The sequence below is a fragment of the Lederbergia sp. NSJ-179 genome, assembly GCF_022867885.1.
In the GTDB taxonomy this organism is placed as follows: Bacteria; Bacillota; Bacilli; order Bacillales; family Bacillaceae_C; genus Lederbergia.
Genome location: NZ_JALIFP010000023.1, coordinates 1 through 57671 on the forward strand (window position 1 = coordinate 1; position 57671 = coordinate 57671).

A 57671-nucleotide genomic window follows, 5' to 3' on the forward strand; every position below is an offset into this window, starting at 1 on the left:
GATAAAATTAACAATTAAGGACAATGACCGGCTTGCGAAACTACGCCTTTAAGGCGTTGCCAGTAACATGCCCTTACAGGGCTGAGTCAAACCACCCGTTGAACGGGTGGTCTGTGATTTCTTCTGTTTTCATGGATTCAACCAGTGTTATAAATTTTGGGATCATTCTTGGAGCTTTTATTGCCTCTTCTTCTGGAGGATTATTTAAACCTAAGAAATTCAAAATGGGGGTAGCACTTGCTTCTCTTGTTGGAGGTTTATTGATGGGTTATGGTGCTCGACTTGCCTTTGGGTGTAACATTGGAGCGTATTTTAGTGGGATTGCCTCTTTCAGTCTGCATGGTTGGATTTGGGCAATTATGGCAATCATTGGAACCTTTGTTGCCTTGTACATCCGCCCGCTCTTCGGGTTAAGTAACCCAAACAAAAATGATTCATTTTGCTAAGTGTTGGTTACTGAAACGAGCAGTCCGATAATATTTATTCATCGGACTGCTCGTTTATTTGCCAACGGGGACACTATTTTCTCTAAAAAGACGAACCATCTAATAATAGCGGTAATTCTCTTACTCCCCTAACAATCATTCCCGCTCTCCACTCGAGATCATTTGGGTCAGCATTCATTCGGGCATTTGGATAGCGTTTGAAGAAACTGGTAATTGCAATTTCACCCTCTAAACGTGCAAGCGGTGCCCCTAGACAGGCGTGGATACCTTTTCCGAATGCCAAATGTTTATTTTTCTCTCGGGTGATGTCGAGAGTGTCTGGATCAGTAAATTGATCAGGATCGTGGTTTGCTGAATTCAGAACTACAATGACCAGCTCACCTTTCTTCATCGACTGCCCTTTAAATTCCATATCTTCCCCCACCCAGCGGGATGTACTAAACTCAACAGGATCATTATATCGGAGGGTTTCTTCAATGGCAGTTTTGATTAATTCAGGTTCCTTTTTTAGCATTTCCAATTGATCCGGGTTTTCTAATAGAGCCATGATGCTATTGCCGATAAAGTTCACGGTTGTCTCATGCCCGGCAATTATTAATAATGACACGACACCATATAACTCTTTTTCTGTTAGTTGATCACCTTGCTCCTCGGCAATAATGAGTTTACTAATCAAATCATTTTCCGGATTTTTGCGTACAGCTGCGAACCGTTGTTGCAGGTATTGGGTGAAATCGATCATATGTTGTTCCAGATTCTCTGAGTATTTACCACCCGAACCCTCAATCATAGAGTTAGACCAGATACGGAATTTATCTCGATCTTCGGCAGGAATTCCAAGCATTTCACAGATGACGATAATCGGAAGCGGGAAGGCAAACTCATCAATCAGATTCATTTTATCTTGTCCAGCGGTTTCTTCAAGCAGTTCATCAGTGATTTCCTGAATACGATCCCTCATTCCTGCGATCATATGTGGTGTAAACGCTGTGGAAACAAGTCTACGTAATCGTCTATGATCCGGCATATCAGCAAAAAGCATATTTTCACTAAATATACTCTCATGATCTTCACTATTATTATTAAGTTTTCTAAAATCTTTGATAAACTTTTGACTTTTTAATCCTTCAAGTGCATCTTCGTACCTTGTGATGATCCATGCATATTGCCCGTCGGGTAGCAATACACGGGCAACTGGTTCATCCTCTCTTAGCTGTGCATAGGCAGGGTAAGGATCTTTTATAAATGCTTTTGTAAATAGTGTCCTCTTTAGGGAATCATCAACGCTCATTTAAGTATATCTCCTTCCAAGAAAAGAAGTCTCATTACTAATTCTATCTTATCATACTATAAGGAGGAAAATGGCATTTTTTTCCTATCACCCTTTTTTAAAAGGTAGGAAAGAAAATTTGGCTAGTGTGAGATCCAGCTCCAGCGCCTAGCCCCTCGAGGTCAAATAACCTGAGCCAATAAAAGTCAAACCCGGACTTTTCTTGTCTCAGAACATTTGCTTGTCGGGGCTGACCAAGGCGCTTGCGCTCTTCTTATTACAAGGAAAATGTTACAAAAAAGTGCAAAGGGAGGGGGGTGAAAAAGGTTATCCAGATCACTTTTTATAAACTGAGTTTTAAATATTAGGGTTAGGATTAAGGCAAGATAAAATGGTATAATAAAATATAGATAAGATAGAACGGAGAAGGAGAGGGAATAAAAGTGGAACAAAATGCTGTTGTACAAGCAATACTGGAATTGTCGGATCAATTAAAGGCAACGGAAGAAAAGTTTATGGATCAATTAAAGGCAACGGAAGAAAAGTTTATGGGGCAGTTAAATGCAACAGAGGAAAAGTTTATGGAGCAGTTAAAGGCAACGGAGGAAAAGTTAACTGAGAAAATAAATGCAGTCGATGATAAACTGGATTCAGTAGAAAAGAACTTAGGCGAAAGAATTGATAAAGTAGATGCCAAAATTGCGATTTTGGCAGACGACATGGTGTCAACAAAAGCAGATGTTATTTTGCTGAAAAAGGCGAAATAACGCATTTGCAAACTTTATGAGAAGCTTGGCTTTTCAGCCTAAAAATAAAGCGGAATCCTAAACTACAGTGGTTGTTATTGTAATGGATCATTCATTCATAAAGTGAACGAATGGTATGGACTGCAATCCTAGGAACTGAATATTCACTACTTAGGAAAAGCAGTTTTTTAAGTTAACATTGGTTACATCAAAATACAAATTAGCATCTTTCGATATTGATTGGAAAAATTATACACATGATGCCTTTATTGAAAAGAGAAATTTAGCCCTTGCAAGTGGAGAATTACCGGATGCCATTTTGGATGCGGGTTTTAGTAACTATGATTTACTAAAATATGCTAAAGATGAAACGATTATCCCGGTGGAAGACCTTATTGATCAATATAAATTTAGAGCTGACAGCGAAATGGATTGATCAGCTATATGAACCTCATCAATCTGTGCAAAATAACTGGGGGACTTATGGTGATACAAAACAGCAAAATATTTTTGAATATGATAAAGAAGCTGATATGTTAAAACATCTTCCATTAGAAGGAACAGCACCAGTAGAATTAAGGGAAAAAACTAATGTTGCAGGGCCTTTAGCCATACTGGATGAATATTATGGGACTGTTACAACAATGCCTGATGATGCTGCTTGGAGATTAGATTTATTGCAAGAATATATTGTCCCTTATATCAAAAATGATAAATATTATCCAAATGTTTTCTTTTCATTAGAAGAAACAGATGAATTGTCGAAGATAGAAACAGATCTATTTGATTATGTGAATAGAAAACGCGCTGAATGGATTAAAAATGGAAAGATAGGTGAAGAATGGGACGATTATCTAAAAGAACTTAAACGGTTTAATCTCGATAAATGGATAAAAATTAAATAGGATGGATATGACAGAACGGTCAATCATCAATAGGAGGCAAGGCATTGGAGATTATTAAACTTGAAAAATACAGACCGATATTGCATTTTGCACCTCAGAGAAATTGGATGAATGATCCAAATGGTTTAGTATTTTTTAAAGGTGAATATCATTTATTTTTTCAACATAATCCGAATGATAGTAGACATGGCCCCATGCACTGGGGCCATGCCGTTAGTAAGGATTTGATTAAATGGGAAGAATTGGATATCGCTTTATATCCGGATGAACATGGGACGATCTTTTCAGGGAGTGCCGTTGTCGATTGGGATAATACATCTGGATTTTTCCCCGAAGAGCCAGGTTTGGTGGCTATTTTTACTCACCATTTAGAAAGGGAAAATCAAACGCCTATCCAGACACAAAGCTTGGCTTATAGTCATGATCAAGGAAGAACATGGATAAAGTATGCCGGCAACCCAGTGCTGAAACATCCCACTAAAATTGATTTTAGGGATCCAAAAGTATTTTGGGATGAAGCTAGTCAAAGCTGGATTATGGTATTGGCGACGGGACAAACGGTATCGATCTATTCTTCTCCTAATCTAAAAGCTTGGAAATTTGAAAGTGAATTTGGTGAGAATATGGGTTCACATGATGGTGTATGGGAATGTCCAGATTTATTTGAATTAAATGTAGACAATTCAAATGAAAAAAAGTGGGTTCTCTTCGTCAGTATTGGAGATAATCCTCAATTTGAGACAGGCTCGCGCACGCAATACTTTGTTGGATCTTTTGACGGAAATAAATTTGTGCCCGAACATGAGGATATGAAATGGTTGGACTTTGGAAAAGACAACTATGCAGGTGTTAGTTTTTCGGATATTCCTAGAGAGGATGGGCGAAGAATTTATCTTGGTTGGATGAGTAACTGGCGTTATGCTAATCATGTACCGACAGAAGGCTGGAGAAGTCAGATGACCTTGCCTAGGGAATTGATGCTTAGAGAAACTGGCGGGGATTTTCATATTGTTCAAAAAGTGGTAAGAGAACTGGATACGTACTTCACCACAAAAGAAGAAATAAGTAATGTCATCATTGGTACGGAGGATACCAACATCTATGAGCTTGATTCAGAGTATGCCGAAGTCGAACTCATATTAGAAAGTGTAGACGCTAGTCAGTATGGATTGACGATACATCATACGAAAAAACAATATACAAGGATTACAATCGATAAAAATGAAAATATATTATTATTGGATCGAAAAAACTCAGGGAAAGTGGATTTTTCCGATAATTTTTCAAGAGCACAAAAGGTGAAACTTGAGGATACGAACAAAATGAAGCTACGAATCATTATGGATTCGTCATCTTTAGAATTATTTATCAATGAAGGAGAACAAGCATTAACGAGTTTAGTCTATCCTGAAAAGGCATGTGAAAGTATCTCCCTTTTCACAACGGAGGGAAAAGTAAATGTCGTGCATGGAAAGTTCTCTATCCCTTCCATTTAAAGAAACATCAAGACTGCAGCCAGAGGAACTGTTTCATTTATACCTCTGGCTGTTTTTGTGAAATTTTCATAGGCTGAATATGAATCTGCGAGTGATTGTGAATACCTTTTTTATTGAAGGAGTATGTCTGTGAGGAGGAGGCGACCATATGTATAGGATAAAAAAAAGCTTTGTCCCCATTTTTGTTATAGTTATGGTGATATTATTAGGAAATGATTGTGTGAATGCAAAGGATTCCAATAGAACGAAAGGGGAAGAGGAATTGAAGCGCATAGATGCGGACGATTATTACACGGAAAAATACCGCCCACAATATCATTTTTCTACAGAAACAGGAAGGCTTGCGGATCCAAACGGACTCGTTTATTTCGAGAGTGAATATCATTTGTTTCACCAGAAAATGGGGACATGGGCACATGCTGTAAGTAAGGATTTGGTCCATTGGGAGCATCTTCCCATTGCCTTAGAGCATGATGAGTTAGGACAAGCCTTATCCGGAAGTGCCGTAGTAGATTGGAATGATTCAACTGGTTTTTTTAATGGAAAACCTGGTTTGGTAGCCATTTATACGAATACAGACGGTGGTGAGGCTCAAAGTATTGCTTATAGTAAAGATAATGGGCGAACATGGGAACGTTATAAGGGGAACCCAGTCATTGAAAATCCTGGTATGAAAGATTTCCGAGATCCGAAGGTATTTTGGCATGAAGAATCTAAAAAATGGGTGATGGTTGTCTCTACGAATCAAAGTGTTACTTTTTATAATTCGGATAATTTACTAGATTGGGAATACCAAAGTCGTTTTGGAGATAGAGAAGGCTCCCATGTGGCTGTGTGGGAATGCCCAGATTTATTTCGATTACCTGTGGATGGAAATGAAGATAACCAAAAGTGGGTACTTCATGTAAGTGTTGGCGATAATCCTGTGACAGATGGTTCCACTGCGCAATATTTTATCGGGGAGTTTGATGGAAAGCAATTTGTGAATGATAATCCACCTGAAAGTGTTTTGGTAACGGACTTTGGCCAAGACTATTATGCAGCCCAGTCCTTTGCAAACATTCCTGAAGAGGATGGGCGTAGGGTGTGGTTAGGCTGGATGGCCAATTGGCGTTATCCATACCAATCCCCTACAGAACCTTGGATGGGGTCCATGTCGATACCGCGGGAATTGTCATTAAAAACCACGGAGGATGGTATCCGTCTATTCCAAGAGCCCATCCGTGAACTAAAAAGTATCCGTGCGACTGAGTATTCTGTGGATGCCTTTACATTAGAAGGTGAACGTGAAATCAGTGATTTCGCTGGGACTACTTATGAATTCGAAGCGGTCGTTGAATGGGATCAAGTGAATGAGTTTGGCATTCGTCTCCGGCAATCGGAAACAGAGGAAACGGTGGTAGGAGTGAATACTGATACGGAAACTGTTTTTCTTGATCGAACCAACGCAGGTCTGGAGACTTTAATCGATCGCGATGGTAAACTGTTTCAATTTGGTAAGCGGTTTGAAACAAACTTTTCCAAGGATCGAAAACAGTTAAAAATTCATGGTTTTGTCGATGAATCCTCTGTAGAACTGTTTGTGAACGATGGAGAATATGTGTTTACCAATCTGATTTACACAAAACCGACAAATAAGGGAATAGAACTATACACAAAGGGCGGTCGTGTGGATATTGTTTCACTCGATTTCTATCATTTACATTCTATCTGGCGTGAAACACCTGATGACGGAGAAATCGATAGAATGGCTGTCAGTGAAGAAAATGTGGAATTAGAGGTCGGGGAGTCGATCGAACTTACTGCTCACGCTAAACCAGATTGGTTATCTGTGACGGAGCCGTTTGTGTGGGAAGTAGCTCAATCAGATCTTATCCAAATAGATGATATAGATGAAAAGAAAGTAAAAATAACTGGTGTTCAGTTGGGAGTAACGACTGTAACAGTTCGGGATCCCAATCGTCATAAATCGAAAGAAATCATTGTTAGAATTTTGGAAGACAAAGATTCAGATTATATAGATGGCTGGGGACCTTCTCCAATAACCGGGGCATTTTCGGGAAAATGGGACATTATCGATGATGAAAGTGTAACAAGTCGTGTGGAATATAGCCCTGACTGGAAAGAAATATATAGAGACGAAGTGGTTACGGGTGATTTCAGTGTCTCTGCTGATATTGAATGGGTGAAACAAGGAAAGGAAGGATTTCCTAAATACGGTATTACAATTATGGATGAAAAAGGGACAATTGTATCGGCCTTCTTTAATAAAGATATTCATCAATTAGAGACCTTTATGAAATATAGTGACCGAGAACTAGGCTGGGAGGGGGCCGACTTACCAACCAATGTAAAGCTCTATGAACCACAAACATTGAAAGTTGAAAAGACAGGAGATGTTTTTCGGTTCTACTTAAATGGAGAAAGAATGCTGGAAAGAGTGATAGAGATGAATGGAAACATAAGTGTAGGAGTGATAAATGAGAATACGAAAGCTAATTTTACGAATTATACTATAGCTGATGAGAATACACCTCCAGTAAATAATGCAGCCGATCTAAAGGAAATGATTGAGCGTTTCGGAGAAGATGGGGAGTTTAGTAACGATAGTGCTCATGCTTTAAAAATTCATTTAACCGCTGTAGGGCACTATGAGGACAAAGGAATGGCCAAAAAAGTAGTCAAACACATGGAAAGGTTTAAATTATTACTAGACCATCAGCACGAAAACGCATGGATTTCCGAAAGAGCATATACCATCCTTACGAAAAATGCTGACTTGATCATAGCCAAATGGGAATAAACCCAAGGTGGAGAAGTACCTTGGTATATCGTAAGATGTATGGGACAAATATATCCTTTCATTTTTGAATAAATATCGAATATCTTGCTCATTTTATGTAAGCTGAGCTGGAAAAGGGCTTCATTCTTTTGATGTTTTTTGTTAATATAGAATGAAAACATTTTTAGAATAAGGAAGGGGATGGGTTAGGTGCTTATGTGTCATTTTTGTCTCAGAAAAGCTTAAAAAATGGACGTAAGCGATTCAACGGAATATCATTTCATTGAAATCAAAAAGTAATGTTTTATAATATAGAAAGTGGGTAATATGAAAAAAGTGTATTTATGGATGGGATCAGTTTAACGATTGCAATATACGGAAGGGAGAATGTAACGCGGTGAGCATAATGAGGAAGTTTTTAACGTCAAAAGCTGGTTTCTTTTCCGTTATCGTCCTTTGCTTTTGGATTAAATCGTATATTATCTATCAGGTGGAGTTTGACTTAGGAGTTAACAATATATTGCAACAATTCCTGTTGTTCTTTAATCCACTTAATTCAGGGCTAATCTTTCTCGGACTAGCTTTATTTGCGAGAGGAAGGAAGGCTGGGGTTTGGCTACTTTCCATCTATACAACATTAAATCTGCTCCTTTATGCGAATGTCGTTTATTACCGTTTTAATAGCGATTTTATTACTGTTCCGGTTCTTACTCAAACAGGGAACTTCGGAAGTCTTGGAGGAAGCATCGCTGATTTAGTTGCTTGGCATGATCTTTTTTACATGGTTGATCTCATTCTGTTGCTTGTTTTCTTTATCAAAACAAAAGCGAACTGGTCTACAGAACGTTTGCCCATGCGGAAACCATTGCTAGTACTCGTTTCAGGTGTCTTTTTGTTTACGGTTAACCTAGGTTTAGCAGAAATTGATCGCCCGCAATTATTAAAGAGAACATTTGACCGAAATTATATTGTGAAATATCTAGGTGCGTATAACTTTATGATTTATGATGCGGTTCAAAGTTTTAATTCATCCAAGCAACGTGTCCTTGCATCCAGCGATGATATCACTGAAGTGGAAAATTATACGAAGAGAAAGTATGCAGAACCGAACCCAGAATACTTTGGGAAGGCTGCCGGTAAAAATATCATTAAAATCCATCTTGAGTCCTTTCAATCTTTTTTGATTGATTATAGGTTAAATGGGGAAGAAGTGACCCCTTTCTTAAATTCCTTAGTCCATGATCCAGACCAAAATTTCACCTATTTTGATAACTTTTTTCATCAAACCGAACAAGGGAAAACAGCGGATGCAGAATTAATCATGGATAATTCCTTGTACGGACTGCCACAGGGTGCTGCCTTTGTGACAAGAGGAAATAACACGTACCAGGCATTGCCAGCGATTTTGCAGCAACAGCAAGGATATACAAGTGCCGTCCTTCACGGGGATTATAAATCTTTCTGGAACCGGGATGAAATCTATAAACACTTTGGGATTGATCATTTCTTTGATGCCAGTTACTATGACATGGCTGATGAAAAGGTCATTGGATATGGTTTGAAAGATAAGCCATTCTTTGAGGAATCGATGCCCTATCTTGAATCTTTGCCGCAACCATTCTATGCTCATCTTATTACATTGACGAACCATCATCCTTATAACATTGATGAGGAGGATGCTACGATTGGGCCAGCATCGACAGGAGATCCGTCTGTGGATCGCTATTTCCAAACGGCTCGTTATTTGGATGAGTCATTGGAACAATTTTTCAATAGCTTAAAAGAATCTGGTTTATATGATGATTCCGTCATCTTCCTGTATGGTGATCACTATGGCGTATCGACGAATCATAACCGGGCCATGGAGGAATTGCTTGGGGAAGAGATTACGAAACTAAAATCTGCTGAACTGCAACGTGTTCCCTTTATGATTAAAATTCCCGGAGTGGAAGGTGGCGGCATTAATCACGAGTATGCAGGGCAAATGGACGTCATGCCAACACTCTTGCATCTATTGGGCATTGAAGCGCGCGATTATATTCAATTTGGAACAGATCTTTTCTCAAAAGAGCATCAAGACTTTGTCCCTTTTAGAAATGGGGACTTTATGACGGAGAAGTTTAGTCGGGTAGATGGGGTTTACTATGACACTCAAACCAAAGAAGTGATTGAAGAACCGACAGCAGAAATGGAAGAATTGCGGGAAACCATCATCCGTGAGCTAGAATTATCTGACCAAGTGTTATTTGGAGATCTCCTACGGTTCTATTCACCGAACAAAGAATGGACTCCAGTTGATCCGACGCAATATAGGTATGGAAAATAAGGAGCCAATTCCCACTTCTTTAAAGTGATGAATTTGGTGCCGATCATTTAAAAGGGACACCAGAAAGTCAGTCAAAGCTGGCTTTCTGGTGTCCCTTTATTCATCGGTGAACATGCCTTCTGTCACGTACTCTGTCTCATTTTTAAACATACGGACAATGTAATTACCTGGTTCGAATTCGCCGTCTTCGTCGACTAGGTGAAACTCGTATAGAAAACGATCCCAGGTTGGATCAACGGATATATCCCATTCCTCATAAATCGTTTCACTGTCATCTTCGTCTTTCAGTAGGGTGAAATGGATAGCGGTTGTTTTAAGCTCTTCAGATACATAGGCTTCAAATAAAATATCTTCGTCTTGGAGAAAAACATTCTTTTCCTCTTCGATCCCATCTTCAAATGTTCCTGTACCGAAAACAATTCCTTTTTCTTCCGCCAACAAAGCAGCAAGCAAACTACAGCCCGATAACATGGAAGCAAAAGCAGCAATCAATAGCACTTTTGCGACGGTTAATAAAGACCTTTTCATCCTTTATTTTCCCCCAATATGGACTCATCCCACCCGTTTTATGTTGCCCTTATTATTTTTATGATAGGTCTCCCTTGGTCAGATGTAAAGACGCCCTTAGACTTAAAAATTGAAAAAACTGGATAAAGGAAATTTAAAAATAGGGGGGCCGATAAAGATCATGGCAATGTTCTAAGTTTAATAAAAGTTCATATTTATATAAGTAGGGCTTATAGTGAGTGTTCAAAAAGGAGGATAAAAAGGACCAAGAAGTTCGAGGCGGCGCAGCTTTGAGCAGCGGAAAAGCAAGCCAACGAAGAAATTTACAGTGTCATTTTTACCGGACTTTTTGAACAACCTCCTATAAAATTTCACGGTAAGGAAGGGTGATAACATGGATAAGTCATCAAGAAACAAAAAGCCTTTTAAAACAAATGCTAAACAGAAACAATTAGATCAGTACCGTATACAAAACACAGGGAAACCAATGACGACACAGGAAGGAAAAAAAAGATCACAAAGATCAGGACCAATTAAAAGCCGGGGTACGCGGTCCTGCATTACGTCAAGATTATGAGTTTTTTGAAAAAATGTCCCATTTTGTCCATGAGGAGATACCGGAAAGAATAGTTCATGCAAGAGGTTACAGTGCTCATGGAGAGTTTGAATGTTATCAGTCCATGAAACATGTGACAAAAGCGTGCTTTTTACAGGAGGCGGGCAAAAAGACGCCATTAACGACTCGCTTTTCTACTGTACAGGGGCCTAAAGGGTCCTATGATACAGCAAGGGATTTACGCTGTCAAGGTGTTAAGCTTTATACAGAAGAAGGAAATGTCGATCTGACCACGATTGCCATGCCTGTATTAATTAATCAAGATGCGATGAAGTTCCCAGATGCGATGCATGCATACCAATCTAAGCAGGATGATGATATACCAACGGCTACCGGTGCACATGACAGGTTTTGGGATTATGTGGCCAATAATCCTGAAGCACTTCATATGGTGCAGTGGATTATGTCCGATCGGGGCATTCTAAGAAGCTATCGAATGATGGAATCATGGTCCATTAATACGTACCTATTTGTCAATGAACAAGGAGTCGCTACCTTTATGAGGTATGTTTGGAAGCCTGTCCTGGGTGCTCACTCTCTGCTTCAGGATGAGGCAATAAAGCTAGGTGGCATAGATCCCGACTTCCATCGAAAAGATCTGCGAGAGGCAATTGATCGAGGAGCGTATCCTGAATATGAATTAGGCGTCCAGTTGATTCCGATGGAGGATGAATTCAAATATGATTTTGATATTCTAGACCCTGCGAAATTTTGGCCAGAAGAGCTCATCCCAGTTCAAAGGATTGGGAAGATGACATTAAATCGAAACATTGATAACTACTTTACGGAGTCAGAACAAGTCGCATTTAATCCTGCGAATGTTGTTCCAGGAATTGATTTTTCCAATGATCCTGTCTTGCAGGGAAGGTTAATGGCGTATAGAGATGCACAACAACACCGACTTGGCAGTGCCAATTACGTTGAGTTACCCATTAACAAGCCACTCTGCCCGTTTCATAATAATCAGCGCCGAGGCTATATGAGACAGCGAATCGATGTTGATCAGGTAAACTATCACGAAAATTCACTGGCAAATAACACGCCATACACGGTGCCCCCAGAAGAGGGCGGCTATGAAAGTTATCCGGAGAAAGTAGATGGCTACAAAATTAGAGCCAGAAGCGAATCGTTCAAGGATTACTTTTCTCAACCGAGAATATTTTGGAATAGCATGACACCTGTTGAAAAGCAACACACGATTGAAGCGTTTAGCTATCAACTAGGAAAAGTAAAAAGCGAATCCGTTCGCCAGCAAAACGTTGATCAGTTGGTGAATGTAGATCAGGAACTGGCTTATATCGTTGCGGATAATATTGGTGTCGATCGCCCAAAAGGAACCCATGTCCCTATTTCAACAAGGTACCCTTCTCTTAGCCAGGCCAATACCCCTCGTTATGCCTACACACAAACAGTAGGTGTACTAATTGGTAATGGTTTTAACGGTAAGGAGGTAACAACTGTGCTAAACTATCTACAACAAAATGGTGTTTTTATAAAGAGAGTAAGTGAACAGCTAGGTACTGTCACGGGCGCAGATGGCACAAAACTTAAAGTTGACGAAACATTTCTCACATCAAGTCCTTACCTGTTTGACTCGCTATACGTCGTTGGCGGCAGCTCTAGAAATGAAGCAAAATTCCATCAAGATGTTATGTCTTTCATAAGAGTAGCATTCAGTCATTATAAACCAATTGGTGTTGCCACAACTGCACAATCCCAGTTTCAAATAAAATCCGCAGCGGGCGTTGTTTTTGCCGGAAACAATCCTAACTTTGGGAAAGACTTTGTCTCTGCGATCGCTCAGCAACGCTTTTGGAATCGAACATAGTATTGTTGACAAGACAAGGGGACATGAGATTATCTAGATGTATGTTGCTAGGGAAATATCTAGAAGTATTTCCCTGTCCATCTTCTATAAAATCCAGTTATTGTCCTCTAAAAATAGAATGTATATGTAATAGGACCAATACTCAAGGACTTTTCATACTGGTTCTGTCTTCATTACCCCTTTCATATCATCAATACAATGATACAAAAAGGGAGGTACGTTAATGAATGATACAAATTTTATAAGACGAGGCTTGTCTTTACAAAATTTTCCTGCTTATGAAACAGACATCCCCTATATTTATCGGATACTAAACACAATCAATCGGACTCAAGCATCCCTTGAAGCATTCCCTTTTCTAAACGAAGAAGTCCCGATTATGGTTGTGGATAAGGAGTTGTTGCAATGACGGATTTATCCTTTTTAACGGCAACAGAACTTGCCCCCTTAATCAGGGCGAAGCAATTGTCTCCTGTAGAATTAACCAAACATCTATTACGCCGTATAGACGAGTTTGATCCGATCCTCCGCACATATATCACGCCTCTTCACGAATCAGCCCTAAAACAGGCTAGAGAAGTTGAAACGGACATCATGCACGGACTATATAAAGGGCCTTTACACGGAATTCCATTCGGAATCAAGGACAATTATTATACAAAAGGCATACGCACGACAGCAGGCTCTAAACTGTTTGCTGATTTCATTCCTACTAAAACAGCTACAACAGTAAAAAAACTGCTTAGAGCAGGTATCATTATGTTAGGAAAACTAAACATGCATGAACTTGCCGCTGGATCCACTGGTACTAACCCATTCTTTGATACGACAAGAAATCCTTGGAACGTCGAGTATATGCCAGGTGGCTCAAGTGGCGGCAGTAGTGCCGCCTTAGCTGCCGGGCTCACAACCATTGCAACTGGAACAGATACTTTTGGCTCCATCCGCTTACCAGCTGCCATGTGTGGTATTTACGGGTTAAAACCAACCTATGGGCTCGTTAGCAAGTATGGTGTTTTCCCTACAGCGCTGTCATTGGATCATGCTGGACCGATGGCACGATCCGTTTCAGATTTGGCCTCCACGCTTCAGTACATGGCAGGCTATGATGCAAATGATCCCACAAGCCTTCATGTTCCCATTCCTTGTTATACCGAAGATCTAAATAAAGAAATGAAAGGAGTAAAGATCGGTATTCCTACCTATTATCTTGAGGGATTAGACCCAGATGTAGAAAGCCTTTTTAACCATGCAATCGTAACACTAAAAAGTTTAGGAGCTGAAATAAGAGAAATAGAGATACCCGAATTATCGTTATCTACGTTTTCAGGCTATGTAATTGTGCCCGGTGAAGCCTCTACTTTTCATTACGAATGGTTACAAACTCGTTCAGAGGATTATTCCACGGACATCCGGTCCTTCTTTCTATCTGGTACATTAACGAATGCACCACAATACCTGAAAGCCCAGCAAGTTCGAAGAAGGATGGTAAAAGCGTTTCATAAAGCATTAGAAAAAGTCGATATTATGCTCGGTCCGACTATCCCGACCACAACCCCAGCATTTGTCAAGAATTGGGTTGATCAAAATTTAGAGATGATCAGACGCTGCCTGCCTTTTACTGTCCCTGCCAATTTAACAGGTGCGCCAAGCTTATCCGTACCGATGGGGTTAGATAAAAGAGGGCTTCCTGTCGGCATGCAATTTATTGGAAATCATCTTGCAGAAAAAGAGTTACTCCAACTTGGGCATGCGTGGGAGCGAATTCAACCATTGTCTATTCGAATGTAAGATAGGCTCATGTTCTTATTTATGGATCAATCAATAACGGCTTGTAATAGACAAATAGTGAAAAAGGGGACAAAGGAAAGATCTTTATCAAATCAGATTTTTTAGATAATAATCAATGTGGCCAGAGGATTAAGTATGAAAGAACAGAAGAAATACATTGGAAGTAATAAAAAAAGATGGAAACAAAAACAAATGGATATATAATCCTGAATTATTCATCGCCATGTTCTGTATCCTTCGGCGTTCCTGTTATAACGGCATCTTTTAAGCCATTAAGGGCATCACCAAATAAGTGAAAGAAAAACACATGAAAAGAAGCCCGATTTTTTTGTAATGTTAAAAGTGACTAAATTGTAGAGTCTCAAGGAAAATCATACAAAGTGTGGGGACAATTTTACGATTTCCCTCAGATTTCGGTCTCATAGAATTGGTCTATGTGACCATTTTTGCGACCACAGCCTGATTTTGTTCTCATAGAATCGGTCTATGCGACCGTTTTTGTGACCACCACCTGATTTCGGTCTCATAGAATTGGTCTATGTGACCATTTTTGTGATCTCCACCTGATTTTGGTCTCATAGAATCCGCCAATGTGACCGTTTTTGCGATCTCCACCTGGTTTTGGTCTCATAGAATCGGCCAATCTGACCATTTTGGCGACCTCCGTCTGATTTTGGGCGCTATGAATCAGTATATCTATTGGAAATCGTACTGAATGACCTAATCGGTAACCTTGCTTGCTTACATGTATTGTAGGAATCATTCGTCAGCTGTTCTTCCTCCGTCGATTACCAAAGAATGTCCGGTTACATAAGACGATTTATCCGAACACAACCAGATAATAGCCTCTGCAATCTCTTCCGTTGTGCCAATCCTCCGCAACGGGTGCAGATTATTCAGTTTTTTCGTTACCCGGCCTACCCAAGGGTGCCCGGTAAACCAGGGAGCCTTTTTAATATAGTGTTAAAGAGCTTTTGAGATGACTGTAGGAGACAAGTAGATGGATAATAGGCTTGACCGTCTGGAAAAAGGTCAGTATGAACTTAAGAAATCTTTTAGACATAATGCTACTTTGATCACCGGAGAATTTTACTGATATTCGTAGAGATTTAAGAATAAAGACCGAAGATCATCAAGTATAGAAAACTGATTATAAAAAGGTAAATGGTCTGAAGGACTAGAGAATCTAGATTTACACCGAATTTAGTTGGTAATAGTCCGTTGGTAGGGATTTATAAGGCTTCGATTTTATTAAAATAGACATTTTTTGGTATTATAAGAGGAATTTGTATATTAAACTCGAATTATACGATATAATTCTATGTAGAAAGGAGTAGTTAAAATGAAAAAAAGGGTCATTTTACCTAGTTTGTGTTTTGCGGTCTTATCGACGGTTGCATTTGAGCAAAAGATACAGGCAGCAGAGCCACCAAGCGGAATTGAATCCCAGCATAACGAAAAATACGTAGCCGTGGATGCAGGATCTACCCTGAATATGCGAGATGGTGCCTCAACTAGTGCTCCAATCATTAGTAAACTAGCAAAAGGGACTTCCGTCATAGTTCTATCGGAGTCTGGTGGCTGGTCGAAAATTAAAGCCAATGGAAAAACAGGATATGTAAGTAGTCAGTTTTTAACAGGGAAAACGAGTCCGCCGTCGAAACAGCCGACAGCGCCAACTTCACCATCTAAGTCCGAGACGAAATTTGTATCCGTGAATGCGGGCTCAACTTTGAACCTCCGCAGTAGTGCAAGCACGAGTGCATCTGTCCTAGCAGGTTTATCTAATGGCACGGCAGTTACAGTAGAATCCGAGTCTAAAGGTTGGGCAAAGGTGAAAGTAAATGGAAAAACGGGATATGTAAGCAGCCAGTTTTTAACAGGGAAGGCAAGTACACCATCGAAACAGCCAACAACGCCAACACCACCATCTAAGTCCGAGACGAAATTTGTATCCGTGAATGCGGGCTCAACTTTGAACCTCCGCAGTAGTGCAAGCACGAGTGCATCTGTCCTAGCAGGTTTATCTAATGGCACGGCAGTTACAGTAGAATCGGAATCTAATGGCTGGGCGAAGGTGAAAGTAAATGGAAAAACAGGATATGTAAGCAGTCAGTTTTTAACAGGGAAGGCAAGTACACCATCGAAACAGCCGACAACGCCAACACCACCATCTAAGTCCGAGACAAAATATGTATCTGTAAATGCGGGCTCGACTTTGAACTTACGGAGTAATGCAAGTACGAGTTCATCCGTCCTTGCAGGTTTATCTAACGGCACAGCGGTTACAGTAGAATCGGAGTCTAATGGCTGGTCGAAGGTGAAAGTAAATGGAAAAACGGGATATGTAAGCAGCCAGTTTTTAACAGGGAAGGCAAGTCCGCCGTCGAAAAAGCCAACAACGCCAACCTCACCATCTAAGTCCGAGACAAAATATGTATCTGTAAATGCGGGCTCGACTTTGAACTTACGGAGTAATGCAAGCACGAGTTCATCCGTCCTTGCAGGTTTATCAAATGGCACAGCGGTTACGGTCGAATCGGAGTCCAATGGCTGGGCGAAGGTGAAAGTAAATGGAAAAACAGGATATGTAAGCAGTCAGTTTTTAACAGGGAAGGCAAGTACACCATCGAAACAGCCGACAACGCCAACACCACCATCTAAGTCCGAGACAAAATATGTATCTGTAAATGCGGGCTCGACTTTGAACTTACGGAGTAATGCAAGTACGAGTTCATCCGTCCTTGCAGGTTTATCTAATGGCACGGCAGTTACAGTAGAATCGGAATCTAATGGCTGGGCGAAGGTGAAAGTAAATGGAAAAACGGGATATGTAAGCAGTCAGTTTTTAACAGGGAAGGCAAGTCCGCCGTCGAAAAAGCCGACAACGCCGACACCACCATCTAAGACCGAGACGAAATATGTATCCGTGAATGCGGGCTCGACTTTGAACTTACGGAGTAATGCAAGCACGAGTTCATCCGTCCTTGCAGGTCTATCAAACGGCACAGCGGTTACAGTAGAATCAGAGTCTAAAGGTTGGGCAAAGGTGAAAGTAAATGGAGAAACGGGATATGTAAGCAGCCAGTTTTTAACAGGGAAGGCAAGTACATCGCCGAAAAAACCGACAGCGCCGACCTCACCATCTAAGACCGAGACAAAATATGTATCTGTAAATGCGGGCTCGACTTTGAACTTACGCAGCAGTGCAAGCACGAGTGCATCGATTATTGCAAGTCTATCGAACGGCACAGCGGTTACAGTAGAATCAGAGTCTAAAGGTTGGGCAAAGGTGAAAGTAAATGGGAAAACGGGATATGTAAGCAGTGAGTTTTTAACAGGGAAGGCAAGTACACCATCGAAACAGCCAACAACGCCAACACCACCATCTAAGTCCGAGACGAAATTTGTATCCGTGAATGCGGGCTCAACTTTGAACCTCCGCAGTAGTGCAAGCACGAGTGCATCTGTCCTAGCAGGTTTATCTAATGGCACAGCGGTTACGGTCGAATCGGAGTCCAAAGGTTGGGCGAAGGTGAAAGTAAACGGGAAAACAGGTTATGTAAGTAGTCAGTTTTTAACAGGGAAGGCAAGTACACCGTCGAAACAGCCAACAGCGCCGACCTCACCATCTAAGACCGAGACGAAATATGTATCCGTGAATGCGGGCTCGACTTTGAACTTGCGCAGTAGTGCAAGCACGAGTTCATCCGTCCTTGCAGGTTTATCAAATGGCACGGCAGTTACAGTAGAATCGGAGTCTAATGGCTGGGCGAAGGTGAAAGTAAACGGGAAAACAGGTTATGTAAGTAGTCAGTTTTTAACAGGGAAGGCAAGTACACCGTCGAAACAGCCGACAGCGCCGACCTCACCATCTAAGACCGAGACAAAATATGTATCTGTAAATGCGGGCTCGACTTTGAACTTACGCAGCAGTGCAAGCACGAGTTCATCCGTCCTTGCAGGTTTATCAAATGGCACGGCAGTTACAGTAGAATCGGAGTCTAATGGCTGGGCGAAGGTGAAAGTAAACGGGAAAACAGGTTATGTAAGTAGTCAATTTTTAAAAGCAGCTAAAGAAAATGCGAATGAGACAGCACCAAGAACGAAATATATTGCGGGTGCGTCCACTTCCGGAGTAAGTATGTATACAAAACCGTCAACGAGTGCCTCTGTCATAGTGAGACTCGCATCTGGGGTCCCCGTGCAAATCTACTCGGAAGAAAATGGCTGGACTAAGATTCGTGTCTATGGAGAAGATGGCTATGTAGAATCCGAATTCCTTTCGGACACAAGCGAAAATGCTGATGATCATGACACTAGTATCGAAAAAGAAGTTAGGTATGTTAGCGTGGATCAGGGCTCAAGCTTAAACATGCGTTCTTCCGCATCAACGAGCGGATCGATCATAACCAAATTGTCTAGAGGGACAGCGGTAAAAATTTTTTCGGAGAAAAATGGCTGGTCAAAAGTTTCAGCGAATGGAAAAATCGGATATGTGAGCACACAATATTTAACCGCTGAAATGAAAGTGCCACAAGGACAAGCAAAGGAAACAATCTATAGTAAGTACGATCTTACATTGGACGAATTTGTGAACATCCAAATGAAAGCAAACCCACAAACAGATACGAAATATCATACATACATTAGAGAAGATGCGTTAGCCGTGAATTCCAAATCTAATGTAGGAACGGTTCAAGGTAATGGCTGGAATGTTAGAGGCGGAGCCGGGACAGACTTTTGGACCGTGGGTCAGGTATCGAATGGTACCCAACTAAAAATCGTTTCTTCAGTAAAAGGTACGGACGGTTATACCTGGTATCAGGTTGATTTTAATAAAACATGGGTCAATGCAAGTCCTAAAGATGTGAAGCAATACCTAGATCCCAATAATTCTGCCGAAGATCCGATCAAATCCTTGCAGTTTGTCAATCTAGCCACATCAACCAAGGTCCAGGAAAAAGAGGTTAATGATCGAATTCTCTCTGGAAAAGGTATATTAAGCGGGAAAGCATCTGCGTTTATCCAAGCAGGAGAATCACTAGGTGTGAATGAAATGTATTTAATCTCTCACGCCTTGCTTGAAACCGGAAATGGTAAATCCGCTCTAGCTAATGGAGTAAAAGTAAACGGAAAAACCGTTTATAACATGTATGGGATCGGTGCTTTCGATGGAGATGCGGTTGCGAAAGGTGCCCAATTTGCCTATAATGCCGGATGGTTTACACCTGAACAAGCCATCATTGGTGGAGCAAAATATATTTCAAATGGCTATATTTATGCGAACCAAAACACTTTATATAAAATGAGATGGAATCCAGACGGAGCCAGTGCCACTGGAAAAGCCACCCATCAATACGCAACAGACATTGGCTGGGCAGAAAAACAAATCTTCCAGCTTCATAATTTATATAGTTTAGTAAACTCTTATAAATTAGTTTTTGATATACCAATATATAAATAAGGGTATAACACTAACATTATCAAGCTAACAAAAACACAAGAGGATTGTGATTTTTGTTAGCTTGTTTTTTTGATTGTATGGAAGGGGTTATACGCCCTAATTGCATGGCTTCCCAGTTTTGGGGTCGCATAAAGCGATCATCCATCATGCATTAGTAGCTGGACGTTTAAAAATCCTTTGACTTAGTTACACTTTTTGGATAAGTTAGTGAGAAGAGGGATTTAAAATGAAGATGCTTGCAATACAACAGACGATCTGCATCATCTTTTTTCGACTGTATCCTTAAGGGGGATTTGATGAATGTTAAGTACGAGAGAGGCCGAAAGTAGCCATTATCAAATTGCATTTAGCATTATTTGCTTTCTTTTTAGTTTGTTTGTGCCGTTTATTCTGCTTTATCCCATCCAAGAATTATTATATCGGCCTGATGATTTTTTCTATTTTGAACCTTATTTTAAAGCTTATATTCTTTTTATGGCAATGTTAGTTGTCATTTCTCTGATTCCCATTGGAAATATTTTGATAAAGCCTACGAAAAACTTTAACAGAATCATCAAATATTGTATATTAACGATTATTTCAATCCTCACCATTGCCACAGTATTTCTTTGCTTCAACCATTATAAATACATGAACAAAGAAGGGATTTATCTCAATCATTTTTTTAGTTTAAAAGAGGAGTTTACAAGCTGGGACGAGATTGAAAAGGTGGAACAAGTGATGGTCAATGAGGACGGTGTCACAAGGGTAGACCGCATCGTTTTCACCTTAAAGGATGGCTTTACGTTGGAACTTGACAACAGCACGAGGCTTTCCAAAGCAAAAAACAATGTGAATACAGAGCTGCAAGCTCGCGGCTTAAAAATGGAAAATAAACTAGAGGATGAAGAATAATTCCTACTACACTAACTGAAGGTTCCGAAGGATCAGGTTCTTCAAACGAGACAAAAGAGCCAGTAACATTAAAAGTGTTATGCCCGTAGGGAGAAGACAGTTTTTATAATAAATGGACTAAGATCTTAGAGAGCTAGGTAATTAGAAGAAACGGGGGATTATAAATGGAGTTATATTTAATTCGACATGGAGAATCCGAAGGGAATAGGACAGGTCGAGATATCCCAGATTGCCCGCTAACGAATTTAGGAGAAAAGCAAGCCAATCTGGTTGTACAAGGCTTAATAGATGCCGAGATTACCCATATTCTTTCCAGTCCCCTTATAAGGACGTTACAAACAGCTCAACCTTTTGCGAAAGCAGTTAACAAACCGATATTCGTGTTGAGAGATGCTTATGAGGTTAGAACTCTTGAATCTTGTAAGGGAGCAAGATTAAGTGATTTAGTAGAGCAATTTCCTGAAGCTAAATTCCCTGAAGATTTCGAGCCAGATGGATGGCCTTACCCGGGGAAGGAAACTCCCCCTATCATCATGAAAAGGGCTGCTAATCTCGCTAAACATTTGAAACAGTACCCTGACGACGCTAAAATTGCCATGTTTGCACATGGTACATTAAATAATTATCTAATAAAGGAGCTAATTGGTTTGACTGATGGCTCCGACGTTTATTTTAGACAGGAAAATACGTGTATTAATTGGCTCACAATCACAGAGGAATTTACAAGAGTGAATAAAATAGGAGATATTAACCATTTGCGGGAACTGTCGACGGCTCAAGGAAAGAGCATTTAGGTGGAGAAAGATGTTGGTAAAGTAGGTCACCAATAAAAAAGAAGGAACGAGCTCTCTTCTCACCAATAGTAAGAAGGGGCTCCTCTTTTTTTTCTTAACGGGATATCCGAACGATTTAGAATTGCTCCTAATCGGACTTGACATTGGGAAAGTGGTAGATTAATATTTTGTTAAGCGCTTACTCTAGCGGAGTATTAAAATTTAAAAAATGGGGGGCTTCTATAATTCAGTAATTGGTTGCAATATGTATCCCCACAATGAGATTCCAAAAAGGGGAAAAGCAAATCCTCTATCATATTCAAGAAGAAAATAGTTTTTAGCTAAAATAACCTAACGCTATAGGTTGTTTAATCTCGACCTTGTCAAATTATGTAAAATGCTTTATCCAATAAGATGTTATATGATATATATATCTTAATAGATAAAGTTAAATAGATTATAGATTGAAACGAGGAAGAGGCATGAAAGTAACCATTTATGATGTGGCCAAAAAAGCAGGTGTTTCCATAGCCACGGTCTCAAAGGTGATTAATCATACAGGGAATATGAGAGAAGAAACTAGAAAAAAGGTAATGAATGTGATAGAGGACATGAATTATCAGCCTAGCATAATGGCATCTGCGCTTTCTGGAAAAGGGACTGAAACACTGGGGCTGTTGGTACCGGATATATCGAATCCTTTCTTTTCTATGATTGCTCGAACCATTGAGGATCATGCACATGAACATGGAATGAGTGTGATAATGTGTAGTACGGATGAAGACCCTGAAAGGGAAAAGAAATATTTAGATGTGTTGCAAAGAAAGCAAGTGGATGGTTTTATTGTTGCCTCTTCTTTCCATGAAAAAAAGTTACTTAGGAAATTGGTTGAACATGATGTTCCTTTAGTGATGTTAGCCTATGATGATGCTTCTCTTGATGTATCAAAGATATCTGTGGATGATTTAAAAGGTGGGTATAAGGCAGCAGATCACCTCGTCTCACTTGGACATCGCCAAATAGCGGTCATTGCTGAACATACAAATAGTAGTAAACTGCGTATTTTAGGATTCCAGGAAAGGCTTGAAAGCCAAGGAATTACACTTAAAGAAGAAAATATATATCGAACCACTGCTTCTACCTTAAACGGAAAGGCTTGTTTCGATAAGATTTTTCAAAGGAAAGATCATGGGTTACCTACAGCCATCTTTGCTTGTAATGATTTACTTGCCATTGGGGTTATTCAAGGCGCTATGGAAAAAAGAATGTCCATCCCAGATGATTTGGCCATTATTGGGTTTGATAATACGATATTGGCTACAACGACTGTTCCGGGACTGACAACAATCGCCCAACCTATTGAAGAAATGGGGAAAAAGGTAGTTGAAGTACTAATAGAGGAGATTAAAGAAGATGTTTCTGTGAACCAACGTGTCTTATTTAATCCGGAATTAATTGTAAGGGGGACTACATAACGATGTGAAAACTGTGGTAAAAGTAGATTCATTGATTGAACATTGTATTGAATTTTCGTTAAGCGCTTAACTTCAAAAATTTAGTTTTTTTCGATGGGGAATGGATTTAAGAGAAATTTTAGCTAGAAAAATAGTTGAGTTCAAGAGATAATATCTTTTCTGTAACGTATCCATTGGAGACCAATTTTTCTTGGATTTTAAATGGAATCATTATTCGAAGTTTTAACCGAAATATTTTTGAGGAAGTTTGCATAAATTTAGTTAAGCGCATAACTTATGGATGGAGGAATAGAATGACTTTGACGATTGGGGTAATAGGGGCTGGTCGAATTGGCCAATTACATGTAGAGAATTTATCAAAGATACCGTTTGTGCGAGTCAAATCAGTTGCGGATATTTCCATATCTCATTTAAAGGAGTGGGCTCATCCGTATCAAGTGGAAGAATTGACCACTGATTATCATCGTTTACTTCAAGATCCTGAGATTCAAGCGGTTTTTATATGTACACCAACACCCACTCATACGACCATTATTAAAGAGGCTGCAGCCGCTAAAAAACATGTTTTTTGTGAAAAGCCGATTAGTTTTTCAGCAGAAGAAACAAAGCAAGCTTTAGAAGCGGCAGATCAAGCGGGTGTATACTTGCAAATCGGGTTTAATCGCAGGTTTGATCCCAATTTCAAACGTCTGCGTCAGTTGGTGAAAAATGGAGAAGTAGGAAAACCCCATATTATTAAAATTACTTCGAGAGATCCAGCTCCACCAAGTAAAGATTATATCTTAGAGTCGGGTGGGCTCTTTATGGATATGATGATCCATGATTTCGATATGGCCCGCCATCTTGTTGGATCCGAGATTGAATGTGTTTCCGCGGTTGGGGCAGTCATGGTCGATCCGATCATTGGGGATTTAGGCGATATCGACACCGCTATTGTTACACTCACTTTTGAAAACGGTACCCTTTGTGTCATTGATAATAGTCGCCAAGCCGTGTATGGGTATGATCAACGTGTTGAAATTTTTGGAGAAAAAGGAATGGCGTGTGCAGACAATAACCGAGCGACAACTGTAGAATTATCGAGGGCAGATGGAGTAGTCAAGGATAAACCCCTTTATTTTTTCCTCGAGCGTTATACGGAAGCTTATATAGAGGAAGTAAAAGAGTTTATTCATGTTTGTGAGCATGGGAAAGAAGTTCCTTGTTCGGGTCATGATAGCTTTATGGCGGAAACGATTGCGAGAGCGGCTAAGGAATCACTACTAAAAGGACAGCCAGTTCGTCTATTTACAGAACAGGAGGAAGTGTAAATGAATGACCTACTATTTCGTGATGACAAGGAATATGATCTGATTGCGATTGGCCGCCTATGTATCGATTTAAATGCGAATGAAACGAACCGACCAATGGAGGAAACATCTACTTTTACAAAATATGTAGGCGGTTCCCCGGCAAATATTACAATTGGATCCGCACGTCTTGGGCAAAAAACAGGTTTTATTGGGAAGGTATCGGATGATCAGATGGGTCGATTCATTACCCAATATTTAGAGAAAGATCATATTAATACGGATGGAATCGTTGTCGATAAAACGGGTGCAGTTACGGGGCTTGCTTTTACAGAAATAAAGAGTCCATCTGAATGTAGTATTCTCATGTATCGCGATCATGTAGCGGATCTACTTCTTCATCCCACTGAAGTAAGGGAGGACTATATTCAACAAACGAAAACACTTTTAATCTCAGGTACAGCGCTTGCAGCGAGTCCTTCACGTGAAGCGGTCTTTCTTGCGATTGAATATGCCGTCAAGCACCATGCCGTGATTATCTTTGATTTGGATTATCGCCCTTATACGTGGAAAGACAAGGCAGAGACAGCCGTTTATTATAATTTGGTTGCAGAAAAATGTGATGTGATTATTGGGACACGTGAAGAGTTTGACATGATGGAGGAGCTTCTTCATAACCAAGCATCAGATGATCACTATACGGCTTCAAGATGGTTTTCGCATCGTGCAAAAATCGTGGTGATTAAGCATGGAGGAGCCGGCTCTATTGCTTATACAAAAGATGGGGAATCACATCGAAGCGGCGTATATCAAACGGAGGTACTCAAGACCTTTGGAGCAGGTGATTCCTATGCCTCTGCCTTTATATATGGTTTGATGAAAGGAAAAGATGTGGCAGAAGCGATGAAAATGGGAAGCGCTTCTGCATCGATTGTGATCTCACGTCATAGTTGTTCTGATGCCATGCCGACACTTGAGGAATTACGACATCAGATGAAAACAGGAAAATATGTACCGATTAATCATGAAGGGGAGTAGAAAATGATCCAGACAGTCGAAACACTGAAAAATTATATAAATGGCGAATGGGTTGAATCTACATCTGTTACAACAGAAAAGGTGATCAATCCAGCAACAGGTGAGGTCTTAGTGGAAGTCCCCTATTCTTCAAAAGAGGATGTGGAACGAGCCGTAAAAGCAGCAAAAGAAGCGTTTCAAACATGGTCACAAGTTTCAGTGCCAAAACGTGCCCGAATTTTATTTAAGTACCAGCAACTTCTAGTAGATCAATGGGAAGAGCTTGCTAGACTTATCACAATGGAGAATGGAAAAAGTTTTTCTGAAGCGATGGGAGAGGTCCAGCGTGGCATTGAATGTGTGGAATTTGCTGCCGGCGCGCCCACGCTAATGATGGGAAGTCAATTACCAGACATTGCGACTAATATTGAATCAGGTATGTATCGTTACCCATTAGGAGTAGTCGGTGGGATTACACCCTTTAATTTTCCGATGATGGTGCCGGCTTGGATGTTCCCGCTCGCCATTGCCTGTGGAAATACGTTTGTCCTTAAGCCATCTGAGAAAACCCCATTACTAGCCTGTCGTTTAGCGGAACTATTTGAAGAGGCCGGCCTTCCGAAAGGAGTTCTTAATATCGTAAACGGGGCGCATGATGTGGTGAACGGTATGCTTGAGCATCAAGAGATTAAGGCTATTTCGTTTGTCGGTTCACAGCCTGTCGCGGAATATGTGTATAAAAAAGGGACAGAAAATCTAAAACGAGTACAAGCATTAGCAGGCGCGAAAAATCACTCGATCGTTTTAAAAGATGCAAATCTTGATCTAGCCGTAAAGGAAATCATCAGTGCCTCATTTGGTTCTGCCGGGGAACGTTGTATGGCGGCAGCGGTTGTAGCAGTAGAAGAAACAATCGCAGAACAATTGGTAGAAAAGTTAAAAGAGGCTGCAGACCAAATCAAGATAGGCAATGGTCTCGAAGAAGGCGTATTTTTGGGACCAGTCATACGTGAAGATCATAAAACAAGAACACTTGATTATATACAGTCTGGAATGAAAGAGGGAGCGACACTTGTGCGCGATGGGCGTACAGATGTGGTAAAGGATAAAAAAGGGTATTTTGTCGGTCCGACTATTTTCGACCATGTGACAAAGGAAATGAAAATATGGCAAGATGAAATTTTTGCTCCGGTGTTATCTATTGTGCGTGTGAAAGATTTAGCTGAAGGCGTAGAAGTGGCCAATGCATCTCCTTTTGCCAATGGAGCCTGTTTATATACAGACAGCGCCGCAGCCATTCGTCAGTTCCGGGAAACGATTGATGCCGGTATGCTAGGAATTAACCTAGGAGTTCCAGCTCCGATGTCGTTCTTCCCTTTTTCGGGGTATAAAAATTCTTTCTATGGGGATCTTCATGCAAATGGTAAAGATGGCGTTGAGTTTTATACGAGAAAGAAAATGGTGACTGGGCGTTATATATGATTAGGTGAAAAATTTGATTATTTTAGACCGACGTTGTTCCCCTTTATACCTAAATTGAAAGGAGATAGCGAAGTGGAAAATACCATTCGGTTAACGACCGCACAGGCATTGGTGAAATTTTTAAATAACCAATACATTGAATTTGATGGCAAGATCACCCCATTTGTAAAAGGGATTTTCACTATTTTTGGTCATGGGAATGTAACGGGAATGGGGCAAGCACTAGAAGAGGATCCAGGTGATTTGGAAGTCTATCAAGGAAGAAATGAACAAGGAATGGCCCATGCCGCAACTGCTTTTGCGAAACAAAAGCACCGCAAACAGATCATGGCTTGTACGTCTTCCGTGGGGCCTGGTGCTGCCAATATGATAACAGCCGCAGGGACGGCAACGGCCAATAATATTCCGGTTTTATTATTACCGGGTGATGTTTTTGCGACTCGACAACCTGACCCAGTCTTACAGCAGATTGAGCAGACTCATAATCTTTCGATTTCAACAAATGATGCCTTTCGCCCAGTCAGTAAATATTGGGATCGGATTAATCGACCGGAACAATTGATGCTAGCGATGATTAATGCGATGCGTGTCCTAACGAATCCTGCGGATACAGGGGCGGTAACGATTTGCTTACCACAGGATGTTCAGGGGGAAGCATGGGATTTTCCTCACCGATTCTTGGAAAAAAAGTTTCATCGGATAGAACGTCGACAACCGTCAAAAGAAGCTGTAGATGATGCCGTAAAACTAATTAGAACAAAGAAAAAACCTTTGCTCATTTTGGGAGGAGGGGTTCGATACTCAGAGGCGGCAAATTCCTTTATTGACTTTGCGGAAACTTTTCACATTCCTTTTGGCGAAACACAGGCAGGAAAAAGTGCAGTGAGAAGCAACCACCCGTTGAATCTTGGCGGGATTGGAGTAACGGGTAATTCGGCTGCGAATAGGCTGGCGAAAGAGGCAGATCTTATTATTGGGGTGGGAACTCGATTTACAGATTTTACAACAGGTTCAAAGCAATTATTCGCCCAGGCTGATATTCTAACCATTAATATATCAGAGTTTCATGCATCAAAGCTGGATGCAGTTAAAGTAGTAGCAGACGCAAAGGTAGGACTGGAAGCAATCGGGAAAGCTCTGGAAAGCTATCAGTCTAGCTATGAAAATGAAATTAGCGATGCGAAAAAAGAGTGGGAGATGGAACTAGAGCGCCTTTATACGGTCACATATTCGGATTCATTCAAACCCGAAATTGAGGGACATTTGGATGATGAACTGCCGGAATATAAGGAGATCCTTCGTACTGAACTGACACAGACAAGTGTACTAGGAAAGGTGAATAGGCTCCTAGACGATGACGCCATTATTGTCGGAGCTTCAGGTAGTCTACCAGGTGATTTGCAACGAATGTGGATTTCGAAATCCGAAAATACCTATCATATGGAGTACGGGTACTCCTGTATGGGGTATGAAATAGCTGGGGCTTTCGGAGCAAAATTGGCGGAGCCTGAGCGGGAAGTATATGCAATGGTTGGGGATGGTAGTTTTCTGATGCTCCACACAGAACTGATCACCAGTCTCCAAGAAAATAAGAAAATAAATATTATCCTGTTCGATAATGCTGGATTTGGTTGTATTAACAATCTCCAAATGGAGAATGGTGCCGGAAGTTTCGGGACTGAATTTCGTTTTCGCAATCAACTTACTGGGAAATTAGACGGTCAGATTATGGAAATGGATTTTGCGCAGGTAGCTAAGGGGTACGGTGCCAAAACATATTCTGTTCATACATTGAAAGAAATAAGGGAAGCGATTGAAGATTCGAAAAAACAATCTGTGAGTACTTTAATCGATGTGAAGGTACTACCGAAAACAATGACAAAGGGATATGAATCATGGTGGCATGTGGGTGTTGCAGAAGTATCCAAGAAAGATAGTATTAAGCAGGCCTTTAAAGACAAACAAGAATCAATTCGAAAATCTCGGGCTTATTAAAGGAAGGGGATGTGCCGATGATTGATAAGAAGCAGGTGAAGTTAGCGATAGCACCGATTGGATGGACGAATGATGATTTACCTGAACTTGGTGGAGAAGTTACATTTGAACAATGTATCAGTGAAATGGCTTTGGCGGGGTTTCAAGGATGTGAAGTTGGCAATAAGTTTCCACGTGATGTTGTGGAACTTAAAAAGGCGTTATCTTTACGAGATTTAAGAATCGCAAGTGCATGGTTTAGTTCATTTTTAACAACAAAGCCCGTTGAAGAAACGGTTGAAGCATTTAAAAAGCATCGAGATTTTCTTCATCATATGGGGGCTAAAGTAATTGTTGTCTCAGAGCAAGGAAAAAGCATCCAAGGACAGATCGATACGCCCTTATTTGAAAAAAAACCTATATTTAATGAAGAAGAATGGGGATTACTGAAGGAAGGTTTGCATAGACTTGGGGATTTGGCTGTAGAAAAAGGAATGAAAATTGTCTATCACCATCATATGGGGACTGGTATACAAACGATAAGTGAGATAGATCGATTAATGGAAGAAACGAAAGCAGAAAAAGTATCGCTTCTCTATGATACAGGGCATCTTGTCTTATCAGGGGAAGATCATCTTGCTATCTTAGAAAAATATCAAGAGCGAATTCATCATGTTCACTTAAAGGATGTGAGGGATGATGTCGCACAAAGAGCACAGAAAGAAAAGTGGAGTTTTTTACAAGCGGTTAAAAATGGCGTTTTTACAGTTCCAGGAGATGGGATGATCGACTTTGCCCCCGTTTTTGAGAGGCTTTCAAAGAATAAGTATGAGGGTTGGATCGTGGTAGAAGCCGAACAGGATCCGGCCATAGCGAATCCTTTGGAGTATGCTATGAAAGCACGTAAGTATATTCGCAGTAAGAGTGGGCTGTAATAGGGGGAAGAAAAAATATGCCATTAGTCAAAATGGAAGGGCTTTTGAAAGCGGCTGAATTAGGAGGAATTGGATGTTTGAAAAACTGGGTAAATTACAAAAAGGATACACATCCCTTACAGAAATAGACGGAAAACATAGCGATATGCGCCAAGATATTGGAATCTATTCCATGCCAGAAGGGGAAAGATTAACACTTTACGACAGTGAAAAAGAGACAGCCATTCTGCCACTTGAAGCATCTGTTAAAATCGACTGGAATGATGAATCGGTCAATGTAACAAGAAGTGATGTGTTTAAAGAGGATCCGTATTGTCTTCATGTACCTGCTGGAGTCAACGTTAGGATCACAGCAATGGCTAAAAGTGAAGTACTTATTCAAAAAACAAATAATGATCGCTCTTTCGGGGCAAAGTTGTATACACCAGAGGATTGTCAAAGTGAACAAGCAGGTGAAGACGCATGGGATGGTACGGCAGTTCGCACCATTCGAACTATTTTTGATTATCAAAATGCACCTTACTCTAATATGGTCATAGGTGAGGTCATTTCCCATCAAGGGCGCTGGTCAAGCTATCCTCCGCATTATCATCCGCAACCAGAAGTGTATTATTATCGTTTTGATCAACCGCAAGGCTTTGGCTGTGTCATGGTGGAGGACGATGCTTACCGAGTAGAACATAACAGTTTTATTACGATCCCAGGAGGTCTCGATCATCCTCAGGCTACAGCACCAGGGTATACCATGTACTTTTGTTGGATGATTCGCCATTTGGAAGATAATCCATGGACGGAACGTATCATGGTTGATGAGCATAAATGGTTGTTGGAGAAGTGATTATATATGTACCTGTCATATTAGGTGTGTTTCTGGAAAAGTCATACACAAATATATAACAGCTCAAAACTCTCAAAACCAGACTCTTATAGACTGGTAGGAATAATAGATTATCAGCTGGAAATAGCCCTTGCAAAATATGAAGGGCTAATTTTTTTGCTATTGAATGCATTCTGGTAAAGGTCCTGTCATCTAGTGGTAATTTTCCTGTCATTCATTGGTACATATTATGTCATAAGTGGTCCATTTTGGTTGGCTGTAATCAACCTAAGTATTGTTTTCGAAATTGATTGGGTGATAGACCTTCCTGTTTTTTGAAGAAGCGGCTGAAATAAGCGGTTTGTTGAAAACCACAGTTATCTGCTATTTTTTCGATGCTCCAATTTGTAGAGACGAGCAATATTTTAGCTTGGTCCAGGCGAACTTGGTTCACATATTCAACTGGGGTACATCCTAAAGTATTCATCATACATCTTGCAATATGATTAGGGTGATAGCGTAATATAGCCCCGAGCTCTTTATAGTTTATTTTCCTTGCGAAATTTTCACGTAAATAAGAGGCAGCCTGTTCTGCGACAGCTACGGAAGGAGAGGAATTTTCGAACTGATTTGTGCTAGTCAATTCTTGCAATAAGTGCTGAAAATGCACTTGTCTTTTCCATTCCCAAGAGTAAGTGGAGCGTTCTCCTATTGTGAGTAATTGCCGACAGAGATGATCCACTTCATTCCAATTATGTATTTTAAAATGCTTAGGAAGTTTTATCCAGAATGGAGGTTCTGTGAAGGGATTTCTGTTTCTGATTTCAAACTCCATTCTTCTATTAGATGATGCCTCGTTTAACTCCATCCATTCCTTTGCAGTTTTAAAATGAATCCAATAAAAATGGGTCTCAGATTCACAGGGTTTTCCTGAATAATGATGTCGGTCTGGATAAAGAATAAGGGCTTGATTTTCTCCGACCTGATATTGTTGTTCGTCCTCCACCATTATTAAACATCCCCGAGTTACGATCAGTATGTCAAAAACGCCAATCTTGTTACGATTTGGATGGGATTGACCAGGAGAATAGGTATCTTCCCCCGCAGCTAAAACGACTGGTAAAGGCGGGGCAACGAATTGTAACATTTTGTTACTCCTCTCCCAAAAGGTTGTAATAATGCAATTAATTGTTTGGATTTTGCATTATTTATTTTCCATTATAACAGTATAATCAAGTCATTAGAAGAATGAATATAAAATTAAAGGTAGATGATAATGTATGAATAAGACAAAGAAACTAGGATTAAAAGAAACGGCCTTTCATTCATTGCCACTCGGAAGCATTAAGCCTACCGGCTGGTTACGAGATCAATTGGAAATACAAGCGAATGGTTTGACAGGGTATTTAGATGAACATTGGGAAGATGTTGGACCTAATAATGGTTGGCTTGGGGGAGATGGCGATAGTTGGGAGCGTGGCCCATACTATTTGGACGGACTTCTACCATTAGCATTTCTATTGGAGGATAAAAGGTTAATTGAAAAGGTTACACCCTGGATTGAATGGACTCTCTCCAGTCAAAAAGAAGACGGTTCATTTGGTCCCACTCATATGAAAACAGTGAATACTGAGGTGGGAGAGCAGGACTGGTGGCAGGATATCATTATGTTAAAGGTGTTAACCCAATATGGAGAAGTAACGAAAGATGAAAGAATTATTCCATTTATGACGAACTATTTTTCCTATATGAAAGAGGCACTTGAAGATTTTCCATTAAAGGATTGGCATGAAGCACGTGGTGCGGATTTATTATTGTCCATTCATTGGCTTTATGAACGAACGGGGGAGGCCAATCTCTTAGAGTTAGCTGAAATGGTCCGGGAACAAACGATTGATTGGAGTCGTATTTTTGCCAAATTTCCCTATTGGCGCAAGCAAACAGATTGGGATCATCGAACACATGTCGTGAATGTTGCGATGGGAATAAAAGCCCCCGCTGTTTTTTATCGCCAAACTGAGAATGAGTGGGAGAAAAAAGCTGTTTATAAAGGAATCCAAAGTTTGATGACTTATCATGGCCAAGCCCATGGCATGTTCTCAGGAGATGAATGGTTATCAGGGACACATCCATCTCAAGGTGTTGAGCTCTGTGCTGTTGTGGAATATATGTTTAGTATGGAAAACTTAATCCGAATATTAGGTGATGGAATATTTGGAGATATTTTGGAAAAAGTGGCTTTTAATGCGTTGCCAGCCACAATTTCACCAGAATGGGATTCTCATCAGTACGATCAACAGGTAAATCAAGTGATGTGTCATTTGGCTAAACGTCCATGGTCGAATGGACCAGAAGCGAATATGTTTGGTTTAGAACCACATTTTGGTTGCTGCACAGCCAATATGCACCAGGGGTGGCCGAAATTTACAACTAATTTATGGATGTCTACCAATGATGGTGGGATAGCGGCAGTTTCTTATGCGCCCTGTTCTGTAAAAGCAACTGTTGCAGGTGGGCAGGAAATGGAGCTTTTGGTTAAGAGTCACTATCCTTTTCGGGAACAGGTTTCGATAGAATTAAAGCTAAAAGAAAAAGCAAGATTCCCTATATTATTACGAGTTCCAAATTGGTGTACCAATATGCAAGTTAGTGTAAATAATGAAGTTTTTCGTGCTGAGCCAGAAAACGGATATATTCGTCTTGAGAGAGAATGGGAGCTAAACGATCAAATTGAATTAATTTTACCGATGGAAGTTCAATTAGAAGAACGAAATAACTATGCAGTAAGTGTCAATCGCGGTCCCCTTGTATATGTTTTACCGATTGGAGAGCAGTGGGTACGAGTCCAAGAACGTGAACGATTCCATGATTGGGAAATTTACCCAACATCGGCATGGCGGTATGCCTTACTGCAAGGAATGGAATTTCAAGTGATGAAACAGCCTATTCACTCTCAACCGTATCAACCAGAACATGCACCCATAAAATTAGTAACAAAAGGTAGACTGCTTTCGAATTGGATCATGGAGAAAAACTCGGCTGCCGAACCTCCTAAAAATCCAAAACCGTATAAGAATGCACCCGCAGAAACTTTGGAGCTCATTCCGTATGGATGTGCACGATTAAGAATAGGGGAATTTCCGTTTTTGAAGGATGAATGAAAGGTGTTTCAGGTAGTTTATTTTGCCTTGCAGAAATTGTTCCATTTAGAATGAGGGTGGGACAAAAGTGTTTCTATCCAAGTAAAATCCGAACGAACTAGAACTATGGTTGGTGCATATAATCCGCTCCGGAAATATACTTCGCTTTCCGCGGGCGGCTGGTGAGCCTCCTCGTGCTAACGCACTGCGGGGTCTCACCGATGCCTTTCATCCCGCAGGAGTCTTCGTATATTTCCTTCGCTAAAGTAGTGCATTGTTCGTCTTTAGAGTCGAACGTTTTAGCTTTGTCCCAGCCCCATTTAATTACGTTTTTACTAATGTTTCATTCACAATGATCGTTTGCTCAGTTTAAGTCTCTCTCTCTTGTAACATACCATGATACGCTCCATCATTAGAGTCGGGTATTTCTATAGCACCAACCGCCTTTTTATAAAATGAAACGGGCCCCGCACCACCTATGATGGCATAGGCATAACCCATATGCTTCATCTCTTGTAGACTTGTTAATAGCAAAGCTCGTCCTATTCCTTTCCCACGGGCATCAGGATGTACCCCAGTTGGTCCAAAGAAATTGAGATAAGTAACATTAAAGCAAGCAAAGCCCAGAATTTTCCCATCTTCAATAGCCATTAAGCACGAAGCTGGTGTTTGACTACACGCGACTTCACATTCACTTGCCCATTTCTCAGAAAAGTGCTTTTTCACCCAATCCGTCACAATATGTTTTTCCGGTGGTATAGGTCTCCGAATTGTCCAAGACTGTTGCTTATTCGCATGATAGGACGGTAATCGATAAAGAGGTACTAACAAGTCACCCATATATTTTTCCTCCTAAACTAGTTTTTTTTAGAGTAACATTTTAGAGTGAATAATGCCAAAGTTATCGTTATCGGCAAAAGGGGCATTAAATAACCTTTGAATATATGAGATTAGTGATAGAGCCCCCAATATATTGGAGGAGATTTTCCGTTTGTATTTATGAAATATAGGGCCGTCCTCCAGTATGTTAAAGCGTTACCCTTCTGGGGACAGGTATCATTATCTTTTATTCCGTTTAGTGTGGGAAGGGTACCTTCAAATGTTCAGTATCCAGCATCTCTTAAGATACCTCTGCTTCTACAACTTTTGGTGTACGGAATTTTAGATAACCAATCAATGTGAGGACGAACATTCCGACTAAAAAGGCGATAAAGTAGGGGGAGATAATTGTGCGAATAATAGCTGTTAAAAAGGAGCTCATAATCATGCCAAGGGAATAAACTGCTGACATAACGCCGAATGCACGACCGTGCTCCTCTCTCGTTACTGCATTTGTAACCGCAGTTGCTGCTGCCGGCATAACGAAACCAAAGCAAAGCCCCATGAAAAATAGAAAAAGAGGTAAGCTAAGCACCCCATTAAAGAATGCGGCTAAACTCATACACATGCAAAATAATCCAAACATCATTCGTTTGATCGGATCAAAACGATGAATAAAAAAGAATGATAAGGATAAGAGTGTACCGATCGCCATAAAACTAAATAATTGTCCAGTGTTCATCGTCGAAAGTCCTTGTTCGACTGTTAAATATGGAATTTCATAAATAATCACGCCATGAATATACATAACCGCAAATCCCGTTAAATAAACCAGTTGTAGTTGGGGACTTCTAAATATATGAAGAAAATGAAACGACTTTGATTGATTGTTTTTTACAACCATCATTTGCCTATCTCTCAAAAAGCCAATGGTATAAACAGCAATAAAAATCAATGCGATTCCAATAATGAAATATGTACGGGCGTAGCCAATTGTTGCTCCTAATTTTCCACCAATCAGTGGGGCAATGATATTGGCAATCATGCCAAGCATGCCGATGATCGCCATATTTTTCCCTTGTTGTCGGCTATTCGCCGCATATCCAGAAATTAAGGCTAAAACGGCTGGCATCAAGAATGCGAGAGCAAAGCCGTTCATAGAACGTAAAACGAGCAAACTGGCAGAGTTTGAAATAAAACTGTGGGCTATATTTAACAAACCTGAAAGGAGCAATGGTAAAGTGATGAAGATTCTTTTTCCATATCGATCTACTAAAGGTCCAACGATTAAATTCCCGGTTAGATCGGCTAATTGGGAGGCACTTAACATAATGCCGATCATGACACTAGATGCTCCCAACATCGTCGCATAAGGTGTGAAAATGGGGCTTTGCACACTCATAATTAAGCTAATGATAAACATGGTCATAAAAATGTGAAACTTGTCTACTGTCGTTTCTCGCATATATGTCACCTCGAATACATTCTATGCTTGTTTTGGAAAAATAGACGAGCATTTTAAATGGGGCGGACTCAATCATTTAAAGTTTGATTCACAAATCAAATCCGTGAATTAGGAGTGATCACGGGAACTGGACGAATAAAGTATGATAAGACATCATTAATTTGGCGCTGTAGCATACAGAAACAATAAATTGTATAATATAAGAAAAGGAAATTTTCGGAAGGTGGTCGCGCATGAATAAGTTAAAAATAGATTCTGAAGAATTTAATCGGATTCTTAAAAACCTTCATTTGGAAAATCTTTCATTAAATCCTACTCTGCAAAAAATAGCTTTGGAGATCATCAACTCAGGTGTTGAAATTACACCAACTGTTATTAAGGGTGCTTTGCATCGTGGGAAAATATAAACAAAAACATGATGATGATCTATTAAAAAATAATCTTTTAGGTATGACCTCCTATAAAGATTTAGAAGAAGCAGAAGCGTTTGTATTCTTACTTCGTGCCGCACAGATAGAGCAGAAAAAATACATTATTTCACTTTTTACGGTAGACAGCTTCAAACAATTGCATCACCATCTTTTTAAAGACCTTTACCCCTTTGCCGGCCAATTTCGAGATGTTCAATTAATAAAAGGAAATACTCGTTTTTGCCAAGCGCAATATATTAGCGCCTACTCATCTGAATTGTTTTATCAACTTAACAAAGAACCCTCATGGAAGTCTTTACAAGAAGCGGCTAATCGCTTAGCTTATTTTAAATCAGAGCTTAACATGCTCCATCCTTTTCGTGAAGGGAACGGAAGAACAATACGGATATTCATTCATCACTTTGCTTTTTCAAGAGGGATTAAATGGGAATATGAAAAAATGGATCGTGAGATGTATTTACGAGCGATGATTCACTCAGTAACCAATTTAGAACCCTTGCGCCAAATATTTATAGATACCATTTCTTACAGAAAATAGAGCAATAAATAAATCAGTTTTAGTATAAGATCCGTTAAAAGGAAGGGTTCAAGCTTTCAAGATTCAATGCACATATGCCTAATTCACTTCAGCTGTCAGCCCTCTATTTTTAGCCTAACAATTATTGATTAATACTTTCAAACCATAGTACTACCTTTTGACATTGACCCTATCATTATATCGGGTCGGACATTCCATGAATTCAGTAAATTCTTTGTTATGTAATAGAAACGGATGGGGGATGACATACACAGGAGGAGAAGACATGATTATTCGAATAACACGGGATAGTGTAGCAATGGGGGATGACGTTTATGCCCCACATGAAAAAATAATAGATATTCCTGATTCCTTAATTCTTAAGGAAATGGTGCAGAAAGTAGGAAAAATCTCTTATTTGCCCTCTATTTATGGTGGTGAAGCAACCTGGGTGTTATATAATCGTACCGCACACACACCTTTAGCGGTTTTAGCTCAACAGTGGGAAAACGCTAGATTCTTTGACCGTTCGCGTCAAACGTTAGGAGAACTTTTTTCGGGTAAAGAGGAAGGGGAATTGTTTTTCCGTTATTTAGGCCAAGAGGAACCTCTCGAAGTTTTTCAAGAGTTGTCATAAAGGTACCCGGACGGCACTTGACTTCTTAAAAAAATCGAGAAGAAGGATTGAAATCGAATCCATTGGCTGTGCCCAAAAAGGCGAGAGATTCTCAGAAAGGTCACAGCGGACCCATTGGTTGTGCCCAAAAAGGCGAAAGACTCCTAGAAAGGTCACAGCGCCCCCTTTGGTCTGAAAAGAATTCCCGTTGAATCCAATTCCTTGCTCTAACGTAATTAAACTATATAAATCTGTTCAATAATGTATTACACTTAATGAAAACAACACAAAATGAGGTGAGTTCTGTGTGGTGGATTGTAGGTGTTATGATATGTTCCGTCCCCATTATCGCAATTATTACAGATCATATTCAATCGAGTGCGAAAATCAAAGGGAAATTTATTCAAGACCAATTAGAGTTAGAAAAATTAAAACATGAAAATTATTTGCTGGAAACAGAAAAGCTTAAGCTGGAATTGGAAAAGATGCAATTAAATGCTCCTAAAGAAGAAGTATTTGAAAAATTAAAATGAGAAAGCCATAAGCCTCTTATGTAGTAAGAATGAATTTGAGTTCTCCATTAAAAGCTGGCCAAACAGGTTTAGTCACCAGTGCATACTAACACATCCTGAGGCACTAATATCCGACCTCGAATCATAAAATTCGCTTGGGGTTATATTGGGGGTGATTGTTTTGAAATGGAGGGATTACGATATAGATCTTGATAAAGAAATAGACTCTTGGATTTTACCATCATTCAGCAAAAATGCAGATTTAATTAATACGTTTGCTTTTTTTAATGAGCCTGTCTCCAAAGAATATCATTGGTATAAGACTCACCCATTAGAAATGTCTAACATTGCAGATTATTTTAAAGTGGTAGAGATAGATAATGAGCCTATTGCCTTATTCATTTTTAATTATTACAAGGATGACTATGGCAGATTGGTCTTAGGAATTAATCCAATGGCTATTCATCCTAAAAAAATAAATAAAGGGTATGGTACGATTGTTTTAGCTGACCTTATAGCAAATACTGAAGAAATAATGGGTCAAATGGTTGAAATTATATATGCAGGCATCGATGAAAAAAATATAATAAGCACTAAAGTCTTCAAAAAGTTCGGATTTAAAGAAGTAGGAAGAACAGATGATAAAGAATTTGTTTATTATGAATTAAATAAACGATGTAAGTCAAAATAAAATAAGTATCTGGTTCAAAAATCTACGGAGGTCACAGGATGTACGATCCAACCATTTTTGAGAATCTAAAAGTCGCATTTGAAAATCATATTTACGATTTGGATAATATCGATCAGGAGATCATCATTCAAAATAGGGAGGATCGAATGGATTTTGCCACTTTGGCTAGACGTTTATCGATCCAATTTATATTGGTGGACGAACCAGAAGTGACCGTAGAATTAATAGTGGAGGCGTCACTAGAAGATTTAGCGGGCGAGATTTTGGAAGCGCCTGGGGTCAATCCTGGTTGTTCCCTACTTTTGCGATTTCAAAAACAGCTCAACCTCCAACTAGCCAAGCAATGTGAGCAAATTGAACAGGCACTTCACTCAATTTGGGAAGACGACATCCACTTAACTCAAACGCTAAGTTTCGTCTATGGACAAGATTCCACTTATATGGACAATATTGAGGTGAAATTCAAACCGAAACTAACGGAAGAACATATGAGAGAAATACCGGGCTTTTTGAAATCTGTTTTAACATCATTGGAACAGTTGAATCGAATATAGACATTCATTCGTTCTGCTTTTAAAACGCTGCTTCTATTATTTTAATCATCCTAAAATGAAGGCTGTAATGCGTCTGAATGAAGGGAGATACGGGACGAGGAGGATAATGCAATTCAATTAAAGGTGCCAGGTAGTTAAGCAATTCTGAATTGCTTAACTACCTGGCACCTTTATACTTAAATTATGAAAAGTTGCTCATAAGAAATTATGATTAAGGGAACATCTAAGGCAAGGAGTTTTGAGGAGGAGGCTGTTTATGAATCAAAAGAAAGCTAAAAACAAGCAAAAGAAATACAAAGTGCATAAAGATGATATAACAGTCATTGACTCGGATATAGCGAAAAAGGCTGTGGTGGCAACGGCATTAGGGAATGCCATGGAATGGTTTGATTTTGGGATTTATTCGTATTTGGTTGTGATTATTGGGAAGGTATTTTACTCAGGTGTAAGTGACTCTGTTCAGTTGGTGTTTAGTTTTGGCACCTTTGCGGTTGCCTTTCTTGTTCGCCCCCTTGGTGGGATGTTTTTTGGTATGCTAGGAGACCGGTTAGGACGAAAAAGGATTTTAGCTGTCACATTGATCATGATGTCCATCGCGACACTTGGGATCGGATTGATTCCCGTTTATGCGTCTATCGGTATCGCAGCCCCGATTCTGCTGCTGCTTGCAAGATTGGTACAGGGGTTTTCAGCAGGTGGCGAATATGCCGGGGCTATGACATTTATTGCAGAATCCACTCCAGATAAAAAACGTGGATTTATGGCAAGTGGTTTAGAGGTGGGAACATTAGTCGGGTATATTGGTGGCTCGGGGTTAGTGACACTACTTACTTTTATTCTCGGGTCAGACACGATGCTGGATTGGGGCTGGCGCGTGCCGTTTTTAATTGCTGCTCCCATTGGAATAATAGGTTTGTACTTAAGGAACCATCTTGAGGAATCTCCTGCTTTTGCTGCGATGGAGGAGAAAAAAGAAGAAGAAACACAGAAAAAACCGCATGTTTCCATGAAGGAACTATTTCTATATCATCGTCGTTCGATCCTGATGTGTTTTGTCTTAGTTTTCTTTTATAATGTGATTGATTATACGATTTTAACCTATATGCCATCCCATTTGACAGCTGTTTTGGGCTATGGAGAAACAAAAGGACTATTATTCATTGTTATTGTTATGTTTATTATGATTCCGATTGTATTAGCAATAGGATATTTTGGTGATCGAATTGGTAATAAGCGGATTATTCAGATGAGTCTGTTAGGTATTATATTATTATCGATTCCATCATTTTTATTAATAGGAAGTGGGAATAACTGGCAAGTCTTTTTGGGGTTATTGATATTGGGGGCTCTCTTAGCGGGCATTAAAGGTACCATGACTTCGCAGTTGCCCTCCCTGTTTTTCACAGAGGTGAGATACGGAGGCTTGGCGGTTACATATAATATTTCCGCTTCACTATTCGGGGGTACGGCTCCTTTACTCATTTCCTGGTTGATTAATCTCACCGCCGTCCAACTAGTGCCAGCGTACTATTTGATCTTTGCTTCAGTCATTGGGATTGTGGTTGTCACTTTATTTCTAAAAAACACATCCGGAAAACCGCTCCGTGGCTCTCCACCCGCAGTGGCTGAAAATCATGAAATCAAGGAAGTCATAGAAGATATGGATGAGACACTTTGGTGGGGGGAAGAAAAGCATAAGATCGATGAGAAGATTGAGGAGACGGATGAGGATTAATAAACTGAGGCTTTATTCAAAAGTTCAAAGTTACTTTTTAATGGCTCGACCTCCTCATTCAACGGATCGAAGCCGCTGTTCAACGGCTTGTCCCACAAGAAAAGAGCTCGACTATTTGCCGAGCTCTTCACACAAGGGATACAAAAAACTTTTTTAATCATAAATGGAATAAATCGTCTTATGATACAACTTTTCTTTTTCCGCTTTCGCTTTTTCTACATCTTTTGAGAAAGTGGCTTTTACTCCGGAAAATTCTTCTAGTGTAATCACTTCCCCAGAATGGGGATTGATTGTAGCGGAATACCCATCATTATCGTCATAAAAAACAACGAACCACTTGATTGGATCGACAGGAGTATCGTCCTGAGCAATATTTATGGCATAGGGTAAGTTGCTTACATCTTTCGTTTCTTTTAGTGCATCGATGGCTATTTGTAACGCCATTTGCTCAGAAACGCCATCAGTGATGCCAAACATTTTTAAATCATTGGATGGATCTGTTACTTGTTCCGTAGTTGATTCAGATTCCACTTTACTTGCTGGTATTGTTTTTATCTCAGAATCTTGAGAAGTTGCCGCCAGAACAGAAGGGAACACAAAGCTATTGAACACGAGGATCGTGATTAAAACTCCTCCTGTGATGACGCCACCTAGTAGATATTTTTTATTTTTCATGAAACCTTCTCCTTCTCTTTAAAATGAAGTTTTGTATCCCTTATATTGCTAGGATACAAGGGCAATGTTTTCAAGTTGCTATCAAGTTGTTATCGAGTTGTTAAAAATAATCCGTATGGTCGTACCTTGTTGGGATTGAATATCAAGTTTAGCTCCATGGAATTCAGCTATTTGCGCGACAATACTAAGACCTAATCCATTCCCACCAAAGGCGCGTGAACGGGACTGATCCACACGATAAAAAGGTTCCGTTATTTTTTCGATTTCTTCAATATCCAAGCCACAGCCATTATCACTCACTTCTAGGATCGGATAATCATTGCAATAGGCCTTCACTCTGATGACTTCGTTTTCGGTGGACGCCCTTGCCGCGTTCTCCACTAAATTCGTCAGCAGGGACAGTAATAATGTTTCATCACCCTGCAGCCATTTTATATGTGCCGCTGTTTCGAGCCGCTGTTTTCTCTCTTTCATAATGGGGCGCATCAAGATTTCTAAAGAGGAAAACAAGGCTTCCATATCCACTTTAGCGAACTCCCTTTTCTTGCTGCGTATATAAGTCAAATCTAAAAGCTTGGTGGACAAACTTTGTAATCTTTTCGCGGCTTCTTGGAGATGTCCGGTTGCAATAATACGCTGCTCCTCGTTCATCATCGCTTTTTGCAAATACTCTGAGTATCCCAAAATCGAGGTTAGGGGTGTTTTCATTTCATGGGCAAGATTATCAATAAAACGTTGTCTGCTTTCAGTCGCTTCGGTTAATTGCTTTACTTTATCTTCAACGGAATCAACCATCATATTAAAGGTTTTTCCTAGCTCTCCAATTTCATCCTTTCGAAAAATATTGACCCTTTTATGATAGGCGCCACTAGCTATCTCCCTTGTTATTTCATTTAGTTCGTTTAATGGGCTTGTCAACCGTTTTAAAAGAATAAAGATAGAAATCCCCAATATCGCAGCCAAAACAACACTTACAATCACAAAAACGCGGATGATAGAAGAAAGGAAGGAGTCAAGCTGGCTAATATCACGAGCATATATAAAGGTTAAATGGGAATAGGAAGATAATTTTGATGCCACAAATAAATATCTTTCTCCATCGATCGTTTGATTTTTTATATTCTTACTTCCATTATTTTGAATACTTAATAGACTGAAGTCGAAATCAGGAACATTCGAATAAATTTTTGTATTTCCATCATATAAGGAAAGATAAACGTTTTGATCTTCATAATAGTTTGCCAGTGGCTGAATGATGTTGATCCATTGATCTTTTTGAAGTGAAGCATTAGGGAGAAGCTTGTGAGCGTTTGTAATGCTAGATTCAATCGAAGATAGGATAACCGCTTGCTCGCGTATACTATTTTCTTCTTCCCTTTGCAGGCTGAATTTGTAAGAATAAGAGATAAGGACAAAGGATGAAATATCAAATAAAGTGATAAAAACGACAAGTGTACTCAAAAAGATTTTTTGCCAAAACCTCATTTTTGCATCTCCAGTCGATAACCAAGTTTATATACTGTTTTTATATGATTTTCTAAATGGAGCTTTTTCCTAAGTTTTGTAATATGAACATCCACTGTTCGTGTGTCTCCGAAATAATCGTGCCCCCATGCTAAGTCAAGTAGCTTTTCCCGAGATAAAGCGATATTGCAGTTGGTAATCAGCACTTCCAAGAGATCAAACTCTTGATTGGTTAAATTGACAGGCTTTTGATCAACGGTAACGATACGCTCGTCTAAATTAATAACGGTATGGCCAATCGAATATTTTCTCTTTACAGGTTTGGCACGACGCAAAACAGCTTCCACACGAGCCAGTAACTCTAATGCTTCAAACGGTTTCACAATATAATCATCCGCCCCTAATTTTAGGCCTTTCACCTTATGGGAAACATTATCTTTGGCCGTAACAAAGATAACAGGAATCCCCTCAAACCTGTTTTGCTCCATAAGTGAAAAACCATCTATATAAGGAATCATTACATCCAGTAAAATTAAATCCGGCCGCCAATGCTCTAAAATGGTAATCGCTTCTTTTCCATCATATACCTGTTTACACTCGTAACCCACTAAATCTAAGTTCATATAGATTAAATGGTTAATCGCTTTATCATCTTCAATAATAAGAACTTTAGCCATATGACACCTACTTCCAAAATATATATTTCAATCGAATCTACTTTTCCTCCATTATAACAAGGGTTAATGATTCTACAATCATTATTTCGCGTATGTCCACCGGATATTTGAAAAACAAAGAAATTCCCAATCTAGCGGGCTATTCATTTTGTCTGATCAATGGATTCGAGGTGATCACATGTTAGAGCACCATTTTAAAAAGAATACACTCGGATTGGGAGAAATACTCTCGTATAAATCAACTACAAGTTTTCTCCCAATCCATTAAACTGGAGACTTTCCTATGTTTATGTCCTTTTCAATAATCTGCCAAAGAATCATGCCTATTTATTTAGTATAATAAGAGTTCAGAGAGTTCATTTTGTTTTTGAGGGGAAAATGACGATGATACGAAAGCATTGGAAGAAAATAGTTGTGGCTCTAGTGGGCATCCTTCTAGTAGGGGATATTGCAGCAAGTTTCTTTTTTTATAATTTAGCGATTAAACGAGGTCCAAAAACTTTTCTTGAAGGAAATGCGGATCTTGAAGTCTCGGCTGAATCGTTGGATGAAATGCTAGAAGGGGAATGGCGAGAATGGGTGGCTACTCGGGATTTTGAGGAAATACAGATGAAGTCCCGCGATGGCTTGAATTTAACCGGCTATTATTTGCCGGCGAAGGAGCCGACAGATAAGTTGGTGATCTTCACACACGGGTATTTAGGACATGCGAAACAAATGGGATTATTTGGCCAATATTATTATGAAGAGCTTGGCTACAATATTTTCATGGCAGATGCACGTGGACATGGAGAAAGTGAGGGCGATTATTATGGGTTTGGCTGGCCCGACCGCCTTGACCTGATTGACTGGACGAAGCTTTTGGTCAATAAGTTAGGGGAAGATACGCAAGTTGTCTACCACGGTTTATCAATGGGAGCAGCAACGGTTCTTATGGCAAGTGGGGAGAAGGATCTTCCTAGTCAAGTGGAGGCAATAGTCGCCGACAGTCCGTATACATCGGTTTATAATTTACTTGCTTATCAGATGAAACGAATGTTTAAATTACCGGCCTTTCCAATCCTAGATAGTACAAGCATGGTCACTAAAGCAAAGGCAGGCTATTCGTTACGCGAGGCAAATGCTCTAAAAGAAGTAGAAATGACAAATGTCCCTATTCTTTATATACATGGAAAAGCCGATACCTTCGTTCCTACGAAATTGGCAATCGAATTATATGATCATACGAACAGTGAGGCAGAATTGATGCTTGTGGAAGGGGCCAATCATGGTGAATCATTTGTATTGGAGAAGGACGCTTATAAAGAACGACTAAACAGTTTCCTGTCACATTATATTCATTAGGGCAAAGGGGCGGGCTTTTTCGATTGTTGTTAAGGTTAAAAATGAGTACGGAGTATATTTTGACAAAAACACGCCACAAATGTGACGTGTTTTTTAGATATTTACAGGATAGGAAAATATAAAAATTGGCTAATTTTTGGATCTAGCTCCAGGCGCCATCGGCTCGAGGTCAAATAACCTGAGACAATGAAAGGCAAAAAACGCCTTTCTTTGTCTCAGAACATTTGCTTGTCGCCGATAGGCGGGCGCCTTGAGCTTTTCTTATCTTGAATTTTATACTGAGGTTGCAGCAAGTTCATCATCGCCGGATTGTAGTTGAATCATAGCTTCCGCTACATCCCTAACCTTTAAATCTAATGCATGGAAAATCTTATCATATGTTTCGGTCGAAAGGTTATCAAAGCCTCCTTCGGCCCGAGAAATCGTTTTTAACCCCGTATTTGCTTTCTTAGCAAGTTCTTGTTGAGAATAACCAAATTCCATGCGACGAGCAAAAATGATTTTCGCATATACAGGGGCCAAACCTTCTAATGATGCCTTTAAATCAGAATGACCTTCCTTTAGCATAGAAGTCGTCATATCTAAAAGATTTTTGTTTTTTTTCATTATGACTCAATCCCTTCTAAATAGTATTCAGGATTTTCCTTTACCCTTTTATACATTTGATAAGTTAAATCTCTCATAATATCTGTTTCATCAACATTTGGAACACGAGTTTTCACGAAACATTTCACAAAAACATAATGGGATTGACCTTTGAATTCAAAAGGAAAAAACAGAAAGCGTAAATGTTTATTCCCATTCATAGCGTACCGCAACTCGTATATTGGAATAACTCTTAGTGGTTTTACCAAATGATAATGCTTTGTCCTTTCCTCCCCATTAAAAGTAATTGTTAATTCGGATCTCGTATTTATTAAGTTTTCCAAAGATTGTACACTCAATAAATTGAACGCACTTTGTAGAAACATTAAATGCAGCTTCGCATCTTGTGATTGTTTTGATTCTTCATAAAGCTTATTTAGAAATCCCCCGACAACATCCTCATCATTTTCATCATTTATCATTATTAGCTTATGTTCGTTTATATTCATTGTATCCTTACTCTATCATATATGCCACAAATTAACTAACAAATAGCGTAACATATGACTTATATATTTCCCTCCTTTATAAGTTTCAAACGATGTAAAACCTTTTTCATCTTCAAATTAAAAAATATAAGGAACCTGAGGCTTATTATGTTTCTTTACTTATTCAAAATCTATTTATTCATCAGCATGATATTTAATCCATATTTGTCACCTCAGAACTAGGTTATTCCTATTTTCCGAAATTCCTTTTTAAAAAGAGCTACTTTCTTTTCTTCTTTCAAACAAAAACAAAAATAAATAAAGGTATATACAGAATAGATCGGATGATGTTATAATTCTTACAGAAGTAAATAAATATAATCGGGAGATAGTGAGTGATTAGGAGGGATACATATGGTTCAGAATTTATGGAATCAAGAAAAAGCTGAAGAGATGAACAGGGGTCTTGAGGAGCTTGTTTATCGTTCCAATTTATTAGGAGCGGATCGAGCTGTTTGTAATTGGGGCGGTGGTAATACATCCATGAAAACAGTGGAGAAAGATTTTCGTGGACGTGATATTAAAGTCATGTGGGTCAAAGGTAGTGGATCTGACCTTGCAACAATGGGGGCCAAGAATTTTACGGGTTTACGTTTAGACGATATTCGCCCACTGATGGAGCGGGATGAAATGACAGATGAGGAAATGGTCGAGTACTTGTCTCATTGTATGATTGACAGTAGTCATCCGCGTGCCTCAATCGAAACGTTACTTCATGCCTTTTTACCATTCAAACATGTTGATCACACACATCCAGATGCGATTATTAGCATTTGCTGTGCAGATAATGGGAAAGAAATTGCCAAAGAGATATTTGGAGATCGTTTTGTTTGGGTACCCTATATTCGCCCAGGATTTACCTTATCAAAAATGATCGCAGAAGGTGTTCGAAATAATCCAAATGCTGATCTTGTATTAATGGAAAAACATGGACTCGTTGTTTGGGGAGAAACAGCAAAAGAAAGTTATGACAAAACGATTGCGGTCATCAACGAGGCTGAACAGTATATTCAAGCACAGATGGATAAAACCACTGTATTTGGTGGTCAAAAATACAAATCATTGGCGGAAGAAGAGCAAAAGGATATTCTGGCTCAAGTTTTGCCAATCATTCGTGGTGCCGTAAGTCAAGATCAAAAAATGTTATTAACGTATGACCATTCAGATGATGTACTAGAGTTTGTCAATAGCCAAGACGCCTTTGCACTCTCACAAGTTGGGGCAGCTTGTCCAGACCATCTAGTGCATACGAAACGGGTTCCACTTTATATTGATTGGGATCCATCCAATAAAGATGTTGCACAATTAATCGAATTGATCCAGTCTGGAATTGAACGCTTTAAGGACGAGTATATCACTTATTTTGAACGTAATCAGCATGAAGGCGACAAAATGTTTGAACCCGTACCCCGAGTGATTTTGATCCCAGGTCTTGGTATGGTGAATTCAGGTAAGAGCTTAAGCGCAGCCAATATAAGCGCAGGACTATATCATCGGGCTATCGCTGTCATGAAAGGTGCAACGGCTTTAGGTCATTTTGTTTCCTTAAATGAAAATGAATCTTATCATATAGAATATTGGCCATTGGAACTTTATAAACTATCATTAGCACCAGCGGAAGCCGAGTTTTCCAGAAAGGTAGCGTTTGTGACAGGAGGAGCAGGTGGAATTGGCAGTGCAACATGTCGTAGGTTCGTTTCAGAAGGGGCCCATGTCGTGATTGCCGATTTGAATCTTGAAGGTGCTGAAAAAGTTGCGGCCGAAATAAATGAGCAATATGGCGAAGGCCGTGCAATCGCTGTAAAAATGGATGTGACGAGTGAAGAACAAGTACAAGCCGCATTCAAACAAGCAGCGTTAACGTATGGTGGAGTAGATATCATTGTGAATAATGCGGGACTCGCTACTTCCAGTCCGTTCGATGAAACATCCTTAAAAGAATGGAATCTGAATATGGATGTACTAGGAAAAGGTTATTTCCTCGTTGCGAGAGAAGCATTCAAACAAATGAAAGCTCAAGCAACAGGCGGAAGTATGGTATTTATCGGATCCAAAAACTCGATTTACGCTGGGAAAAATGTGACGGCCTATAGTTCAGTTAAAGCACTTGAAGCCCATTTAGCAAGATGTATTGCGGCAGAAGGCGGGGAATATGGGATCCGTGTCAATACGGTTCTTCCAGATGCGATCTTACAAGGTTCAGCGATTTGGGATTCAAAATGGCGGGAAGAACGGGCACAAGCATACGGTATTGAGCCAGATCAATTAGAAGAACATTATCGCAAACGGACAACTTTATTAGTCAATATTTATCCTCAAGATGTGGCAGAAGTAATTGCTTTCTTTGCATCATCCAAGTCAGCAAAAACAACAGGAAGCATGTTAACGGTTGACGGTGGAGTGCCGGCTGCATTTACAAGATAAGAAAATACATCTGATTCGCATGAGAGTCAGATGTATCCCATTCACTTAAATAGAAAACGCTTTAGGAGCCCGCAGGATGCGGGTCAGAAACGATGGCTCTACCATAAATCAAAGCGCTTGCGCTTTTCGAAGGAGGTATAGAATGAAGTATTGTCTAGCCGTTGATATTGGTGCTTCTAGTGGCAGGGTGATGTTGGGAAATCTTGAAAATGGAAAATTGAAACTTGAAGAAATTCATCGCTTTGATAACAACCTCATGGAGAAAAATGGCCATTTTTGCTGGGATATTACTCTTTTATTCAATGAGATTAAAACAGGAATGAAGAAGTGCAATCAGTTGGGTGTTAAGCCTGTCAGCATTGGCATTGATACATGGGCCGTTGATTTTGTTTTATTAGATGAACAGGACGAACTGTTAACGGATGCGGTTAGCTACCGTGATCCTCGCACAGATGGCATGATGGAAGAAGTAGAGAAAATCATCATGAAGGAACGTTTATATTTGGAAACAGGGATTCAATTCCAAAAATTTAATACCATTTATCAATTATATGCGATAAGGAAGCAACAACCGGAGGTGTTAAAAAAAGCAAAGACTTTCTTAATGTTGCCGGATTATCTTCATTATTTATTAACAGGAAAGAAAGCGAATGAATATACCAATGCTACCTCCACACAATTGCTTAATGCGTTCACAAAGAAATGGGACAAAGAGATTATAAATAAACTAGATTTAAATATGGAGATGTTCCAAGAAATCAAAATGCCAAAAGAGAAACTTGGACGTTTAAAACCAGCATTAGTCGAAGAACTTGGTTTCAATCTAGACGTAATATTGCCGGCTACCCATGATACAGCTTCAGCAGTCCTGGCTGTTCCGGAATTAGACGAGACAATTTACATCAGTTCAGGGACATGGTCCTTAATTGGAGTTGAAAATTATTTTCCGATTTGTGTCACGAAAGCATTGAACTACAACTTTACAAATGAAGGGGGGATGGATTTTCAATTTCGTTTTTTGAAAAATATTATGGGACTCTGGATGATCCAAGAAGTTCGCCGCAATTATGATCAAAAATATTCTTTTGCAGAACTCGTTGATTTATCACGAGCGACTTCCAATTTCTCATCCACTGTGAATGTAGATGATCAACGATTTTTAAAACCAGATAATATGATCAAGGAAATTCAAAACTATTGCCGGGAAACAAATCAACAAGTACCTGAAACGCCCGGTGAAGTAGCAAAATGTATTTTTGATAGTCTTGCCATTAGTTATGTGAAAGCAGTGGATGAAATAGAGGAGATTTTTGAAAGAGAATTTAGCACCATCAATGTAATTGGTGGTGGTTCGCAAAATGAACTTCTGAATCAATTGATTGCAGATTTCACGAAAAAAGAAGTGTATGCGGGTCCGGTGGAAGCGACTGCAATCGGCAATCTAGTTGTACAAATGATTGCATTAGGAGAGATACAAGATATCCATGAAGCTAGAACCATCATTAAGCAATCCTTTGAAGTAAAAAAATATGTTGCATCACAATAAATGAGGAGGATTATAATGGAAAATCAATTTGAACAAGCTAAAAAAGAGTATGAACAATGGGGAATTGATGTAGAAGAGGCTCTTGAAAAGTTAAAAGGTATTCCCATTTCGGTACACTGCTGGCAAGGTGATGATATTGGTGGTTTCGAGGTCAATAAGAATGAGTTATCTGGTGGAATTGAAGTGACAGGGGATTACCCCGGGAAAGCGAGAACACCTGAAGAACTACGTATGGATTTAGAAAAGGCTTTATCATTAATTCCTGGTAAACATCGGGTGAATCTACATGCGATTTATGCTGAAACAGATGGGGAAGTAGTTGATCGAGATAAAATTGAACCGAAACATTTTGAAAGATGGGTGAAATGGGCAAAGGAACAAGGAATTGGTCTTGACTTCAATCCAACATTATTCTCTCATGAAAAGGCGGCTGATGGATTGACTTTAGCTCACCCTGATCCGGGCATTCGCCAATTCTGGATTGACCATTGTATTGCGAGTCGGAAAATTGGTGAATACTTTGGAAGAGAGCTAGGCACACCTTGTTTAACAAATATTTGGATTCCGGATGGTTATAAAGATATCCCTAGTGACAGACTAACACCGAGAATACGTTTGAAAAACTCGTTGGATGAAATTTTTGCCGTCGAAATTGATGAGGCATATAACATCGATTCAGTTGAAAGTAAATTGTTTGGAATTGGTTCAGAGGCATTTGTTGTTGGCTCCCATGAATTCTACTTAAATTATGCACTTGTGAATAATAAGTTATGTCTCTTAGATACAGGCCACTATCATCCAACAGAAGTCGTATCGAATAAAATTTCGGCCATGCTTCCCTTCAATGATAAGCTGGCTCTTCATGTATCGAGACCTGTACGTTGGGATAGTGATCATGTCGTCACATTTGATGATGAACTAAAGGAAATTGCGCTCGAAATCGTCCGTAACGATGCCCTGGATAAAGTGATGATTGGTCTTGACTTCTTTGATGCCAGTATTAATCGGGTAGCAGCATGGACAATCGGTACACGTAATATGATTAAAGCATTGTTGTATGGATTACTGATGCCAAACGAGCAGTTAAAAGAGCTTCAAGAAAAAGGCGATTTTACAAAACGACTTGCGATTATAGAGGAATTCAAAACCTATCCATTTGGTGCCATTTGGAATCATTACTGTGAACAAATGAATGTTCCAGTAAAAGAACAATGGTTAGAAGAAGTGGATCAATATGAAAAAACGGTACTGTCTAGCAGGAAATAAGTTCATAAGAAATGCAACTCCATTGGGGCTGCATTTCTTTTCCTTATATATGACATTCCATGCTCCTTTTAGTACTATTGATATAATGATAAATGATGAGGTGGCCAGATGTTAGTAGCAGAGAGACATAAGAAAATAACGGAAATTGTAGATGAGAAAGGGAGCATCCGGGTATCAGAATTAAGCCAAATTTTTAAGGTGACAGAAGAGACCATCCGCCGCGATTTAGAAAAACTTGAGGCCGAAGGGAAATTGCAAAGAAGTCATGGTGGAGCCGTTAGTGTGAAACAGGAAGGTCAAATCGAATTGCCCTATTTTGAACGTGAAATTAGAAATGTCAAGGAAAAAATGGCCGTAGCGGACGTGGCAATCAAACATGTAGCAAATAATGACCGAATTATTTTAGATGCGAGTACAACGGCTTGGTATATGGCGAAACGACTACCGGATATGCCCCTAACCGTCATTACGAATTCCATGCAAGTAGCGCTGGAATTATCTACAAGGGAAAAGATAACAGTGATTTCAAGTGGTGGAACATTGTTATCCAAATCATTATCGTTTGTTGGTCAGTTAGCGATACAGGCAATTGAGCCTTATCATGTGAATAAGGCCTTTATTTCGTGTCAAGGCATTCATATTGAACGGGGGATTAGTGATTCAAACGAACTGCAATCATTAGTCAAAAGGAAAATGATTGAAATTGCTGATGAAGTGTATTTACTTGCCGATTATACAAAATTTGGCATTCAAGCATTTTCAAGAATAGCTCCACTCGAAATGATTCACTCCATCATTACCGATTCAAAAACAGATCAAGATTTTATAAGAGCCTTACAAGAGATGAACATTGAAGTCATTTGTCCTTAGGGGGGCCGTTTTGGAGGAAGGAGGAAATAGTCGGCTATCCAATTTAATGGTAGAACACAAGAAACTCCAATAGGCACGGATGTGGAGAAACCGAAGTTTAGCTGAAAAATGATTGTTCCTGCTGGTGAACTTGGGTTTGCATAACGATGATTGGAGGATCAAAATAAAGTTATATAGGATGTTAAGTTCGAAAATACAAGAATGATTCACTACGTTTTTAGAAAAGGTGGTCCATTGTGGGAATAACCAAAATGGACCACCTTCCTTATTTTTTCGACTAAGATAGCTGTTTTGTATAATCTAATCACTCTTCATAATGAATCGCATCTTTTCTTCAGTCCAAAGCGCAGATAGTGGAGACCACCAAAGTATTAATTTGTTCATCTTAAAATAAGAAAGCCCATCATAAAGTTGATGTTAGGGTGTAAATCTTGAGAATGGGGTTTTTACATTAGAAAGCGTTTCCAATAAACTTAATTTTAAAGAGGGAGGTCATTTCTATGAAAAAACTTTTTAAAATAATTGTTTTAGGGATTGTAGTAGCTTTCGTAGCTGGACTAGTAGCTTGCAGCAGCAGTGCAAACAAAGAAGAAACAATCGGAGAAGAGGAAGAACCTTATGTACCGCGTGAAGAACCTACGACTCCTGAGTGGGCAACTGATTCTGAAACTTTTAATCTTAACTATGCACAAGCACCAATCGATAACCCGTTAAAAGGATTTTTACCTTTTAGCAATGCGATAGAAGAACAATTCTATGAAGACAACGATGGGACATGGCGGACAAATGTTAATCAGATGCCGCACAGTATGGAGTTTTTCTATATACCACTGAAGGATATTATGACCGATTTTAATAAATTTGACTGGAGCACGTTAGAATCTAGAATTGATGATATCGCTTCAAGAGGAAATCAGGCCATCTTTAGGGTGTATCTCGATTATCCACATAAGCCATCCGGAATTCCTCAATTTTTGCTAGATCTTGGATTGGAAACAAAAGACTACGACTACTATAATAACGGGGGACCTGATGGAACAAGTGTCACACCCGATTATGATGATGAGAATCTCAACATTGCATTGTTGCAATTTATTGAAGCCCTTGGAGATAAGTATGATGGTGACCCAAGGGTCGGTTTCATTCAGGCTGGCTTGATAGGATTTTGGGGTGAATGGCATACGTATCCACAGGATGGCTGGACCGCAACTGGAAATTGGGATGGTGAATTGGCTGAACACGAAGATGGTCATGCAACCGATTGGATGCCAAGCTTGGCAAATCAAGAAGCCATCGTTGAAGCCTTCGATGATTCGTTTGATAAAACAAGAATGCTTGTGCGCTATCCGACTGACTATAATCGTGATTTGAATATTGGCTACCATGATGACTCATTTGCTTTTCAGACTTTACCTCCTAGTTTTGGTGGAATGGACTGGCATTTTGTCGGTCGTCTTCAAGCTAATAATGTCATGGATAAATGGAAAACAGAACCAATTGGTGGAGAAATGCGTCCTGAAATTCAAATTGACATGTGGGATAACGATCCGCCGCAATATTTAGGTGAACCAATTGAAGGATCACAAGGAGAAGATTTTTACAAAAGCCTGGAACTAACTCATGCGTCTTGGCTAAAAGTCCAAGGGATTTTCCAAATTCCACTTGAAGAAGATGCGCTTGAACGTGCCCGCCAAGCTTCACGTAGTTTAGGTTATGAGTATTATGTACCGACTGCCTATGTGAGCTCAGATAATGGTCATTTGCAAGCTGCGATACAAATTCAGAATACAGGTGTGGCTCCTTTCTATTATGATTGGAAAGTAGAAATCGCAGCAAGAGACAAGAAGGGGATTATAAAAGAATGGACGACAGATTGGGATATATCAGGTGTCTTACCAAATGACGAAGAAACGGGAGATAACAAGGAGGTGTTGTTGGAATGGTCAAGTGACATTTCGGTACTGAACAATGGACCCTATGATATTTTAGTTAGAGTTGTTAATCCTTTATCGGAAATTACCTCTAACGCAAAGGCATTCCATTTCGCCAACGAGGAACAAGAAAAGAACGGGTGGCTGAAAATCGGTCAAATTGAGGTAGAAGGTTCCGATCAAAACTGAAAGGGATCCATAATAGAAATCCCAGGGATTGGGTGGCGTTTTACCTAATCACTCTTCATAATGAATCGCATCTTTTATTCAGTCCAAAGCGCAGATGGTTGGAGACCACCAAAGTATTAATTTGTTCATCTTAAAATAAGAAAGCCCTTCATAATGTTGATGTTAGGGTGTAAATCTTGAGAATGGGGTTTTTACATTAGAAAGCGTTTCCTCTAAACTTAATTTTAAAGAGGGAGGTCATTTCTATGAAAAAACTTTTTAGAATTATTGTTTTAGGGATTGTAGTAGCTTTCGTAGCTGGACTAGTAGCTTGCAGCAATGCAAACAAAGAAGAAAGCACCGGATCAGGAGGGAAAAAAACGGAAATCACTTATGCAATTTGGGATCCAATTCAAAAACCTGGTATGGAAAAAATTGCAGAAGAATTTATGAACAAAAACCCAAATATTCATGTAAAGGTTCAAGTCATTCCATGGGACCAATATTGGACAAAGCTTGAAGCAAGTGCTAATGGACAGACTTTACCAGATGTTTTTTGGATGCACGGCAGTGAAGCACATAGATATATGAAAGCAGATGTGTTGCTTGATATTACTGATTCATATAAAAAGGTGGAAGGGAATTTCCCGGAAGATTTGGTCGATTTATATAGTTATGATGGTAATAATTATGGTATTCCAAAAGACGTAAGTACAGTAGGTCTTTGGTATAACAAACAGATTTTTGATGAGAATGGTATAGCATATCCTGATGAAAGTTGGGATTGGGATAAATTTAAAGAAGTAGCAAAACAACTAACAGATTCTGATAAAGGAATTTATGGATTTGCAGCATCAAATGATACGGAAGTAGGTTACTATAATGCTATTTTCCAAAATGAAGGAAACGTTATTAGTGATGATAAGACAAAGTCAGAGCTAAACTCTCCGGCAACACAAGAAGCACTTCAATGGTGGGGTGATTTCTCACTAAAAGATAAATCATCACCTTCAATTGTGGAATTTGCAGAAAATAATGTTCGTAGTTTATTTTTGTCAGGAAAAATTGCTATGATTTATGATGGTTCATGGATGTATGGAGAGTATTCATCAAACGATGATATGAAACAAAATATCGATGTTGCTGTACTGCCAAAAGGTAAAACTAAAGCAACTGTATACAATGGACTTGCAAATTCTGTATCAGCTTATACCGAAAATAAAGATGCTGCGATTAAGTTTGTGGATTTCTTAAGTTCGAAACAAGGGATGGAAATTCAGGGTGAATCCACAGTAGCAATTCCTGCTTACAAAGGCACCGAAGCGAAATTTATAGAAGCAACCGAAGACACTTTTAACACACGGGTTTTCTCTGAAATGCTGGATTATGGTGTATTGCGTCCCAACGGACCTAATTTTAATAAAGCTGAAACCATAGCTACAGAAGAATTAGCAAAAATGTTTAGTGGTAATGAAACAGTGGAGGAAGCTACTAATAATGCAGCAAAAAAAGTGAATGAAATTTTGAGCAATTAAATGCAAAAAGAAGCCATGGAAGTCTAAGATGAATACCTATGTATTCATCTTAGACTTTTAAGAAAGGGGCAGAACGTGGAAACCGTTAAAAACACCCAAAATATGAAGAAACAAAAAACTCAGTATTTTACTTTTGCGAAAAAAAGGTATAAAAAGGATGCTCTTTTTTGGGGGTTAATATTTGTTGCCCCTACAATGTTAGGATTATTCTTTCTAAATATTAAACCAATGTTTGAAACTATTTTTATGAGTTTTCAACAGTCTAGTGGATTAGGTGCCTCACAGTGGGTTGGGTGGGAAAATTATGAACGGCTGATCCATGATGAAAATATTCCATTAGCAATATGGAATACCATAAGATATTCATTGATTGTTGTTCCAGGAACGATAGTTTTTTCCCTTTTAGCAGCAGAACTGCTTAATCAAAAGATTAAGGGCATATCATTTTATCGTGTCATATACTTTCTTCCAGTGGTGGCGACACCAGCGGCAATTGCGATGGTATGGAAGTGGTTATACAATTCTGACTATGGATTAATCAACCATGCTTTAAGTCTCATCGGAATAAAAGGTCCAGCTTGGTTGACAGATCCACAATTAACGATTATTGCAATTGCTATTGTTGGTATATGGAGTGCTATTGGAACTAATATGGTGATTTTGATAGCCGGATTTCAGGAAATTCCTAGAGATTATTATGAATCTTCCAGTTTAGAAGGCGCTGGTCCCATACGTCAATTCTTTTCTATCACCTTACCATTAGTGTCTCCTGCATTGTTCTTTGTTTGTGTCACAACAGTAATTAACTCGTTACAAATTTTTGACGTCATTTACATGATGTTCAGTCCAACAAGCGAAGTTATTCCGTATACGCAGACGCTTGTCTATTTGTTCTTTAAGCATGCGTTTATATTGAATGAAAAAGGTTATGGCGCAACTATCATACTGATATTGCTGCTAATCATAGGATTGCTTACGTATATTCAGATGAAATTACAGAAAAAATGGGTTCACTATTAACACAGTGGTAAATAGACAAGAGAATGGGCATTCAAGGGATCCGGATTCAACTGGAAATTCCTCTAAGAGGAGCTCTTAAACATATTATACGAGGAGGTTTCTAATGAACAAAGGAAAAATAGGAAATAAGGTGATCATTCATACAATATTAATAATTGGCGCAGTAATTATGGTAATGCCATTTGTATGGATGTGCCTTACATCTATAAAAACTCTAAATGAATCAGTAGCAGTTCCACCAATTTTGTTTCCAGAAGAACCTCAATGGAAGAACTTTTCTCAGATTCTAACTAGCCTACCGT

The 57671-nt window shown here is 39.5% G+C and carries 45 protein-coding genes and 3 pseudogenes (1 of these 48 running past the window's edge); 37 read left to right on the plus strand and 11 right to left on the minus strand.

Annotation, left to right across the window (positions count from 1 at the left end):
* Positions 1-101: 101 nt before the first annotated feature.
* Positions 102-446, plus strand: a pseudogene (locus MUB24_RS15485) (YeeE/YedE thiosulfate transporter family protein); the annotation flags it as partial.
* Positions 447-528: 82 nt separating this feature from the next.
* On the opposite strand, the gene MUB24_RS15490 reads toward MUB24_RS15485, so the two are convergent.
* Complete coding sequence (locus MUB24_RS15490) at positions 529-1737, minus strand: cytochrome P450 family protein (RefSeq protein ID WP_244705625.1); 1209 nt, start codon at positions 1735-1737, stop codon at positions 529-531.
* Between the two features lie 422 nt (positions 1738-2159).
* Between MUB24_RS15490 and MUB24_RS15495 the strand changes: the two genes are divergently transcribed.
* The 6 genes and pseudogenes from MUB24_RS15495 to ltaS all read left to right on the plus strand — a co-directional run bounded on the left by MUB24_RS15495 (position 2160) and on the right by ltaS (position 9971).
* The gene (locus MUB24_RS15495; protein WP_244705627.1) at positions 2160-2483 is read left to right on the plus strand and encodes a hypothetical protein; all 324 of its coding nucleotides are present in this window, start codon (positions 2160-2162) and stop codon (positions 2481-2483) included.
* Between the two features lie 178 nt (positions 2484-2661).
* Positions 2662-2898, plus strand: coding sequence for a hypothetical protein (locus MUB24_RS15500; RefSeq protein ID WP_244705629.1), 237 nt, complete (start codon positions 2662-2664; stop codon positions 2896-2898).
* Positions 2864-3367, plus strand: a pseudogene (locus MUB24_RS15505) (ABC transporter substrate-binding protein); the annotation flags it as partial. The gene MUB24_RS15500 and the pseudogene MUB24_RS15505, both read left to right, overlap by 35 nt.
* A gap of 44 nt (positions 3368-3411) precedes the next feature.
* Positions 3412-4863: a glycoside hydrolase family 32 protein gene (locus MUB24_RS15510; RefSeq protein WP_244705631.1), complete on the plus strand. Its 1452-nt coding sequence runs from the start codon at positions 3412-3414 to the stop codon at positions 4861-4863.
* 148 nt (positions 4864-5011) lie between these two features.
* Complete coding sequence (locus MUB24_RS15515; protein ID WP_244705633.1) at positions 5012-7666, plus strand: glycoside hydrolase family 32 protein; 2655 nt, start codon at positions 5012-5014, stop codon at positions 7664-7666.
* Positions 7667-8051: 385 nt separating this feature from the next.
* Complete coding sequence (gene ltaS, locus MUB24_RS15520) at positions 8052-9971, plus strand: lipoteichoic acid synthase (RefSeq protein ID WP_244705713.1); 1920 nt, start codon at positions 8052-8054, stop codon at positions 9969-9971.
* A gap of 96 nt (positions 9972-10067) precedes the next feature.
* Here the strand turns inward: ltaS and MUB24_RS15525 are convergent, their stop codons facing one another.
* Entirely contained in the window at positions 10068-10499 is a 432-nt protein-coding gene (locus MUB24_RS15525) for a hypothetical protein (protein WP_244705635.1), read from the minus strand.
* Positions 10500-10872: 373 nt separating this feature from the next.
* Here MUB24_RS15525 and MUB24_RS15530 point away from each other — a divergent pair.
* The 3 genes and pseudogenes from MUB24_RS15530 to MUB24_RS15540 all read left to right on the plus strand — a co-directional run bounded on the left by MUB24_RS15530 (position 10873) and on the right by MUB24_RS15540 (position 14713).
* Positions 10873-12922 (plus strand): annotated as a pseudogene (locus MUB24_RS15530) (catalase).
* A 223-nt stretch (positions 12923-13145) separates the two neighbouring features.
* The gene (locus MUB24_RS15535) at positions 13146-13331 is read left to right on the plus strand and encodes a hypothetical protein (RefSeq protein WP_244705637.1); all 186 of its coding nucleotides are present in this window, start codon (positions 13146-13148) and stop codon (positions 13329-13331) included.
* Positions 13328-14713, plus strand: coding sequence for an amidase (locus tag MUB24_RS15540; protein WP_244705639.1), 1386 nt, complete (start codon positions 13328-13330; stop codon positions 14711-14713). The genes MUB24_RS15535 and MUB24_RS15540 overlap by 4 nt, the downstream gene beginning before the upstream one ends.
* A 759-nt stretch (positions 14714-15472) precedes the next feature.
* Here the strand turns inward: MUB24_RS15540 and MUB24_RS15545 are convergent.
* Positions 15473-15670 (minus strand): SDR family oxidoreductase, encoded by a 198-nt coding sequence (locus tag MUB24_RS15545; RefSeq protein WP_313898459.1) that lies wholly within the window; start codon positions 15668-15670, stop codon positions 15473-15475.
* A 385-nt stretch (positions 15671-16055) separates the two neighbouring features.
* Between MUB24_RS15545 and MUB24_RS15550 the strand changes: the two genes are divergently transcribed.
* The 10 genes from MUB24_RS15550 to MUB24_RS15595 all read left to right on the plus strand — a co-directional run bounded on the left by MUB24_RS15550 (position 16056) and on the right by MUB24_RS15595 (position 30857).
* Positions 16056-20180, plus strand: a complete 4125-nt coding sequence (locus MUB24_RS15550) for an SH3 domain-containing protein (RefSeq protein ID WP_244705644.1) — start codon at positions 16056-16058, stop codon at positions 20178-20180.
* Positions 20181-20480: 300 nt separating this feature from the next.
* The gene (locus tag MUB24_RS15555; protein WP_244705646.1) at positions 20481-21074 is read left to right on the plus strand and encodes an alkaline shock response membrane anchor protein AmaP; all 594 of its coding nucleotides are present in this window, start codon (positions 20481-20483) and stop codon (positions 21072-21074) included.
* 164 nt (positions 21075-21238) lie between these two features.
* Entirely contained in the window at positions 21239-21868 is a 630-nt protein-coding gene (locus MUB24_RS15560) for a histidine phosphatase family protein (protein WP_244705648.1), read from the plus strand.
* Positions 21869-22329: 461 nt separating this feature from the next.
* The gene (locus MUB24_RS15565) at positions 22330-23322 is read left to right on the plus strand and encodes a LacI family DNA-binding transcriptional regulator (protein WP_244705650.1); all 993 of its coding nucleotides are present in this window, start codon (positions 22330-22332) and stop codon (positions 23320-23322) included.
* Positions 23323-23615: 293 nt separating this feature from the next.
* A complete protein-coding gene (iolG, locus tag MUB24_RS15570; protein ID WP_244705652.1) occupies positions 23616-24632 on the plus strand; it encodes an inositol 2-dehydrogenase in 1017 nt (338 codons plus the stop codon).
* A complete protein-coding gene (gene iolC, locus MUB24_RS15575) occupies positions 24633-25649 on the plus strand; it encodes a 5-dehydro-2-deoxygluconokinase (RefSeq protein ID WP_244705654.1) in 1017 nt (338 codons plus the stop codon). It abuts the gene before it with no gap.
* A gap of 3 nt (positions 25650-25652) precedes the next feature.
* Positions 25653-27110, plus strand: a complete 1458-nt coding sequence (locus MUB24_RS15580; protein WP_244705656.1) for a CoA-acylating methylmalonate-semialdehyde dehydrogenase — start codon at positions 25653-25655, stop codon at positions 27108-27110.
* 72 nt (positions 27111-27182) lie between these two features.
* Entirely contained in the window at positions 27183-29105 is a 1923-nt protein-coding gene (gene iolD / locus MUB24_RS15585) for a 3D-(3,5/4)-trihydroxycyclohexane-1,2-dione acylhydrolase (decyclizing) (RefSeq protein WP_244705658.1), read from the plus strand.
* Between the two features lie 17 nt (positions 29106-29122).
* Complete coding sequence (gene iolE / locus MUB24_RS15590) at positions 29123-30019, plus strand: myo-inosose-2 dehydratase (RefSeq protein WP_244705660.1); 897 nt, start codon at positions 29123-29125, stop codon at positions 30017-30019.
* A 73-nt stretch (positions 30020-30092) separates the two neighbouring features.
* Positions 30093-30857, plus strand: a complete 765-nt coding sequence (locus MUB24_RS15595; protein WP_244705662.1) for a 5-deoxy-glucuronate isomerase — start codon at positions 30093-30095, stop codon at positions 30855-30857.
* A 262-nt stretch (positions 30858-31119) separates the two neighbouring features.
* Here the strand turns inward: MUB24_RS15595 and MUB24_RS15600 are convergent, their stop codons facing one another.
* Positions 31120-31983, minus strand: a complete 864-nt coding sequence (locus tag MUB24_RS15600) for a helix-turn-helix domain-containing protein (protein ID WP_244705664.1) — start codon at positions 31981-31983, stop codon at positions 31120-31122.
* Between the two features lie 133 nt (positions 31984-32116).
* On the opposite strand from MUB24_RS15600, the gene MUB24_RS15605 reads away from it, so the two are divergent.
* On the plus strand, positions 32117-33997 hold the full coding sequence (locus tag MUB24_RS15605; protein WP_244705666.1) for a beta-L-arabinofuranosidase domain-containing protein: 1881 nt from the start codon (positions 32117-32119) through the stop codon (positions 33995-33997).
* A gap of 348 nt (positions 33998-34345) precedes the next feature.
* On the opposite strand, the gene MUB24_RS15610 is transcribed toward MUB24_RS15605, so the two are convergent.
* On the minus strand, positions 34346-34816 hold the full coding sequence (locus tag MUB24_RS15610) for a GNAT family N-acetyltransferase (protein WP_244705668.1): 471 nt from the start codon (positions 34814-34816) through the stop codon (positions 34346-34348).
* A gap of 280 nt (positions 34817-35096) precedes the next feature.
* On the minus strand, positions 35097-36260 hold the full coding sequence (locus MUB24_RS15615; RefSeq protein ID WP_244705670.1) for an MFS transporter: 1164 nt from the start codon (positions 36258-36260) through the stop codon (positions 35097-35099).
* Positions 36261-36493: 233 nt separating this feature from the next.
* Between MUB24_RS15615 and MUB24_RS15620 the strand changes: the two genes are divergently transcribed.
* From MUB24_RS15620 to MUB24_RS15650, 7 genes are all read left to right on the plus strand, one after another.
* Positions 36494-36667 carry a Zn-dependent hydrolase gene (locus MUB24_RS15620; RefSeq protein WP_244705672.1) on the plus strand — a complete coding sequence of 58 codons (174 nt, stop codon included), beginning with the start codon at positions 36494-36496 and terminating at the stop codon, positions 36665-36667.
* On the plus strand, positions 36654-37229 hold the full coding sequence (locus MUB24_RS15625) for a Fic/DOC family protein (protein WP_244705674.1): 576 nt from the start codon (positions 36654-36656) through the stop codon (positions 37227-37229). Before MUB24_RS15620 ends, MUB24_RS15625 begins: the two co-directional genes overlap by 14 nt.
* A 265-nt stretch (positions 37230-37494) precedes the next feature.
* Positions 37495-37845, plus strand: a complete 351-nt coding sequence (locus MUB24_RS15630) for a hypothetical protein (RefSeq protein ID WP_244705676.1) — start codon at positions 37495-37497, stop codon at positions 37843-37845.
* Between the two features lie 305 nt (positions 37846-38150).
* Complete coding sequence (locus MUB24_RS15635; RefSeq protein ID WP_244705715.1) at positions 38151-38357, plus strand: hypothetical protein; 207 nt, start codon at positions 38151-38153, stop codon at positions 38355-38357.
* Between the two features lie 160 nt (positions 38358-38517).
* On the plus strand, positions 38518-39027 hold the full coding sequence (locus tag MUB24_RS15640; protein WP_244705678.1) for a GNAT family N-acetyltransferase: 510 nt from the start codon (positions 38518-38520) through the stop codon (positions 39025-39027).
* Positions 39028-39065: 38 nt separating this feature from the next.
* Positions 39066-39581, plus strand: coding sequence for a hypothetical protein (locus MUB24_RS15645; RefSeq protein WP_244705680.1), 516 nt, complete (start codon positions 39066-39068; stop codon positions 39579-39581).
* Between the two features lie 256 nt (positions 39582-39837).
* On the plus strand, positions 39838-41316 hold the full coding sequence (locus MUB24_RS15650) for an MFS transporter (protein ID WP_244705682.1): 1479 nt from the start codon (positions 39838-39840) through the stop codon (positions 41314-41316).
* 153 nt (positions 41317-41469) lie between these two features.
* On the opposite strand, the gene MUB24_RS15655 is transcribed toward MUB24_RS15650, so the two are convergent.
* The 3 genes from MUB24_RS15655 to MUB24_RS15665 all read right to left on the minus strand — a co-directional run bounded on the left by MUB24_RS15655 (position 41470) and on the right by MUB24_RS15665 (position 44132).
* Entirely contained in the window at positions 41470-41991 is a 522-nt protein-coding gene (locus tag MUB24_RS15655; RefSeq protein ID WP_244705683.1) for a hypothetical protein, read from the minus strand.
* Between the two features lie 81 nt (positions 41992-42072).
* A complete protein-coding gene (locus MUB24_RS15660; protein WP_244705685.1) occupies positions 42073-43476 on the minus strand; it encodes a sensor histidine kinase in 1404 nt (467 codons plus the stop codon).
* Positions 43473-44132, minus strand: a complete 660-nt coding sequence (locus MUB24_RS15665) for a response regulator transcription factor (protein WP_244705687.1) — start codon at positions 44130-44132, stop codon at positions 43473-43475. The genes MUB24_RS15660 and MUB24_RS15665 overlap by 4 nt, the downstream gene beginning before the upstream one ends.
* A 384-nt stretch (positions 44133-44516) precedes the next feature.
* Here MUB24_RS15665 and MUB24_RS15670 point away from each other — a divergent pair, with 384 nt between their 5' ends.
* A complete protein-coding gene (locus MUB24_RS15670) occupies positions 44517-45476 on the plus strand; it encodes an alpha/beta hydrolase (RefSeq protein ID WP_313898458.1) in 960 nt (319 codons plus the stop codon).
* A gap of 273 nt (positions 45477-45749) precedes the next feature.
* On the opposite strand, the gene MUB24_RS15675 is transcribed toward MUB24_RS15670, so the two are convergent.
* The gene (locus MUB24_RS15675; RefSeq protein WP_244705691.1) at positions 45750-46082 is read right to left on the minus strand and encodes a helix-turn-helix domain-containing protein; all 333 of its coding nucleotides are present in this window, start codon (positions 46080-46082) and stop codon (positions 45750-45752) included.
* Positions 46082-46570, minus strand: a complete 489-nt coding sequence (locus tag MUB24_RS15680; RefSeq protein WP_244705693.1) for a hypothetical protein — start codon at positions 46568-46570, stop codon at positions 46082-46084. Before MUB24_RS15680 ends, MUB24_RS15675 begins: the two co-directional genes overlap by 1 nt.
* Before the next feature lie 393 nt (positions 46571-46963).
* Between MUB24_RS15680 and MUB24_RS15685 the strand changes: the two genes are divergently transcribed.
* The 8 genes from MUB24_RS15685 to MUB24_RS15720 form a co-directional block, all read left to right on the plus strand.
* On the plus strand, positions 46964-49033 hold the full coding sequence (locus tag MUB24_RS15685; RefSeq protein WP_244705695.1) for a bifunctional aldolase/short-chain dehydrogenase: 2070 nt from the start codon (positions 46964-46966) through the stop codon (positions 49031-49033).
* A gap of 142 nt (positions 49034-49175) precedes the next feature.
* Positions 49176-50579, plus strand: coding sequence for a rhamnulokinase (rhaB, locus tag MUB24_RS15690; protein ID WP_244705697.1), 1404 nt, complete (start codon positions 49176-49178; stop codon positions 50577-50579).
* Positions 50580-50594: 15 nt separating this feature from the next.
* Positions 50595-51845: an L-rhamnose isomerase gene (gene rhaA, locus MUB24_RS15695; RefSeq protein WP_396426767.1), complete on the plus strand. Its 1251-nt coding sequence runs from the start codon at positions 50595-50597 to the stop codon at positions 51843-51845.
* Positions 51846-51953: 108 nt separating this feature from the next.
* Positions 51954-52715: a DeoR/GlpR family DNA-binding transcription regulator gene (locus tag MUB24_RS15700; RefSeq protein WP_244705699.1), complete on the plus strand. Its 762-nt coding sequence runs from the start codon at positions 51954-51956 to the stop codon at positions 52713-52715.
* 500 nt (positions 52716-53215) lie between these two features.
* Complete coding sequence (locus MUB24_RS15705; RefSeq protein WP_244705701.1) at positions 53216-54835, plus strand: DUF4832 domain-containing protein; 1620 nt, start codon at positions 53216-53218, stop codon at positions 54833-54835.
* A gap of 245 nt (positions 54836-55080) precedes the next feature.
* Positions 55081-56349, plus strand: coding sequence for an ABC transporter substrate-binding protein (locus tag MUB24_RS15710; protein WP_244705703.1), 1269 nt, complete (start codon positions 55081-55083; stop codon positions 56347-56349).
* Between the two features lie 75 nt (positions 56350-56424).
* Positions 56425-57369, plus strand: a complete 945-nt coding sequence (locus MUB24_RS15715) for a carbohydrate ABC transporter permease (protein WP_244705705.1) — start codon at positions 56425-56427, stop codon at positions 57367-57369.
* A gap of 103 nt (positions 57370-57472) precedes the next feature.
* Positions 57473-57671, plus strand: partial view of a carbohydrate ABC transporter permease gene (locus MUB24_RS15720; RefSeq protein ID WP_244705707.1) — the beginning only. It continues 629 nt past the right edge of the window; 199 of the gene's 828 nt are visible here — the first part of the coding sequence; it begins with the start codon at positions 57473-57475; its stop codon lies beyond the right edge, outside the window.

Excerpts from the sequence above, each read along its gene's own strand:
- MUB24_RS15490 (WP_244705625.1), bottom strand. The coding sequence starts at position 1,737 with ATGAGCGTTGATGATTCCCTAAAGAGGACACTATTTACAAAAGCATTT.
- MUB24_RS15515 (WP_244705633.1), top strand. The coding sequence starts at position 5,012 with ATGTATAGGATAAAAAAAAGCTTTGTCCCCATTTTTGTTATAGTTATG.
- ltaS (WP_244705713.1), top strand. The coding sequence starts at position 8,052 with ATGAGGAAGTTTTTAACGTCAAAAGCTGGTTTCTTTTCCGTTATCGTC.
- MUB24_RS15525 (WP_244705635.1), bottom strand. The coding sequence starts at position 10,499 with ATGAAAAGGTCTTTATTAACCGTCGCAAAAGTGCTATTGATTGCTGCT.
- MUB24_RS15535 (WP_244705637.1), top strand. The coding sequence starts at position 13,146 with ATGAATGATACAAATTTTATAAGACGAGGCTTGTCTTTACAAAATTTT.
- MUB24_RS15540 (WP_244705639.1), top strand. The coding sequence starts at position 13,328 with ATGACGGATTTATCCTTTTTAACGGCAACAGAACTTGCCCCCTTAATC.
- MUB24_RS15550 (WP_244705644.1), top strand. The coding sequence starts at position 16,056 with ATGAAAAAAAGGGTCATTTTACCTAGTTTGTGTTTTGCGGTCTTATCG.
- MUB24_RS15555 (WP_244705646.1), top strand. The coding sequence starts at position 20,481 with ATGTTAAGTACGAGAGAGGCCGAAAGTAGCCATTATCAAATTGCATTT.
- MUB24_RS15560 (WP_244705648.1), top strand. The coding sequence starts at position 21,239 with ATGGAGTTATATTTAATTCGACATGGAGAATCCGAAGGGAATAGGACA.
- MUB24_RS15565 (WP_244705650.1), top strand. The coding sequence starts at position 22,330 with ATGAAAGTAACCATTTATGATGTGGCCAAAAAAGCAGGTGTTTCCATA.
- iolG (WP_244705652.1), top strand. The coding sequence starts at position 23,616 with ATGACTTTGACGATTGGGGTAATAGGGGCTGGTCGAATTGGCCAATTA.
- iolC (WP_244705654.1), top strand. The coding sequence starts at position 24,633 with ATGAATGACCTACTATTTCGTGATGACAAGGAATATGATCTGATTGCG.
- MUB24_RS15580 (WP_244705656.1), top strand. The coding sequence starts at position 25,653 with ATGATCCAGACAGTCGAAACACTGAAAAATTATATAAATGGCGAATGG.
- iolE (WP_244705660.1), top strand. The coding sequence starts at position 29,123 with ATGATTGATAAGAAGCAGGTGAAGTTAGCGATAGCACCGATTGGATGG.
- MUB24_RS15595 (WP_244705662.1), top strand. The coding sequence starts at position 30,093 with ATGTTTGAAAAACTGGGTAAATTACAAAAAGGATACACATCCCTTACA.
- MUB24_RS15600 (WP_244705664.1), bottom strand. The coding sequence starts at position 31,983 with ATGTTACAATTCGTTGCCCCGCCTTTACCAGTCGTTTTAGCTGCGGGG.
- MUB24_RS15605 (WP_244705666.1), top strand. The coding sequence starts at position 32,117 with ATGAATAAGACAAAGAAACTAGGATTAAAAGAAACGGCCTTTCATTCA.
- MUB24_RS15610 (WP_244705668.1), bottom strand. The coding sequence starts at position 34,816 with ATGGGTGACTTGTTAGTACCTCTTTATCGATTACCGTCCTATCATGCG.
- MUB24_RS15615 (WP_244705670.1), bottom strand. The coding sequence starts at position 36,260 with ATGCGAGAAACGACAGTAGACAAGTTTCACATTTTTATGACCATGTTT.
- MUB24_RS15620 (WP_244705672.1), top strand. The coding sequence starts at position 36,494 with ATGAATAAGTTAAAAATAGATTCTGAAGAATTTAATCGGATTCTTAAA.
- MUB24_RS15630 (WP_244705676.1), top strand. The coding sequence starts at position 37,495 with ATGATTATTCGAATAACACGGGATAGTGTAGCAATGGGGGATGACGTT.
- MUB24_RS15635 (WP_244705715.1), top strand. The coding sequence starts at position 38,151 with ATGATATGTTCCGTCCCCATTATCGCAATTATTACAGATCATATTCAA.
- MUB24_RS15645 (WP_244705680.1), top strand. The coding sequence starts at position 39,066 with ATGTACGATCCAACCATTTTTGAGAATCTAAAAGTCGCATTTGAAAAT.
- MUB24_RS15650 (WP_244705682.1), top strand. The coding sequence starts at position 39,838 with ATGAATCAAAAGAAAGCTAAAAACAAGCAAAAGAAATACAAAGTGCAT.
- MUB24_RS15655 (WP_244705683.1), bottom strand. The coding sequence starts at position 41,991 with ATGAAAAATAAAAAATATCTACTAGGTGGCGTCATCACAGGAGGAGTT.
- MUB24_RS15660 (WP_244705685.1), bottom strand. The coding sequence starts at position 43,476 with ATGAGGTTTTGGCAAAAAATCTTTTTGAGTACACTTGTCGTTTTTATC.
- MUB24_RS15665 (WP_244705687.1), bottom strand. The coding sequence starts at position 44,132 with ATGGCTAAAGTTCTTATTATTGAAGATGATAAAGCGATTAACCATTTA.
- MUB24_RS15670 (WP_313898458.1), top strand. The coding sequence starts at position 44,517 with ATGATACGAAAGCATTGGAAGAAAATAGTTGTGGCTCTAGTGGGCATC.
- MUB24_RS15675 (WP_244705691.1), bottom strand. The coding sequence starts at position 46,082 with ATGAAAAAAAACAAAAATCTTTTAGATATGACGACTTCTATGCTAAAG.
- MUB24_RS15680 (WP_244705693.1), bottom strand. The coding sequence starts at position 46,570 with ATGAATATAAACGAACATAAGCTAATAATGATAAATGATGAAAATGAT.
- MUB24_RS15685 (WP_244705695.1), top strand. The coding sequence starts at position 46,964 with ATGGTTCAGAATTTATGGAATCAAGAAAAAGCTGAAGAGATGAACAGG.
- rhaB (WP_244705697.1), top strand. The coding sequence starts at position 49,176 with ATGAAGTATTGTCTAGCCGTTGATATTGGTGCTTCTAGTGGCAGGGTG.
- rhaA (WP_396426767.1), top strand. The coding sequence starts at position 50,595 with ATGGAAAATCAATTTGAACAAGCTAAAAAAGAGTATGAACAATGGGGA.
- MUB24_RS15700 (WP_244705699.1), top strand. The coding sequence starts at position 51,954 with ATGTTAGTAGCAGAGAGACATAAGAAAATAACGGAAATTGTAGATGAG.
- MUB24_RS15705 (WP_244705701.1), top strand. The coding sequence starts at position 53,216 with ATGAAAAAACTTTTTAAAATAATTGTTTTAGGGATTGTAGTAGCTTTC.
- MUB24_RS15710 (WP_244705703.1), top strand. The coding sequence starts at position 55,081 with ATGAAAAAACTTTTTAGAATTATTGTTTTAGGGATTGTAGTAGCTTTC.